Annotated in this window: 55 protein-coding genes (2 of these 55 only partly in view); 12 read left to right on the forward strand and 43 right to left on the reverse strand. The window is 58.5% G+C overall.

The genetic code is table 11. From position 1 onward, the window contains the following. Positions 1-287: the final stretch of a nucleoside/nucleotide kinase family protein gene (locus tag RMS95_RS12565; protein ID WP_310646547.1), read on the forward strand. 358 nt of this gene lie to the left of the window's left edge; 287 of the gene's 645 nt are visible here — the last part of the coding sequence; its start codon lies beyond the left edge, outside the window; the stop codon is at positions 285-287. Positions 288-297: 10 nt separating this feature from the next. Here the strand turns inward: RMS95_RS12565 and rlmB are convergent, their stop codons facing one another. Further along, the gene (gene rlmB, locus RMS95_RS12570) at positions 298-1047 is read right to left on the reverse strand and encodes a 23S rRNA (guanosine(2251)-2'-O)-methyltransferase RlmB (protein ID WP_310646548.1); all 750 of its coding nucleotides are present in this window, start codon (positions 1045-1047) and stop codon (positions 298-300) included. Between the two features lie 20 nt (positions 1048-1067). Further along, complete coding sequence (locus RMS95_RS12575; RefSeq protein ID WP_310646549.1) at positions 1068-1784, reverse strand: ABC transporter ATP-binding protein; 717 nt, start codon at positions 1782-1784, stop codon at positions 1068-1070. Positions 1785-1974: 190 nt separating this feature from the next. Here RMS95_RS12575 and RMS95_RS12580 point away from each other — a divergent pair, with 190 nt between their 5' ends. Next, positions 1975-2565, forward strand: coding sequence for an arylesterase (locus tag RMS95_RS12580; protein WP_310646602.1), 591 nt, complete (start codon positions 1975-1977; stop codon positions 2563-2565). 9 nt (positions 2566-2574) lie between these two features. Then, entirely contained in the window at positions 2575-3648 is a 1074-nt protein-coding gene (gene mnmH / locus RMS95_RS12585; RefSeq protein ID WP_310646550.1) for a tRNA 2-selenouridine(34) synthase MnmH, read from the forward strand. 27 nt (positions 3649-3675) lie between these two features. Here the strand turns inward: mnmH and RMS95_RS12590 are convergent, their stop codons facing one another. The 22 genes from RMS95_RS12590 to RMS95_RS12695 all read right to left on the reverse strand — a co-directional run bounded on the left by RMS95_RS12590 (position 3676) and on the right by RMS95_RS12695 (position 25328). Beyond that, entirely contained in the window at positions 3676-4434 is a 759-nt protein-coding gene (locus RMS95_RS12590; RefSeq protein ID WP_310646551.1) for a DUF2189 domain-containing protein, read from the reverse strand. A gap of 18 nt (positions 4435-4452) precedes the next feature. Further along, on the reverse strand, positions 4453-5685 hold the full coding sequence (locus RMS95_RS12595; RefSeq protein WP_310646552.1) for a PLP-dependent transferase: 1233 nt from the start codon (positions 5683-5685) through the stop codon (positions 4453-4455). A 104-nt stretch (positions 5686-5789) separates the two neighbouring features. Continuing rightward, positions 5790-6314, reverse strand: coding sequence for a phosphoribosyltransferase (locus tag RMS95_RS12600; RefSeq protein ID WP_104798696.1), 525 nt, complete (start codon positions 6312-6314; stop codon positions 5790-5792). A 42-nt stretch (positions 6315-6356) separates the two neighbouring features. After that, positions 6357-7685 (reverse strand): adenylosuccinate synthase, encoded by a 1329-nt coding sequence (locus RMS95_RS12605; protein ID WP_310646603.1) that lies wholly within the window; start codon positions 7683-7685, stop codon positions 6357-6359. 47 nt (positions 7686-7732) lie between these two features. Beyond that, complete coding sequence (locus tag RMS95_RS12610) at positions 7733-8899, reverse strand: ATP phosphoribosyltransferase regulatory subunit (RefSeq protein WP_310646553.1); 1167 nt, start codon at positions 8897-8899, stop codon at positions 7733-7735. A 50-nt stretch (positions 8900-8949) separates the two neighbouring features. Beyond that, positions 8950-9144, reverse strand: a complete 195-nt coding sequence (locus tag RMS95_RS12615) for a DUF2065 domain-containing protein (RefSeq protein WP_310646554.1) — start codon at positions 9142-9144, stop codon at positions 8950-8952. Between the two features lie 12 nt (positions 9145-9156). Next, positions 9157-10065 carry a protease modulator HflC gene (gene hflC / locus RMS95_RS12620; RefSeq protein WP_310646555.1) on the reverse strand — a complete coding sequence of 303 codons (909 nt, stop codon included), beginning with the start codon at positions 10063-10065 and terminating at the stop codon, positions 9157-9159. A 14-nt stretch (positions 10066-10079) separates the two neighbouring features. After that, a complete protein-coding gene (hflK, locus tag RMS95_RS12625) occupies positions 10080-11414 on the reverse strand; it encodes an FtsH protease activity modulator HflK (protein WP_310646556.1) in 1335 nt (444 codons plus the stop codon). Positions 11415-11464: 50 nt separating this feature from the next. Continuing rightward, positions 11465-12631, reverse strand: coding sequence for a GTPase HflX (gene hflX / locus RMS95_RS12630; RefSeq protein WP_310646557.1), 1167 nt, complete (start codon positions 12629-12631; stop codon positions 11465-11467). A 70-nt stretch (positions 12632-12701) separates the two neighbouring features. Beyond that, complete coding sequence (gene hfq, locus RMS95_RS12635) at positions 12702-12968, reverse strand: RNA chaperone Hfq (protein WP_104798699.1); 267 nt, start codon at positions 12966-12968, stop codon at positions 12702-12704. Positions 12969-13033: 65 nt separating this feature from the next. Beyond that, the gene (der, locus tag RMS95_RS12640; RefSeq protein ID WP_310646558.1) at positions 13034-14374 is read right to left on the reverse strand and encodes a ribosome biogenesis GTPase Der; all 1341 of its coding nucleotides are present in this window, start codon (positions 14372-14374) and stop codon (positions 13034-13036) included. A 24-nt stretch (positions 14375-14398) separates the two neighbouring features. Continuing rightward, entirely contained in the window at positions 14399-15526 is a 1128-nt protein-coding gene (gene bamB, locus RMS95_RS12645; RefSeq protein WP_310646559.1) for an outer membrane protein assembly factor BamB, read from the reverse strand. Continuing rightward, the gene (locus RMS95_RS12650) at positions 15523-16194 is read right to left on the reverse strand and encodes a tetratricopeptide repeat protein (RefSeq protein ID WP_310646560.1); all 672 of its coding nucleotides are present in this window, start codon (positions 16192-16194) and stop codon (positions 15523-15525) included. Before RMS95_RS12650 ends, bamB begins: the two co-directional genes overlap by 4 nt. A gap of 46 nt (positions 16195-16240) precedes the next feature. Continuing rightward, on the reverse strand, positions 16241-17515 hold the full coding sequence (hisS, locus tag RMS95_RS12655; RefSeq protein ID WP_310646604.1) for a histidine--tRNA ligase: 1275 nt from the start codon (positions 17513-17515) through the stop codon (positions 16241-16243). 115 nt (positions 17516-17630) lie between these two features. Next, positions 17631-18893, reverse strand: a complete 1263-nt coding sequence (gene ispG / locus RMS95_RS12660) for a flavodoxin-dependent (E)-4-hydroxy-3-methylbut-2-enyl-diphosphate synthase (RefSeq protein WP_310646561.1) — start codon at positions 18891-18893, stop codon at positions 17631-17633. Continuing rightward, positions 18883-19524, reverse strand: coding sequence for a helix-turn-helix domain-containing protein (locus RMS95_RS12665; protein ID WP_310646562.1), 642 nt, complete (start codon positions 19522-19524; stop codon positions 18883-18885). The genes ispG and RMS95_RS12665 overlap by 11 nt, the downstream gene beginning before the upstream one ends. Before the next feature lie 62 nt (positions 19525-19586). After that, the gene (gene pilW, locus RMS95_RS12670) at positions 19587-20432 is read right to left on the reverse strand and encodes a type IV pilus biogenesis/stability protein PilW (protein WP_310646563.1); all 846 of its coding nucleotides are present in this window, start codon (positions 20430-20432) and stop codon (positions 19587-19589) included. Next, positions 20429-21559 (reverse strand): 23S rRNA (adenine(2503)-C(2))-methyltransferase RlmN, encoded by a 1131-nt coding sequence (rlmN, locus tag RMS95_RS12675; protein WP_310646564.1) that lies wholly within the window; start codon positions 21557-21559, stop codon positions 20429-20431. The genes pilW and rlmN overlap by 4 nt, the downstream gene beginning before the upstream one ends. Before the next feature lie 45 nt (positions 21560-21604). Further along, positions 21605-22030, reverse strand: a complete 426-nt coding sequence (gene ndk / locus RMS95_RS12680; RefSeq protein WP_310646565.1) for a nucleoside-diphosphate kinase — start codon at positions 22028-22030, stop codon at positions 21605-21607. Between the two features lie 114 nt (positions 22031-22144). Continuing rightward, a complete protein-coding gene (locus RMS95_RS12685) occupies positions 22145-23509 on the reverse strand; it encodes a pseudouridine synthase (RefSeq protein ID WP_405023393.1) in 1365 nt (454 codons plus the stop codon). Then, positions 23424-24146 (reverse strand): SMC-Scp complex subunit ScpB, encoded by a 723-nt coding sequence (scpB, locus tag RMS95_RS12690; RefSeq protein WP_310646567.1) that lies wholly within the window; start codon positions 24144-24146, stop codon positions 23424-23426. Before scpB ends, RMS95_RS12685 begins: the two co-directional genes overlap by 86 nt. A 207-nt stretch (positions 24147-24353) precedes the next feature. Beyond that, positions 24354-25328: an RluA family pseudouridine synthase gene (locus tag RMS95_RS12695; RefSeq protein ID WP_405023391.1), complete on the reverse strand. Its 975-nt coding sequence runs from the start codon at positions 25326-25328 to the stop codon at positions 24354-24356. A 110-nt stretch (positions 25329-25438) separates the two neighbouring features. On the opposite strand from RMS95_RS12695, the gene RMS95_RS12700 reads away from it, so the two are divergent. Continuing rightward, entirely contained in the window at positions 25439-26212 is a 774-nt protein-coding gene (locus RMS95_RS12700) for an outer membrane protein assembly factor BamD (RefSeq protein WP_310646568.1), read from the forward strand. A gap of 1 nt (position 26213) precedes the next feature. Here RMS95_RS12700 and RMS95_RS12705 read toward each other — a convergent pair whose 3' ends face one another. The 8 genes from RMS95_RS12705 to RMS95_RS12740 all read right to left on the reverse strand — a co-directional run bounded on the left by RMS95_RS12705 (position 26214) and on the right by RMS95_RS12740 (position 38572). Beyond that, entirely contained in the window at positions 26214-28352 is a 2139-nt protein-coding gene (locus RMS95_RS12705; RefSeq protein ID WP_310646569.1) for an ATP-dependent DNA helicase, read from the reverse strand. Next, the gene (locus RMS95_RS12710; protein ID WP_310646570.1) at positions 28349-28939 is read right to left on the reverse strand and encodes a hypothetical protein; all 591 of its coding nucleotides are present in this window, start codon (positions 28937-28939) and stop codon (positions 28349-28351) included. The genes RMS95_RS12705 and RMS95_RS12710 overlap by 4 nt, the downstream gene beginning before the upstream one ends. Beyond that, positions 28936-30033: a cell division protein ZapE gene (gene zapE / locus RMS95_RS12715; protein ID WP_310646571.1), complete on the reverse strand. Its 1098-nt coding sequence runs from the start codon at positions 30031-30033 to the stop codon at positions 28936-28938. The genes RMS95_RS12710 and zapE overlap by 4 nt, the downstream gene beginning before the upstream one ends. Positions 30034-30115: 82 nt before the next feature. Next, complete coding sequence (lpdA, locus tag RMS95_RS12720) at positions 30116-31543, reverse strand: dihydrolipoyl dehydrogenase (RefSeq protein ID WP_310646572.1); 1428 nt, start codon at positions 31541-31543, stop codon at positions 30116-30118. Positions 31544-31654: 111 nt separating this feature from the next. Next, positions 31655-32908 carry a 2-oxoglutarate dehydrogenase complex dihydrolipoyllysine-residue succinyltransferase gene (gene odhB / locus RMS95_RS12725; protein WP_310646573.1) on the reverse strand — a complete coding sequence of 418 codons (1254 nt, stop codon included), beginning with the start codon at positions 32906-32908 and terminating at the stop codon, positions 31655-31657. Positions 32909-32947: 39 nt separating this feature from the next. Continuing rightward, entirely contained in the window at positions 32948-35812 is a 2865-nt protein-coding gene (locus RMS95_RS12730) for a 2-oxoglutarate dehydrogenase E1 component (protein ID WP_310646574.1), read from the reverse strand. 163 nt (positions 35813-35975) lie between these two features. Next, positions 35976-37871 (reverse strand): propionate--CoA ligase, encoded by a 1896-nt coding sequence (locus RMS95_RS12735; RefSeq protein WP_310646575.1) that lies wholly within the window; start codon positions 37869-37871, stop codon positions 35976-35978. A gap of 98 nt (positions 37872-37969) precedes the next feature. Beyond that, positions 37970-38572 carry an isochorismatase family protein gene (locus tag RMS95_RS12740; protein WP_100132168.1) on the reverse strand — a complete coding sequence of 201 codons (603 nt, stop codon included), beginning with the start codon at positions 38570-38572 and terminating at the stop codon, positions 37970-37972. A 146-nt stretch (positions 38573-38718) separates the two neighbouring features. Between RMS95_RS12740 and RMS95_RS12745 the strand changes: the two genes are divergently transcribed. Further along, positions 38719-39261 (forward strand): C40 family peptidase, encoded by a 543-nt coding sequence (locus RMS95_RS12745; protein ID WP_310646576.1) that lies wholly within the window; start codon positions 38719-38721, stop codon positions 39259-39261. Between the two features lie 112 nt (positions 39262-39373). On the opposite strand, the gene RMS95_RS12750 is transcribed toward RMS95_RS12745, so the two are convergent. Beyond that, a complete protein-coding gene (locus RMS95_RS12750) occupies positions 39374-39532 on the reverse strand; it encodes a hypothetical protein (protein ID WP_310646577.1) in 159 nt (52 codons plus the stop codon). A 61-nt stretch (positions 39533-39593) separates the two neighbouring features. Continuing rightward, complete coding sequence (locus RMS95_RS12755; protein ID WP_310646578.1) at positions 39594-40415, reverse strand: RNA pseudouridine synthase; 822 nt, start codon at positions 40413-40415, stop codon at positions 39594-39596. A 45-nt stretch (positions 40416-40460) separates the two neighbouring features. On the opposite strand from RMS95_RS12755, the gene RMS95_RS12760 reads away from it, so the two are divergent. Beyond that, positions 40461-41168, forward strand: coding sequence for a VOC family protein (locus RMS95_RS12760; protein ID WP_310646579.1), 708 nt, complete (start codon positions 40461-40463; stop codon positions 41166-41168). Here the strand turns inward: RMS95_RS12760 and ycaO are convergent. From ycaO to RMS95_RS12790, 6 genes are all read right to left on the reverse strand, one after another. Next, entirely contained in the window at positions 41165-42904 is a 1740-nt protein-coding gene (gene ycaO, locus RMS95_RS12765) for a 30S ribosomal protein S12 methylthiotransferase accessory factor YcaO (RefSeq protein ID WP_310646580.1), read from the reverse strand. The genes RMS95_RS12760 and ycaO overlap by 4 nt on opposite strands. 84 nt (positions 42905-42988) lie before the next feature. Then, positions 42989-44158 carry a YbfB/YjiJ family MFS transporter gene (locus tag RMS95_RS12770; RefSeq protein WP_310646581.1) on the reverse strand — a complete coding sequence of 390 codons (1170 nt, stop codon included), beginning with the start codon at positions 44156-44158 and terminating at the stop codon, positions 42989-42991. A gap of 30 nt (positions 44159-44188) precedes the next feature. Further along, the gene (locus RMS95_RS12775; RefSeq protein WP_310646582.1) at positions 44189-45124 is read right to left on the reverse strand and encodes a nitronate monooxygenase family protein; all 936 of its coding nucleotides are present in this window, start codon (positions 45122-45124) and stop codon (positions 44189-44191) included. A 120-nt stretch (positions 45125-45244) separates the two neighbouring features. After that, on the reverse strand, positions 45245-47452 hold the full coding sequence (locus RMS95_RS12780; protein ID WP_310646583.1) for a DEAD/DEAH box helicase: 2208 nt from the start codon (positions 47450-47452) through the stop codon (positions 45245-45247). A gap of 31 nt (positions 47453-47483) precedes the next feature. Continuing rightward, positions 47484-48014: a hypothetical protein gene (locus RMS95_RS12785; RefSeq protein WP_310646584.1), complete on the reverse strand. Its 531-nt coding sequence runs from the start codon at positions 48012-48014 to the stop codon at positions 47484-47486. Next, the gene (locus RMS95_RS12790; protein WP_310646585.1) at positions 48011-48988 is read right to left on the reverse strand and encodes a tRNA-dihydrouridine synthase; all 978 of its coding nucleotides are present in this window, start codon (positions 48986-48988) and stop codon (positions 48011-48013) included. Before RMS95_RS12790 ends, RMS95_RS12785 begins: the two co-directional genes overlap by 4 nt. 163 nt (positions 48989-49151) lie before the next feature. Between RMS95_RS12790 and RMS95_RS12795 the strand changes: the two genes are divergently transcribed. The 5 genes from RMS95_RS12795 to RMS95_RS12815 are packed head-to-tail and all read left to right on the forward strand — an operon-like array spanning position 49152 to position 52556. Continuing rightward, entirely contained in the window at positions 49152-49667 is a 516-nt protein-coding gene (locus RMS95_RS12795) for a GNAT family N-acetyltransferase (RefSeq protein WP_104798776.1), read from the forward strand. A 27-nt stretch (positions 49668-49694) separates the two neighbouring features. Beyond that, a complete protein-coding gene (locus RMS95_RS12800) occupies positions 49695-49976 on the forward strand; it encodes a DnaJ domain-containing protein (RefSeq protein ID WP_310646586.1) in 282 nt (93 codons plus the stop codon). A gap of 6 nt (positions 49977-49982) precedes the next feature. Continuing rightward, complete coding sequence (locus RMS95_RS12805; RefSeq protein WP_310646587.1) at positions 49983-50528, forward strand: hypothetical protein; 546 nt, start codon at positions 49983-49985, stop codon at positions 50526-50528. Positions 50529-50551: 23 nt separating this feature from the next. Next, the gene (locus RMS95_RS12810) at positions 50552-51295 is read left to right on the forward strand and encodes a hypothetical protein (protein WP_310646588.1); all 744 of its coding nucleotides are present in this window, start codon (positions 50552-50554) and stop codon (positions 51293-51295) included. 4 nt (positions 51296-51299) lie between these two features. After that, positions 51300-52556 carry a hypothetical protein gene (locus RMS95_RS12815; RefSeq protein ID WP_310646589.1) on the forward strand — a complete coding sequence of 419 codons (1257 nt, stop codon included), beginning with the start codon at positions 51300-51302 and terminating at the stop codon, positions 52554-52556. A 3-nt stretch (positions 52557-52559) separates the two neighbouring features. Here the strand turns inward: RMS95_RS12815 and RMS95_RS12820 are convergent, their stop codons facing one another. From RMS95_RS12820 to RMS95_RS12830, 3 genes are all read right to left on the reverse strand, one after another. Continuing rightward, on the reverse strand, positions 52560-53807 hold the full coding sequence (locus RMS95_RS12820; RefSeq protein ID WP_310646590.1) for a hypothetical protein: 1248 nt from the start codon (positions 53805-53807) through the stop codon (positions 52560-52562). Beyond that, positions 53798-54283 (reverse strand): hypothetical protein, encoded by a 486-nt coding sequence (locus tag RMS95_RS12825; RefSeq protein ID WP_310646591.1) that lies wholly within the window; start codon positions 54281-54283, stop codon positions 53798-53800. Before RMS95_RS12825 ends, RMS95_RS12820 begins: the two co-directional genes overlap by 10 nt. Before the next feature lie 70 nt (positions 54284-54353). Next, positions 54354-55439 (reverse strand): aromatic ring-hydroxylating dioxygenase subunit alpha, encoded by a 1086-nt coding sequence (locus RMS95_RS12830; protein WP_310646592.1) that lies wholly within the window; start codon positions 55437-55439, stop codon positions 54354-54356. 125 nt (positions 55440-55564) lie between these two features. Between RMS95_RS12830 and RMS95_RS12835 the strand changes: the two genes are divergently transcribed. Then, on the forward strand, positions 55565-57448 hold the 5' portion of the coding sequence (locus RMS95_RS12835) for a response regulator (protein WP_310646593.1). It continues 144 nt past the right edge of the window; 1884 of the gene's 2028 nt are visible here — the first part of the coding sequence; it begins with the start codon at positions 55565-55567; its stop codon lies off the right edge, out of view.

Genomic DNA, 57448 nt, shown 5'->3' on the forward strand with positions numbered 1-57448 from the left:
CAGGCGCCATTGCCATAGAGGCCAACACGCCGTTGTTGGTGGTGGAAGGCAACTACTTGCTGCTCAACGATTCACCGTGGAACCAAGTGCAAGCGCTGCTGGATGAAACGTGGTTTGTCGATGTGCCGCAAGACCTGCGCGTGGGCCGCCTGACCCAACGCCACCAGCAATTTGGCCGCAGCGCACAAGACGCAGCTGATTGGGTACAACACACCGACGAACCCAATGCACGTCGCATTGAGGCCGCCAAGGCCAAAGCGGACGTGATGTTCCGCTGGGACAGCTAAAAAACGGGGGTTAACCGACCGTGCGTTGGCGGCGTGCTTCGTACAAGCACACGCCGCTGGCCACCGACACGTTCAAGCTCTCGACCGCACCCGACATGGGGATGCTGATGAGCTCGTCACACGTCTTGCGTGTGAGCTGACGCATGCCGTCACCCTCAGCACCCAACACCAAGGCCGTGGGGCCTTTGAGGTCGACTTGGTACAAGGTTTTGGGGGCGTCATCGCTGGTGCCGATGATCCAAATGTTGCGCTCTTTGAGTTCATTCAAGGTGCGCGCCAAGTTGGTCACCATGAAATAAGGCACGGTTTCGGCCGCGCCGCTGGCCACTTTGGCCACCGTGGCATTGATGCCCACGGCGTGATCTTTGGGCGCGATCACCGCATGGGCACCGGCACCATCGGCCACGCGCAAACACGCGCCTAGGTTGTGCGGGTCGGTCACGCCGTCGAGCACCAAAATCAAAGGGGACTCGATTTTCTCGATGCCTTCGAGCAACTCGTCCAGCGAATGGACCATCTTGATCTCGGTGACACGGGCCGCCACGCCTTGGTGGCCATGGCCGCCCGAAAGCTTGGCCAAACGCGGGCCATCGGCCTCGATCAAACGAATGCCGGCCTCGTTGGCGCGGTCGATGAACTGGCGCATGCGCGCATCACGGCGTGTGGGGTCGAAGTAGATTTCGATGACGGATTGCGGCGCTGTTTTAACGCGCACGCCAACGGCGTGAAAGCCGAAGAGAACTTTGGGGGCTGAAGACATAGGGTGTGATTATCCCTTGACTATCCCTTGACCTGCCCCGCCTCAATCGTGATGGCTTGGTCACACCGCGAAGCCAGCTTCAAATCATGGGTCACCAACACCAGCGTAGTACCCAATTCTTGGTTCAACGCAAACATCAAATCCATGATGCGCTCGCCGCTGGCATGGTCCAAACTACCGGTGGGTTCGTCGGCCAGCAGCAATGCGGGTTTGACCACAAAAGCGCGGGCCAGAGCCACGCGTTGCTGCTCGCCGCCCGACAGCACTTTGGGGTAATGGTTCAAGCGCTCGCCTAAACCGACACGCACCAGCATGTCTTTGGCGGCGGCACGTGGGTTGGGCAAGCCCGCCAACTCCAAGGGCAGCATGACGTTTTCAAGCGCGGTCATGTTGCCCAACAGCTGAAAGCTTTGAAACACAAAACCCACTTGGCGCGCGCGCAAAGCGGCGCGTTCGTCTTCGTTCAAGCTGAAGATGTCCACACCATCCAGCCACACGCTGCCCTGACTGGGCGTGTCCAAGCCCGCCATGATGGCCAGCAAGGTGCTTTTGCCCGAGCCCGAAGCGCCGACGATGGCCAGCGATTGCTGCGGAGCCAAAGTGAAATCGATATCGCGGAGAATGTCGAGTGTGCCCGTCGCGTCTTGAACCGATTTGAACAAGTGCGAGACGGCGATCAAGGGCGACACCGCAGCGTGTGTGTGTGCAGATGGGTTTTCTAAAGAGGATGTGGTCATGAAGCGCGATGGAATGTGGAGACGCGACTTTAACTTGGGCGCACTGGCCGCTGGGTTGACGGGGCTTTTGGGCCTGCGCACGGCATCGGCGCAAAACAACGTGATCTCATCGCGCGGCGAAGGCATGGATGGCGACGTCATTTCAACCGACCCTCGCCGCCGCCGTGCCCCAAACCCTTACGCCAACGCCATGAACAATGCCGTGCCCCCGCCCGGGTCGGCGCCTGCGGCCACCATTTTGGTGGTGGGCGACTCGTTGAGTGCCGAATACGGCATCACGCGCGGCAAAGGCTGGGTGGCGCTGCTGACCGAGAAGCTGCAAGTCGAACGCCCCGATGTGCGCGTGATCAACGCCAGCGTGAGCGGCGACACCACGGCGGGTGGCCGCTCTCGCCTGCCAGCCATGCTGGATCAAGTACGCCCCGTGCAAGTGGTGATTGAACTCGGCGGCAACGACGCGCTGCGCGGTCTCGACCTCAACAGCACACAAAACAATCTCGAAGCCATGATTCAAGCCTGCCGTGCCGTCAACGCTCGCGTGGTGTTGGTGGGCATGCAAATACCGCCCAACTACGGGCCCGATTACAGCGCCAAGTTCTCGGCCATGTTTGCCAACCTTGCCAAAAAACATCAAACGGGCCTTGTGCCGTTTTTCCTCAAAGGCATTGCCGACGCGCCGGATGCGGCCAACCAATTTCAACCCGACCGCATTCACCCCCGCGAAACGGCACACCCGCGCATGCTCAGCAATGTGTGGCCAGAAATCAAAAAGAACCTATAAGGCATCGCAGTGAGCGTTCATTTCATCTCGGCGCAAGACGCCATGGCCCGCATGGCCACGCCACTTGGCGAACCCGGCGGTTTCAGCACCATCATCGATGCGCGCAGCGAAGACGAGTACGCACTCGACCACCTGCCCGGCGCCGTCAACTGGCCCTCACTGAACAACGAAGAGCGCATCTTTGTGGGCACCATGTACAAGCAAGTCAATGCGTTTGAAGCGCAAAAGCACGGTGCCGCGCTGGTGGCGGCCAACATTGCGCGGCACATCCAGCGCGAAGTGCTGGAACTGCCCAAAAATTGGCAGCCCCTCATTTACTGTTGGCGCGGTGGAAAACGCAGCGGCTCGCTGTCGATGGTGCTGGGGCAAATTGGCTTCAAGATTCACCTGATTGAAGGTGGTTACAAAGCGTTTCGTGCGGCACTCGTGGAAGACATTCCTAAGCGCGTGGCCCCGCTGCAATTCAAAGTGATCTCGGGCCCGACAGGCTCTGGCAAAACTCGACTGCTTTATGCCTTGGCAGCCGAAGGCGCGCAAGTGCTGGACTTGGAAGAATTGGCCAGCCACCGCAGTTCCGTGCTGGGCCACATTCCGGGCCAACCGCAACCCAGCCAAAAATGCTTCGACACCATGGTGTGGCAAGCCCTGCGCAACTTTGACCCCACGCGCCCCGTGTTCGTGGAGTCTGAAAGCCGCAACGTGGGCAATTTGTCGATCCCTGAATCGCTGATGCTTGCGATGCGCGAAAGCCCCTGTTTTGAGTTGCAACTCAGCTTGGATGAGCGCGTGGCCTTGCTGATGGAGGACTACAACTTTTTCGTCGACGACCACGATCTGTTCTGCCGTCGTCTGGATGCGCTGGTGGCCATTCGCGGGAAAGCGGTGGTTGAGGGTTGGAAAGAACACATCCACACCGGCCATATTGAAGACGTGGTGCGCGAGCTGTTGGTGCTGCACTACGACCCAACCTACGCGTCATCGATGGTGCGTAACTTCACGCAAGCAGACAAGGCCACCGCCTGCGTAGCGGCCAATCGCCACGCGGAAAGCTTGCGTCAAGTGGCCCGTGATTTACTGCGGTAGTTCGCGCTGGCCTGGGGTGACCCGCACTCACGCGCGGTAAGCATGCCAACTGGCAAAGCCCAGCCAAGGCCCGACCAGCAGTAAACCGGCGGCTGAGGGCAGCATGGCCAGCACCACCAAGGCGGTGATGAGCGAGCCCCACAACAGCGACACGCCTGTGTGCTCAACAAACACACGCAAGCTGGTGATGCACGCAGTGATCGCATCGGTGTCACGGTCCAAAATCATGGGGATGGACACCATCATGCTGGCGAACACCAGCCCCGCAAAGAAGCCACCCACGCAGAGGTAGGCCACGATGAACTCCCAGTTTTGCGGGTTGAACACGGCCTCCAAAACCGTGGCGGTTGTGGGCATGCCACCCGTGTTGAAGAACACGGCAAACACCACCAAAGACGCACGCCCCCACAGCAGCTCCAACACGATCATGACCATGATGAGCATGCTCATGCTCTTCAGGTGAGACTCCCAACAGGTGAGAGAGCTGCCCATGCTTGGCGGCTCGCCGCGCGCCATGTGCATGCTCACGTCATAGAGCCCCATCGCTAAGAATGGGCCCACCAACAAGCAACCCGACACAGCAGACAAGGTGTACTCTGGGTTGCTTTTGAACACGGCCAACAAAATCAGCGCCATGAGCCAAAAAGAAAAACCGTAGAACAGCGAAATCAAGGGCTGCGACGCCATGTCGCGCAAGCCCATCCAGAGCCAACGAATGGGGTCGCCAAAGCCAATGGGGTTGATGTCAATGCGGTCGTGTTCTTCTTCGGGCACCAGTTCCTGCATGTCTCACCTTTCTTCTTTTCAAACGTGTAAATCAGCGATGTTCAATGCGCGCGCCATGTCTTTTTGTAAATCGCTGACGTGTTCGAGTCCAATGCAAAAGCGCACCACGCGCCCTGGCTTCAGATGCGCCGTGCCACGATGACGGCTAGAGGCCATGCTGTAGGGCATCACCAAGCTCATGGGGCCACCCCAGCTGTAGCCAATTTTGAACAGCTGCAAGGCGTCGCAAAACGCGTCCACTTGTTGGGCGGTGAAGCGTGCATCCATCACCACACTGAAAATACCAGCGGCTAAGCCTTCAGGCGCGTTGGGTGTCACACACAACTGTTGCCAATGGGCATGCCCCGGCGCACTGCTGAGCGCAGGATGCAGCACTTGGCTGAAGGCGGGCTGTGACGCACACCACGCCGCCAAGGTGCGTGCCGCCGTGTCTTGTGCCTTGTAACGCAACGGCAGACTGGGCAAAGCACGCAGCACAGCCTCGGCGTCGTTGGCACCCACACCTGTACCCAAGCGCATGTGGCTGAGCTTGAGGACACGCGCCAGTTCATCGCTGCGCGTGACGATGCTGCCCATCAGCACATCGCCACCGCCGCTGGGGTATTTGGTGAGCGCATGGATGGTCAAGTCCACCCCCAAGGTGGGCTGTCCTTGAGCGCCCTGCCCTGGCGTGAGGTCAAACGCATTGAATGCCAAGCCGGCACCCCAGGTGTTGTCGAGCGCGCAGAGCACACCACGTGCTTTGCACAGCTGCACCAAAGCAATCAGGTCTGGGAACTCCATCGTCACCGAGCCCGCCGCTTCGAGCCAGACCAAACGCGTGCGCTCGTTGATGCGCGCAGCCAAGTCGTTCACATCCAACGGGTCGTACACCTGATGCGTGATGCCAAAACGGGCCAACTCGCCCTCGGCCAAAGACTTGTTGGGCGCGTAGGCGTTGTCGGGAATCAACACCTCGTCGCCTGTTTTGAGCAGCGCAAAATCGACGTGTGCAATGGCGGCCAAACCGCTAGGGGTCAACAGACAATGCGTGCCGCCTTCCAAGGTGGCCAAGCGCTCTTCCAGCGTGAACGTGGTGGGCGTGCCATGCAAGCCGTAGGTGTAAGCCGACTTGTCCATCCACTCGCGCGTGCGCATGGCGGCCACGTTGGGGAAGATCACCGTGGAGGCTTTGAACACCCCGACTTGGGGCGCTTCAAACTCAGCGGGGGGAAGGTAGGCGTGGTGGATGAGATCGGTACTGCGAGGCATGCACACATATTACCTACTCTCGCCCACAGAAAAGACAAAATGACGGCGGACATAAAAAAACTCCGCGCAATGGCGGAGTTTTTTGAAAGCTAACGAAGGAAAGATTAAACCTTCCACTTCTCCAACAAAGCCGCTGGACGCATGTTGTCATACGGCTCGAAGGGTTGGTGAATCCATGGGTTGGTGGGCAAATAGTCCACCGAGTAGTCAGGCTTGAAGGCCGACACGCCTTTGGTCCAAATCACAGACGTACGCAGCTCGGTGATGGGCGCGTAGTTGTTTTTGAGTTGGTCCACCACGGCCTTCAAGGTGTGGCCTGTGTCAGCCAAGTCGTCCACCAACAGCACCTTGCCAGCGATTTCGCCTTTAGGTGTGGTGATGAAACGGGCGATGTCCAAGTGACCTTGCACAGTACCTGCGTCAGCGCGGTACGAACTGGTCGACATGATGGCCAAAGGCTTGTCAAAGATGCGCGACAAGATGTCACCAGGGCGCATGCCGCCACGGGCCAAGCACAGGATGGTGTCGAACTCCCAGCCGGATTGGTGAATCTTGATGGCGAGTTTTTCAATCAGGTTGTGGTACTCGTCGTAAGACACGTACAGGTGCTTGCCGTCTTCGGTCAACATATCAATGGTCCTTCAAAATAAAACTGGAATCAAAACGCCGCGTTAAGCCACGTAAGGGTGGGTCAACAAAATGGTGTGGTCGCGGTCAGGGCTGGTGGACACCATGTGAATGGGCACGCCAGTGGTTTCGGCAATACGGTTGAGGTAGTGCTGAGCGGCTTTGGGCAACTTGTTGTAGTCGGTCACGCCCACGGTGCTGTCGGTCCAGCCAGGGATGGTTTCGTAGATGGGCTTGCAACGCGAAATCTCATCGGCGCCCATGGGCAAGATGTCGATGGTTTGGCCATCCAATTCGTAGCCCACGCACAAGAGCAATTCGGTCAAGCCGTCGAGCACGTCGAGTTTGGTGATGCACAAACCGGTCAAACCGTTGACTTGCGCACTGCGCTTGAGCAAGGCAGCATCAAACCAGCCACAGCGACGCGAACGACCGGTGGTCACGCCTTTTTCGGCGCCCACGGTTGACATGTGGTAGCCAGGGTTGCCTGGGGTTTCCCAATCCAACTCTGTCGGGAACGGACCGCCGCCCACGCGTGTGCAATACGCCTTGGTGATGCCCAAGATGTAGTGCAACAAACCTGGGCCCACACCAGCGCCTGCGGCGGCGTTACCAGCCACGCAGTTGCTAGAGGTGACGAAGGGGTAAGTGCCGTGGTCGACGTCGAGCAAGGTGCCTTGTGCGCCTTCAAACAACAGGTTGGCACCGGCTTGGTGAGCTTCGTTCAACTCGCGTGACACGTCGGCCACCATCGGCAAGATTTCTTTGGCGTAAGCCATGGCTTCGTTGTAGACGGTGTCAAAGTCCACAGCGGGGGCGTGCAAGATGTCGGTCAACACATGGTTGTGCAGCTCGAGGTTCTCGCGCAGTTTGGTGGCGAAGCGCTCGGGGTGCTTCAGGTCTTGCACGCGCAAAGCACGGCGTGCAATTTTGTCTTCGTAGGCGGGGCCAATGCCGCGGCCTGTGGTGCCGATCTTGGCGGTACCCGCCTTCTCTTTGGCAGCTTCACGGGCGATGTCAATCGCTGCGTGGTAAGGCAAGATCAACGGGCAAGCTTCGCTGATGCGCAAGCGTGAGCGCACTTCGACGCCCGCTTTTTCCAAGCCCGCGATTTCTTCGAGCAACTTGGTGGCAGACAACACCACGCCGTTGCCGATGTAGCACTTCACGCCGGGGCGCATGATGCCGCTGGGGATCAAATGCAAAGCGGTTTTCACGCCGTTGATGACCAAGGTGTGGCCCGCGTTGTGGCCGCCTTGAAAGCGCACCACGCCGGTGGCGGTTTCGGTCAACCAATCGACCAATTTGCCTTTGCCTTCGTCACCCCATTGGGTGCCGACCACGACGACGTTACGGCCTTTGGTTGCAGCCACGGTTTGTCCTACGGGTTTGCTCATATCAACTTCGCTTGCTTAAAAAATTAAAGGGCAGGAACGGCGGGAACAGCTTGCACTGCCCATTGGCCGGTGACTTCGATCAATTCACGATCACAGTCAAATTCATCGACTTCACTCTCATGGCCTGGCATGACGCAGACCACGGTTTCGCCATTGGCACGCAAGGTGGCAATGGCTTCGCGCAAACCTTTGGCAGTTCCCCAAGGCGCACGAATGGCGGCTTTGAGGGCGCGCTCGGGCACCACGCTGACCAACTCTTTCAGGTCCAAACTGAATCCTGCGGCTGGGCGCTTACGGCCAAACACGGCGCCAACCTCATCGTAGCGGCCACCGCGCACCAAGGCATCGCTGGCACCTGGCACAAAAATGGCAAAGCGCACGCCGCTGTAGTAGGCGTAGCCACGCAGATCGGCCAAGTCAAAAGTGGTGGGCACATCGCCCAAGTCAGCCGCGATTTGACGCAACTCTGCCAACGCTTGCATCACCACCGGCCAAGCTGCAAAGGCCTTCTCGGCTTGCGTCAACACCGAACCGTCGCCGTACATGCCGCCCAAAGCCACCAAGGCGGCGCGCACGTTGGCGGGCAAATCTTGGGTCAAGGCTTGAACACCCAAGGTGTCTTTGGCAGCCAACGCGCTGTGCAAGGCATCGCGCGCCTCCGCCGTCAAGGTCACGCCACTCAACAAGGCGGGCACGATGCGGGCGTCGCTCAAGTCGACCGTGTATTTCGCAATGGACACGGCTTTGAGCGTGTCTAGGGCCAAGTGCAACACTTCAAGATCAGCCTCAATGCCTGCATGGCCGTAAATTTCGGCACCAAATTGCAAAGGCTCACGCGTGGCAAAAGGACGGTCTGGGCGGGTGTGCAGCACGGGGCCGCAGTAGCACAGGCGCGTCACGCCAGCACGGTTGAGTAGATGGGCGTCAATGCGCGCGACTTGCGGCGTGGTGTCTGCTCGCAGCCCAAGGGTGCGACCCGAGAGTTGGTCGACCAGTTTGAACGTTTGTAAATCGAGTGCGCGGCCGGTGCCGGACAACAACGATTCGAGGTATTCGAGCAGCGGCGGCATGACCAGCTCGTAGCCGTAGCCTCTCGCTGTGTCGAGATACAAACGACGCAGCTCTTCGATGTGCCGGGCCTCAGAAGGCAGAACATCGGCGATGTGATCCGGCAAAACCCAAGCGGACATGTGATTGATGGAGGCTGTTAAAACAGAGATTTTACCGGTCTTCTCGGGCATTAACCCAGCCACCAGAGCATCAAAAGTCCAACAAACACGCAGACCAAACCAAAAAAGCGGATTTGACCGTTGTGCAGAGCCAAAACCTGCACCATTCTCTGACGCCAGCCCTCGGGCGAAATAAGGGGAAATAGCCCTTCAACGATCAGCATCAAGCCGAACGCCACCCACAGCGTATCGCCGTCAAAACTCATGCGACCGCCCTTTTACTTTTTAGGTGCGGGCGCGTTGCCACCACCACTGCCGCGCATGGCCTTGAAAAAGTCGCTCGACGGATCAAGCACCATCACGTCGCCCTTTTTGTTGAACGTGGCTTTGTAGGCTTCAAGGCTGCGGTAGAACTGCGCAAACTGCGCGTCACGGCCAAACGATTCGGCATAAATGCGGGCAGCTTGGGCATCGCCCTCGCCTTTGATGATCTGCGCTTCGCGGTACGCATTGGCCACGGTCACTTCGCGTTGGCGGTCGGCATCGGCGCGAATTTTTTCACCTTCAGCGGCACCTGTTGAACGCAGCTCGTTGGCCACGCGTTTGCGCTCGGCTTCCATGCGGCGGTACACCGATTCGGTGATCGCATCCACATAGTCGGTGCGGGTGATGCGCACATCCACCACATCCACGCCCCAAGGCTTGGCACCTTTGACAGCGGCCAGCACTTCGCGTTTGACGTCTTCCAGCAATGCTTCGCGCTTGAGCGACAGCAATTCTTTCACCGTGCGTTTGTTGATTTCTTCTTGAAACGCATTGCGCACCACGCGGGCGAGTTGAATGGCGCCTGCGTTTTCGTCTAAACCAACGTTGCGGATGTATTGCGACGGATCGGTGATGCGCCAACGGGCGTACCAATCGATCACGACACGTTGTTTTTCAGCCGTCAACATGGGTTCGGTGTCGGCGTTGTCCAAGGTGAGCAAACGCTTGTCGATGTAGCTCACGTTTTGGAACGGCGGCGGCAACTTGACGTTCAGACCGGGCTCGGTGATGACGTTTTTGATTTGGCCAAACGAATACACCACACCGAACTGGCGCTGGTCCACCACAAACAAGGTCGAGCTCAGCAAGGCCAAGGCCACCAACGCGGAAGAAATGTAGAAACCGATTTTGTTGTTTTGCATCTTGTGTCCCCTGATCAACGGCCGTCGCGGTCGCGTGAGCGGCCATCGCGCGCACGCGCGTCGCTTGCTGCAGGGTTAGCGCTGATCGCGTTGGCACCCGTGTTGGCAGCGTCTGAGGCGGGTGTGGTCGCGGTCGCGTTGGCTGCGTTGGTTTGTTGAATGATCTTGTCCAACGGCAAATAGAGCAAGTTGGAACCTTGCTTGGTGTCCACCAACACCTTGGTAGTGTTGCTGTAAATCTGCTGCATCGCGTCGATGTACAAACGGTCGCGCATGACTTGCGGCGCCTTTTGATACTCCCCCACCAGCGACTTAAAGCGTTGTGCATCGCCTTCGGCTTGCGCGACAATGCGGGCTTTGTAGCCATCGGCCTCTTGCTTCAAACGCGAAGCCGCACCCACAGCGCGTGGCACCACGTCGTTGGCGTAGGCTTCGGCTTCGTTTTTGGCGCGCTCACGCTCTTGTCCGGCTTTGAGCACATCGTCAAAAGCAGCTTGCACTTGCTCGGGCGGACGCACGCCACCTTGCTGCAAGTTGATGCCCACCACCTCAATGCCCACTTTGTATTGGTCCAGAATGGCTTGCATCAGAGTGCGAATGCGTGGACCAATTTGGTCACGCTCTTCAGACATCGCCGCATCCATCTTCATCTTGCCCACCACTTCGCGCACCGCAGTTTCAGCCGCTTGCACCACGGTATCGGTGGGGTTCTTGGTTTCAAACAAGTAAGCGCGCGCGTCGGTCAAGCGGTATTGAACGGCAAACTTGATCTCTAAGATGTTTTCATCTTCGGTCAACATGGCTGACTCGCGCAGCCCCGTGGCTTTGATGATGTTGTCACGACCCACATCGACCGAGCGAATTTGCGTCACAAACACCAACTCATTGCGCTGGAAGGGATAAGGCAGACGCCAGTTGAAACCCGCACCCACGGTCGAGTGATAGCGACCAAACTGCGTGATCACCGCTTGTTGGCCTTCTTGCACGATGAAAAAGCCGGTCGACAGCCAAATGGCCACCAACACCGCAGCAATCACGCCAATGCCAAAACGTGCCACTTTGAACGGCGGGCCTGATGGGTCGCCAGAAGGAGGTGGTGTAGGGCCGCCTTTGCGTTGACCAAACAAACCCGCCAACTTGGCATTGAAATCACGCCACAACTCATCCAAATCAGGTGGGCCACCTGCAGCAGGCCCCTGTGGTTTTTTGTCGTCTGGCTTGGGCTCACTGGGGCCAGATTTGGCGCCGTTGTCGTTGTCACGACCCCAACGGCCGTCGTTGAGGTTGAACATGCCGAGCCCTCGCGACAGCCAAGAGCTTGGGGTCACGTTGTTTGAATTGGAGTTCATGCGCATGGTTGTTATTTCTCTGAAGTCTTCATTGTGCCCAAGTTGGGGCTTCATTCGTCAGATGTTGGATAAGACGTGAGGTCATCAGGCATGTCTTGCAAGGCCTCTTGGGCCAAATATTCACGCAACCCCGCCAAACCTTCGCCAGATTTGGCGCTCACAAAGAACCTTGGAATCGCCACACCGTCCACCGTGTAATGGTCTTGCATCAGCAAGGGGCGTGTTTCTTCAGGCATCGCGTCAAGTTTATTGAACACCAAAACTTGCGGCACATCGGCGGCACCAATCTCGGCCAAGACCTTTTGCACCTCGGCCATTTGCTCTGGAAAGTTGGGGTTGGAGGCGTCCACCACATGCATCAACAAACTGGCGTCGGCGGCCTCTTGCAAAGTGGCTTGAAAGGCGTCAATCAAGCCGTGCGGCAAATCGCGGATGAAACCCACCGTGTCTGACAGCGACACCGAACGGCCTACCCCCTCTTTGTTACCCAAATAGAGTTGACGCGTGGTGGTGTCCAGCGTGGCAAACAATTGGTCGGCTGCGTAGGCACGGGCTTTGACCATGGCGTTGAACAAGGTCGACTTGCCGGCGTTGGTGTAGCCCACCAAGGAAATGGTGAAGGCATCGCGGCGGTTGCGCTGACGGCGCTGGGTGCTGCGTTGGCGTTTGACCTTTTCGAGGCGCTCGCGGGTGCGCTTGATGGCGTCGCCAATCATGCGGCGGTCCAACTCCATCTGGGTTTCGCCAGGGCCACCGCGCATGCCAATACCGCCGCTTTGTCGCTCCAAATGCGACCATCGACGCACCAAACGCGTGCTGAGGTATTGCAGTTTGGCCAATTCGACTTGCAATTTGCCTTCATGGCTGCGGGCGCGCTGGGCAAAGATTTCTAAAATCAAAAAGGTACGGTCGTTGACGGGCATGCCCATATGGCGCTCTAAGTTGCGCTGCTGGGCAGGACTCAAAGGCTGCTCAAACAAAATCTCAACGGCGCCGTGTAGCGTGGCGAGTTCTTTGATTTCATCGGCTTTGCCGCTGCCAACGAACAAGGCGGCATCGGGGGCTTTGCGCTTGCAGGTCAGGCGTGCGACGGGGTGGAGGCCCGCAGTTTGGGCCAACAGGCCCAACTCTTCGAGTTCATTGTCGAAATGGGGCAAACCAAAATTAACCCCGACCAACAAGGTGGGGGCAACGTTTTTACGGTCAGAGTCGTTCAAGCGGTCAGTCTAAAAAAATAAAGGCGTAAAAAAAGGGCTGTGACCAGCCCTTTTTGCAGAGCTACCCAGCTCAAACTTCGGGCGAACTGCCCGTACCGTCGGTGGGGTTGAAGTTCACAGCACGGCCCGGCACGATGGTCGAGATGGCGTGTTTGTAAACCATTTGCGTCACGGTGTTGCGCAACAGCACCACGTATTGGTCGAACGACTCGATTTGGCCTTGCAATTTGATGCCGTTGACCAAATAAATGGACACGGGCACATGCTCGCGACGGAGGATGTTCAGAAAAGGATCTTGCAACAGCTGGCCTTTGTTTTTTGAGTTGTCGGTGTTCACGATATTCTCCGTGTTTCAGTGGTTGTGAAGAGTTCTGACCTTACCACAGCAAGAGGCAAAAGACCTCAAGCGTCCTTATCCTTGTAGGGATTCTGGGAGGTTTTCATCTCAATGCGCAAAGGCGTGCCTTCCAGCGAAAACGCCTTGCGGAAACGGCCTTCCAAGAAGCGTTTGTAGGTGTCCGTGACGTGCTCAAGCGAATTGCCGTGAATCACGATCACAGGTGGGTTCATGCCACCTTGGTGGGCATAACGCAGCTTGGGACGGAACATGCCTCCGCGTTGCGGGCTTTGGAACTGCACCGCTTCGAGCAACAAACGCGTGAGGACAGGCGTGGACATTTTGCACATCGCAGCACGATGCGCTTGCGCAATGGCACCCCACAAAGGGCCCAAACCTTGACGTTTCTTGGCAGAGATGAAATGCAAGGCCGCAAACTTCAAGAACGGCAAACGTGTCTCGATCGAGCGCATCAACATTTCGCGCTGGTAAGAGTCCACCGCATCCCATTTGTTCACGGCCACCACCACGGCACGACCGCTTTCCAAGATGTAGCCCGCGATGTGCGCGTCTTGGTCAGTCACGCCTTGGGTGGCATCGAGCAACAGCAGCACCACATTGGATGATTCGATGGCTTGCAAGGTCTTGACGACCGAGAACTTCTCGATGGCCTCAAACACTTTGCCTTTGCGGCGCAAACCTGCGGTGTCGATCAGCTCAAACTTTTGGCCTTCGCGCTCAAATGGCACGCTGATGGCGTCGCGCGTGGTACCGGGCATGTCAAATGCCACCAAGCGCTCTTCGCCCAACCACGTGTTGATGAGGGTCGACTTGCCCACGTTGGGACGGCCAGCCACAGCCAGCTTGATCGAGCCGTCGTCCACGACTTCGGCGTCTTCGTCGATCTCGGGCAAGTTCAAGGTGGCCAAAGCCATCTCGACCAAGTCGCGCACACCTTGGCCATGCGAGGCCGACACAGGCAGCACTTCACCTAAGCCCAGCTCGTAAAACTCCACCAGCTGAGCGCCCTCTTTCATGCCCTCGGCTTTGTTGGCGACCAGCAGCGTGGGCTTGCCCAAACGACGCAGGTAATTGGCAATGTCATGGTCTTGGGCCGAAATACCGCCACGCGCATCGACCACAAACACCACCACGTCAGCCTCCGCCACGGCTTGGCGAGTTTGACGGGCCATTTCTTTGTAGATGCCATCGTGTGCATCGGGCTCAAAGCCACCGGTGTCGATGACGATGTATTCGTGCTTGCCCAAGTGCCCGTTGCCATAGTGGCGGTCACGGGTCAGGCCAGCGAAGTCGGCCACGATCGCATCACGCGTCTTGGTCAAACGGTTAAACAACGTGGACTTGCCAACGTTGGGGCGGCCCACCAGGGCCAATACGGGTTTCAAAACTTATTCCTTAAACATTCCCAATTACGGGAGTTGCAGGCCTGTCACGCGACCTTCGCGTGTGACCAACACATAACGCTCACCCGCCAAAACAGGCGCAGCAGCGAGTTCGCTGCCTTCCAGCTTGACGCGGTTGAGCAAGGCACCATCGGCCAATGACAAGACATACAGCCAACCGCCGTCGTCTGCCGCCAACACGCCACGAGGCGTGACCAAAGGCGCACTGAGCACACGATATTTCAGACGTTCGGTTTCCCAAACGCGCTCGCCGTTGTTGCGGTTCCAGGCCTGAACCACGCCGTTCGCGAGTCCAGCAATGAGCACGTTCTCGTTGCCGCTCACGCCTCGGGCGCCTGCTGCGGCACGGGTCCACACGCCCTGCCCGCTTTGGGCATTGACGCAACCGATTTGTGACTGAAAGGCACGCACACAAACGCTGTCGCCCAAACGGTCGGTCGGGCTCAGCAAGTCCACCAAACGCTCGACGTCATTGGTACCACGCGGCGAAGCAATGGCCGATTCCCAGCGAATCACGCCGGTGTTGGGGTTCAGGCCCACCAAGCGACCGGCAAAACCAGTGATCAAGGTGTCTTTGAAGGCCATCAACACGCCGGCTTGCTTGAGCACCAAAGGCTCGCCGGTGCGTTGCTGGGTCCACAACTTGGCCCCTGAGCTGCCATCGAAAGCGAGCACTGAGCGATCAGCTGTGAGCACGAACACGCGCGCCCCTGCCACCAAAGGCGCGGTAAACGACTGCGCAGGCAAGGTCTGACGCCATTGCACTTGGCCATCACGCATGACCACCAACTGGTTGTCACGGGTGATGATGGCGGCTTGTTGACCATCACTGCCCACACCCGCGGCAATGGGCTGCTTCAAATTCAAACGCCACACGTCTTTGCCCGTGGCGGCATCCAGCATCGCCACGACGCCTTCGCTGTTGGCCAACGCCACACGGCCTTCACGCGCCGTCACCACCAAGGGAAAATTGACTTCGCCCAATGCGGTCGACCAGCTGGTGCGCACATCTTGCAGCACCGACACGACCGGAATATCTGCCGGTTTTGGTCGCGACGACGAACATGCCGCCAGTGCCAAACACACAGCGGCATAAGCCAGACGTGACATCACAAGCGCGGCGTTGAATTTCACTTCTTAGACTCCACAGCAGCTTTTTCTTCGGGGTCGGCCCCCAAAGCTGCGAGTTTGACGGCCACCAAACGGCGGTATTCAGCGTTGGGCTCCAAGCCTTTCCAAGCGTCTTGGTAATGCTTCACGGCTTCTTGGGGCTTGCCTTCGAGCATGTCGAGGTCACCCAAACGGTCGGCCATCAAAGGCGCAAACGCTGCAGGCACTTTGGCGGTGAGTTGCTTGCGCGCATCGTCGAATGCTTTTTCTTCAATCAGCAAGGCTGCCAAACGCAAACGCGCCAAGGCTTGGTAGCCTTCGTCGCCGGCTTTGTCGCTCACCCATGTCAATTGGGCTTTGGCATCTTTGGCGCGGTCTTTGTCTTGGTACACGCGTGCCGCTAACAATGCCGCTTGTTGCGCATAAGTCGTGCTGGCAAATTTGTCTTTGATGTCGGCCAATGAGCGGTCCAACAAAGGCATGTCGGCGCTCATGGCTGCGCGCTCGACGGTGTCGTACAAGGCGGCAGATTGCGCCGCTTGCTTGACCGAATAGGACTGCCAGCCCATCCAAGCGGCGTAGCTGCCCAGCACGGCAATCAGCACCCATGTGATGAGGTCGCCCCAGCGCTTCCAGAAGTGCTTGAGTTCATCGAGTTGTTCTTGTTCTTCGAGGTCGAGGTGCGAGGCCATAGTGATCAATGCTTACAAAAAGTTACGCGGATTGTAGGACGGCCGCTCAGGCTGCCACGCTTTGAGGCTGGGCAAGGCTTTGCGCCACACACGCGGCGACATCGACGAGTGGCACCGCTTGCTGGGCCCCCACACCGTCACGCAAAGACTTGAGGGTGACTTCGCCACGGGCCAACTCATCGCCCCCAAAAATCAGGGCGAAACGAGCGCCACTGCCATCGGCCTTTTTGAACTGCGATTTCATGCTGCCCATGCCCTCGCCTGCCCCTGCATGCATTTGCACCGACATGCCTTGCGCGCGCAGGGTTTGGATGGTTTTGAACACCACGGGCAACGCGGAGGCGTCAGGCACGATGGCGTACACGTCAGGCCCCACGGCCTCGGGCAATGTGCCCTGCTCTTTGAGCAACTCCAGCACACGCTCCACCCCCAAAGCCCAGCCCACGGCCGGTGCAGGCTTGCCGCCCACTTGCTCGATCAGGTAGTCGTAACGGCCACCGCCGCAGATGGTGCCTTGCGAGCCCAAACGGTCGGTCACGAACTCAAACACCGTGAGGTTGTAGTAATCCATGCCACGCACCAAGCGTGGGTTGATGCGATAGCTCACACCGCTGGCATCCAAAATGGCGCGCACTGCGTTGAAGTGGGCCAACGAGGCCTCCCCCAAAAAGTCCATCAGTTTCGGCGCGGCTTCGACCACAGCTTGAATTGCTGGGTTTTTGGTGTCCAAGATGCGCAGCGGGTTGCTGTGCAAGCGGCGCTTGGCTTCTTCGTCCAGCACATCAAGGTGCTGTTCCAAATGCGTGATCAAGGCGGCGCGGTGCGCGGCGCGCTCGTTGGGCTGACCCAAACTGTTGAGTTCCAAACGCACGTCTTGCAAACCCAACTCTTGCCACAGCGTCGCCGCCAACAAAATGAGTTCGGCATCCACCTCAGCCCCCGGAAAGCCCAAAGCCTCCGCACCGATTTGATGAAACTGGCGATAGCGGCCGCGTTGTGGCCGCTCGTGGCGAAACATCGGGCCCATGTAATACAAGCGCTTGCCGCCGTCGTACAGCATGTTGTGCTCAACCATCGCACGCACGACACCAGCAGTGGCCTCGGGACGCAGCGTGAGTTGCTCGCCGTTCAACCGGTCTTCAAAGGAGTACATCTCCTTTTCCACAATGTCGGTCACTTCGCCCAAGCCACGCACAAACAAAGCGGTGGGTTCGACGATGGGCGTGCGCAAGTTGCGGTACGCGTGACGGGCCATCAAGCCGCGCACTTTGTCTTCGAGCCACTCCCATTGGGCCGAGGCTGGGGGCAACAAGTCGTTCATGCCTTTGACGGCTGTCAGGGCTTGGGCTTTGGCAGTTTTCACGGGCTTGGCTGCGCCGTTGAGGGTGAGTTCAGAAGTCACGTTGAGGTCCAGAGGTCTTCATCACGCTGAGGGCTTAGCCAAAGCGTTTTTCAATGTAGGTTTCGACAATTTGGTGGAACTCTTGGGCGATGTTGTCACCGCGCAAGGTCATGGTTTTTTCGCCATCGATGAACACGGGCGCCGCAGGCGCTTCGCCACTGCCAGGCAAGCTGATGCCAATGTCGGCATGCTTGCTCTCACCCGGCCCGTTGACGATGCAGCCCATCACCGCCACCTTGAGGTTTTCAACCCCTGGGTACTGGGTGCGCCACACGGGCATTTGGGCGCGCAAGAAGTCGTCAATCGACTTGGCCATTTCTTGGAAAGTGGTGCTGGTGGTGCGACCGCAGCCGGGGCACGCGGTCACGCTGGGCACAAAGGTGCGCAGGCCCAAGGCTTGCAAAATTTCAGAGGCAATCACCACCTCTTGCGTGCGGGCTTCGCCGGGCTGAGGCGTGAGCGAGACACGGATGGTGTCGCCAATGCCCTCTTGCAGCAAGATGGACAAGGCCGTGGCGGAAGCCACCGTGCCCTTCGTCCCCATGCCTGCTTCGGTGAGCCCTAAGTGCAGCGGATAGTTGCAGCGCTGCGCCAACTCGCGATACACCGCAATCAGGTCTTGCACGCCACTGACTTTGCAGCTGAGCAAAATTTGGTTCGCCGACATGCCCATGCTCTGCGCCAATTTGGCCGAGTCAATGGCCGAGGTGATCAGCGCTTCGTACATCACTTGCTTGGCTTCGAAGGGCTTGGCACGCAATGCGTTTTCGTCCATCAACTTGGCGAGCAACTCTTGGTCCAAACTGCCCCAATTCACGCCAATGCGCACGGCTTTGTTGTAGCGCATCGCCGCTTCAATCATTTGGCCGAATTGCTTGTCGTGTTTGTCGCCTTTGCCCACATTGCCGGGGTTGATGCGGTACTTCGACAACGCTTGCGCACAGTCAGGAAACTCAGTCAACAAACGGTGGCCGTTGTAATGGAAGTCGCCAATCAACGGCACGTTGATGCCCATGCGATCGAGTTGCTCACGCACATGTGGCACAGCTGCGGCAGCCTCAGGCGTATTGACCGTGATGCGCACCAGCTCTGAACCGGCCAAAGCCAATTCTTTGATTTGAATGGCTGTGCCAATCGCGTCGACCGTGTCGGTGTTGGTCATGGACTGCACGCGCACAGGCGCATCACCGCCCACCGTGACCACATGGTCACCCCACGCCACGCGGGCTTGCAGACTGTGTCGCGCCTTGGGCTGCGACATGGCAATACCGCAGGGTGCTGCTGATTCAGCGGCCATTCACGCCTCCTGTTGCGCTGGCGGGAACTTGTGCTGCGGCAGGTGTCACGGCAGAAACTGGCGCCACCATCGATTGAACGGAAGTGACCACCACATGCGCAGGCGTGACATCCGTTGTCACAGCAGACGCGGCAGGAACGGCCGGCACCACAGGCTGCACAGACTCCGTCACAGGGGCGACCACCGCCTCCGCAGGCGTTGCGTCGTTGCGGCCAAACAACGCTTGAACATCTGGCCAAAATGCCAGCACCAAGGCCACCAACAGCGCCAAAACGGCGCCGCCACGCATGGGCGTGAACAAACCCGCCGTCGTCAACAACTTCGATTGCGGCAAAAACGAGGGACGCTGCAATGGAAAATCAATCCCACGCTCGTCTTTAGGCGCCAAGCGCGAGACGTCTTGTCCTGGCAGCAAGGCCAACACAGGCGCAGCGTCCACCTTGAGAATGCGACACACCGCCAACGCCAACGCACGCGCAAACATCGCGTCGGGCAACTCATCCAAACGGTCATTTTCAAGCGACTCCAGCTTGCTGACAGGCACCTTCAACGAACTGGCCAAGATGTCAATTTGCACATCTTGCGTTTCGCGGTAATGGCGCAGCAACGCACCGGCGGTTTGTATCGCCACGGCATGTGAATCCACCTGAACATCAGATGTTTGAGATTCAGAAGAGGTCGAAATATCTTGGGTCATTGGTCTTGAAATTTACCCTGAGCCAGCGCAAGCGCTTGGGTCGAGTTGGGAAAGGACTGGTTCAATTGTTGTGTAAGGCGGCGCTGCTCTTGGGGCTGCGCCAAGGCGCGAGCCAACTGAATGCCCAGCCAAAGGCTTTCAGCGCTGGCTTGCGTCGAACTGTTGAGGGCACCCAGCATGGCTTGAGCGCGTGACGCATCGTTATTTTGCCAATCCAACACGGCCAATTGATAACGAACCACGGGATTGGTGGGTTCAAGAGCCAGCGCAGCCTCAAAACTGCCTCGCGCCTGCATTTTTTGGCCCGCACGAAGCTGGCATACGCCCAGCGCCATCCAGCTTTTGCCAGCTTGGCGGTAGTTGGGTTGCGCGATAGCTTGCATCAGCTGCGTTTGCGCCATGTCGAAACGGTCTTGCTGGCACAAAAACCAACCGTAGTTGTGCTGTACATCGGCCAAATCAGCGGACGTTGAGGGCGGTTGAGACGCCAGTTGCAAGGCGTGCTCAAAACTTTGTTGCGCCAACACCGAGGCATTCGCCCGCTGATGAATGAGGCCAATCAAGCTGAACGCCTGCGGGTAGGTCGGGTCAATCTGCAAGGCAGCTCGCGCTTCTTGCATCGCCGCATCCGATTGGTTTTGTTCAAAGTAAGCCGAGGCCAAGGCCAAGCGACGCATGGCGCGTTGGCGTAGCGCATCGGGCTCGGGCGTGGTCAGGGCATCCAAACGCGCTTGGGCGTCTTGCCTAGGTGAGTGACACGCTTGTAGACCCAACAGACACCCAACCAAGGCCAAAAGCCCCCCCGTTTTGATGAGCTGCAGCGCGCCCAAGCGCCCGTTCATGAGGGCACCTGTTTGAGCGCAATCACACGCTGCTTGGCCATGCGCGAAGCCGCATCGGTGCGGTCTTTGACGTCACCTGCCAGCTGACCACAAGCGGCATCGATGTCGTCACCACGGGTTTTACGCACCGTGGTGATGATGCCAGCCGCACTGAGTTGTTCGGCAAAGGCTTTGACGGTCGCGGCGCTGGAGCGCGTGAGCCCAGAGGCTGGAAATGGGTTGAACGGAATCAAGTTGAACTTGCACGACACGCCTTGCGCCAACCCACGCTGGGGACGGACCAAATCAATCAAGGCTTGTGCATGTTCGGGCTGGTCATTCACGCCATCCAGCATGCAGTATTCAAAGGTGATGAAGTCGCGTGGCGCATGTGCCAAGTAGCGACGGCATGCGTCCATCAACTCGTGCAAAGGGTATTTGCGGTTGAGTGGTACCAAGTTGTCGCGCAAGCCGTCGGTGGGCGCATGCAGTGACACGGCCAAGGCGACGGGGCAATCTTCGCCCAAGCGGTCCATCATGGGCACCACGCCCGAGGTGGACACCGTCACACGACGGCGCGACAGGCCGTAACCATGGTCGTCCAACATGGCGCGCAAGGCAGGCACCAAGGCGCTGTAGTTTTGCAGCGGTTCACCCATGCCCATCATCACCACATTGGAGATGACGCGGTCGGTGGTGTTGAACTGTTTGCGAAGCGTGTGCTCAGCAAACCACAGCTGCGACAAGATTTCGCCTGTGGTGAGATTGCGGCTGAAGCCTTGATGCCCTGTCGAGCAAAAGCGGCAACCCACGGCGCAACCCGCTTGCGACGAGATGCACAAGGTGCCTCGGTCGTCTTCAGGAATAAACACGGTTTCAACGGCGTTGCCGTCGCCCACGTCGAACAACCATTTGATAGTGCCATCGGCGGAATCGTGTCTGGAAATGGGGGTCAGGGGTAAAACCTGAGCACAGGTTTTGAGCTTTTCTCGCAGCGACTTGGCCAGATCACTCATCTGATCAAAATCTTGCGCGCCCTTTTGATGAATCCAGCGAAACAACTGTGTGGCGCGAAAGCGCTTTTCGCCCAGCTGTTCACAAAAAACGGCCAAACCGTCGAGATCAAAATCAAGCAGGTTGGCCGTCATTTTTTTTACGCTGCCGTCGTTGTTACCAACCACAGCAAACTTTCTTTACTTACCGTAAACGTTCATGCCAGCGAAGAAGAAGCCGATTTCAACAGCGGCAGTCTCAGCGGCGTCGGAACCGTGCACAGCGTTGGCATCGATGCTGTCAGCGAAGTCAGCGCGGATGGTGCCAGGTGCAGCGTCTTTAGGGTTGGTTGCGCCCATCAAGTCACGGTTTTTCAAGATTGCGCCTTCGCCTTGCAACACTTGGATCATGACAGGGCCAGAGACCATGAAGTCGACCAAGTCTTTGAAGAAAGGACGTGCAGCGTGCACAGCGTAAAACGCTTCAGCTTCGCCGCGTGACAGGTGAGCCATGCGAGCGGCGATGACCTTCAAGCCAGCAGCTTCGAAACGGGCGTAGATTTGACCGATGACGTTCTTAGCAACTGCGTCGGGCTTGATGATGGAGAGGGTACGTTCGATAGCCATGTTGGAATTTTCCTTGTTTGACGTTTTAAAAACTGAGTTCGACAAAAGCGAAGCCCATTATTTTAACCGCTCAAAGGGTTTCCCCCTGAGCATTTGTGATGCTTTTAGCCTGGATCAACGGCCGTTGCGGCCTCGGCCAAAACTGCCGCCGGGGATGCCGCCGCGTTTGGGAGGACCTGCAGGTGCGGAAGAAGGCTTGCGACCGCCCACCAAGCCCGCTTTGAAAGCCTTGTGGCCGTCTTTTTTACGTTGACGCTCCATCGCGTAGCTGTCGGCACCGATGTAGCCCACCGAGGTTTGCATTGGATCGGGCTGCTGCACGGCCACGGGCTCAGGTTTGCCTCGGCCACCGCGTTTGCGATCGCTCATCACCAAACGCTCAGGACCGCGCGGACGCTCATCCGGTGCGCGTGGCATCGAGGGGCGTGGGCCCACGCTGTTGCCACGGCGGCGGCTGTTCGCGCGCTCGGTGCGGTTGTTTTGTGAGGGACCGCTGGCCATTGGCGCTTCTGCGCCTGCCGCTTCCATCAAAGCGCGGATGTCACGCTCGCCCAGCTCCACAAAGGCGCCGCGCTTCAAACCGCGTGGCAACACCATGGCGCCGTAGCGGATACGAATCAAACGGCTCACAGCGTGACCCACAGCTTCGAACATGCGACGCACTTCGCGGTTGCGGCCTTCAGAAATGGTGACGCGGTACCAGCAGTTAGACCCTTCACCACCGCCCTCTTCGATCGAGCCGAATTGCGCCGGGCCGTCGTCCAGCTGAATGCCGGTGACGAGTTGTTCTTTTTGATCTTTGCTGAGCTTGCCCAACGAACGCACGGCGTATTCGCGCTGCAAGCCAAAGCGGGGGTGCATCAACTGGTTGGCCAATTCGCCCGAGCTGGTGAACAGCAACAAACCTTCGGTGTTCAAGTCCAAACGACCGACCGACTGCCACTTGCCTTGGTACAGGCGAGGCAGACGGCGAAACACCGTGGGGCGGTTTTGAGGATCGTCCATGGTCACCACTTCGCCGGCAGGCTTGTGGTACGCGATCACACGGGGCGGCGGCGGCGCAATGCGCACTTTGAGCTGACGCCCGTTGACCTTGATTTGGTCACCAAACTGCACGCGTTGACCCGTGTGAGCCACCTCGTTGTTCACGGCCACATGGCCGTCGGCGATCAAACGCTCCATCTCAATGCGCGAGCCCAAGCCCGATTGGGCTAAGACTTTGTGCAGCTTGGGCGATTCGGGCTGGGGCAAGAGCACGCGCTTTTCAGGTGCGGCATCGGCACGGATCAGCTCGGCGTCAAATTCGCCGGAGACCACGTCGTCAAAGTCGAACGCGGCGTCATCGGCGTCAAAAGCGGCAGCGTGTTCTGGCGTGCCCCCGTGGTTGTGGTTTTCAGTGTTCATGGGGTTCATCGCCAGGTGTGGCGGGTTCGCTAGGGAAAGAAAGGTGAAAGACTTCGGGCTCGCCCAAGTCGGCAGCCAACAAGCCACCCGCTTCGGGTTCGGCACTGGGAGGCGCGGTGTCAACAGGCGCATCCAGCACCATGTTCATTTGCAGGCTGGGATCGTCCTCGCCCAAACGGGCAAAGGCGTTGGCTTGGGCTTGGGCGGAGTCGTAAATGGGCAGTTGGTCCAAGGAGGCCAAGCCCAAATCGTCCAAAAACTGGCGGGTGGTGGCGAACAAGGCAGGACGCCCCACCGTTTCGCGGTGCCCAATGACTTCGACCCAGCCGCGATCTTCCAACTGCTTGATCACCAAAGAGTTGATGGTCACGCCGCGCACATCTTCCATATCGGCGCGGGTCACGGGCTGACGGTAGGCAATGATGGCCAAGGTTTCCAAGGCAGCACGGCTGTATTTAGGCGGCTTTTCGGGATTCAAACGGTCCAAATACTGTCGCATTTGAGGGCGACTTTGAAAACGCCAGCCCGAAGCGACCTGCACCAACTCGACGCCACGTTGCGCCCAGTCGAGTTGCAGCTCTTCCAGCAGCATTTTGATCGTGTCAGTGCCCAAATCGTCTGCGAACAGCACGCGCAAATCGCGCACTTGAATCGGCTGATGCGAGCAAATCAAAGCGGTCTCAAGGACACGCTTGGCATCCACGGTGTTCATCGTGAGAGTTCCCGAGGTCAGGGGGTCGAGGAAAGTGCCCCGAAACATGTCTCGGGGCCAGTAAGGCAAAGCTCAAGTGGACAGGGCCAATTGTTGTTGTAGCGTTCGCGAAGTCAGAGCCAAGGGGCTCACCGCTTTCACAAGCGGGTGCTGAATTGTAACGGCAAGTGGCCTGAGCACCTGTTCAAGACGCCAAGGCCCACGATTTCAAGGCTTTTTGAGTGCCAGTGCATCCAACAAGGCCACCATATCTGCAGGCAATGGCGCCTCAAATGAAAGTGCCTTGCCGGTGATGGGATGCTCGAAGCTCAATCGAAACGCATGCAACGCTTGACGATCAATGCCCAAGGTCATGGGACCGGCATACAAAGAGTCGCCCACCAACGGATGACCAATGTGGGCCATGTGCACACGAATTTGATGCGTGCGACCGGTGTGCAAGGTGCATTGCACCAAACACGCCTCTTCTTGGCTGGCCAAACAATCAAAAGTGGTGTGGGCTTCTTTGCCGGGCAGACGCTCCAAATCAACCACGGCCATGCGCAGGCGGTTGCGGTAGTCGCGGCCAATGCCCGCCACCACATCGCGGTTGGGGTTGCCATTCCACTTGCGGTAGGCCACGGCCAAGTACTCGCGGTGCACGTCACGGGCTGCAATTTGCTCGACCAAAGCGTCCATGCAGCGACGGGTGCGCGCCACCACCATCAAACCGCTGGTGTCCTTGTCCAAACGGTGCACGATGCCGGCACGCGGCAACATCACCGCCTGTGGATCCAAGGCCAACAAGCCGTTGAGCAAGGTGCCACTCCAGTTGCCAGGTGCGGGATGCACCACCAAACCCGCAGGCTTGTTCAAGATGCGCAAATCGTCGTCTTCGTACACCACGTCCAAAGCAATATCTTCGGGTTTGAAGGCCTGACTTTGAGGCGTGGGACGCAAGGCGACGTGGTAGCGCTCGCCCATGCGCACTTTGCTGGAAGCTTTGGTCACCTCACGTGGCGTCGGCATCACGCAGGTCACACAACCTTCGGCCAACAACTGCTGCGAATAGCTGCGCGAGAACTCGGGCAGCAACAAAGCCAAGGCACGGTCTAAACGCTCACCGTGCAGGGTGGTGGGAATGTCGAGCTCGCGCCACTCGATCTCGGGACCGTCCACCAGATCAACGTGTTCGTCTGGCAAAACATCCTCAAGGCTTGAGGGTGTGGCGGTCGGCTGTGCCGATAGAATGGTTTGTCTTTGCTTCAAGAAAGTGGCCTGTGGTGTTACGCCTTCAATTATCGGCTGTGTGGATGGCTCTCGGAATGTCTGCGGCCATTCTTTTATCGGGTTGTGCCCAAAACTACGACCAGACCTCCACGTGGAGCGTGGACAAGCTGTACCAAGAAGCCAAAGATGAGCTCGCTGCTGGCGGCTACGACAAGGCCATTGGTTATTACGAAAAGCTCGAAGGCCGTGCAGCGGGAACGCCTCTGGCCCAGCAAGCCCAACTCGACAAAGCATGGGCACAGTACAAAACCAACGAACCCATTCAGGCCGTGGCCACGCTGGATCGCTTCATCAAGTTACACCCCGCTAGCCCTGCGCTGGACTATGCGCTGTACCTCAAAGGCGTGGTGAACTTCAATGACAACTTAGGGTTGTTCTCCACCCTCGCCCAGCAAGACTTGGCGGAGCGTGACCCCAAGCAAGCCAAAGAATCGTTTGAAGCATTTCGTGAATTGACCACCCGATTCCCGCAATCGAAATATGCCGAAGACGCGCGCCTGCGCATGGCGTACATCAAAAACTCGCTGGCTCGCTCAGAGGTTTATGTGGCGCGCTATTACTTTCAACGCGGTGGCTACGTGGCAGCCATCAACCGTGCGCAAGCCGCTGTTCAAGAATTTCGCGATGTACCTGCGGTAGAAGAAGCGCTGTTCATCTTGTACCAGTCGTACGACAAGCTCGGTTTGGTTCAGCTGCGCGACGACACACGTCGCGTGCTCGAAGCCACGTATCCAGACAGTGTGTTTTTGTACCCCGAACGTGTGGCGGCTAAAAAGCCGTGGTGGAAACTCTGGTAACTCACACGGGCTTGAGCGCATCCAGCGCTTGAGCCAAGTCCGCGTCACTGCCGAGTTGACGCATGGGTGGCAAAGCGGCAATCAAGCGTCGACCGTAGCCGGTTGTCACCAACCGGTTGTCACACAACACCAGCACGCCTTGGTCGGTTTCGCGACGAATCAACCGACCTGCGCCCTGCTTCAAGGCCACCACAGCCTCGGGCACAAAATAATCATTGAACGGGCTGCGCCCCTGCGCCTCTAAGCGTTTGCCACGCGCCTCCACCAACGGGTCGTTGGGCGGTGGGAACGGCAACTTGTCGATGATGACGAGTTGCAAGGCATCCCCGGGCACATCAAAACCTTCCCAAAACGTGGCAGATGCCACCAACACGCAACCGCCCTCGCCCGCTTGGGCTCCGTCGCGGAATCGCTCCATCAAATGGCGCTTGGGCCATTCGCCTTGCACCAGCACCTCGATGCCTGAGCCGTCGAGTTGCTGCTTCATCACATCGCCAATGGCGCGCAAGGCACGCAGCGTGGTGGTGAGCACCAAGGTACGGCCCCCCAAACGACGTGCCGCATCGCTGGCCAGCTGAGCCACTTGCGCACTGTGCGCCGGATCGTTGGGCTTGACCAACTGACGCGGCACATACAACGCGGCCTGCGCGGGGTAATCAAACGGGCTACTCACGCGCAACACCTGCGCCGACTCTAGGCCGCAAGGCTCGGTGAACCAGCGCAAACGCGGGTCATCGCCCAAGGTGGCAGACGTGAAAATCCAGCTGCGGGGTCGCGTGTCTTCGGCTGGGCGTTGGCGAACGGGATAAGCGTCTGCATCGTCATCGCGAGCCCCGTCATGTTCGGCAAAAAGCCTCTCAGGCTCTGCAAAAGCTTCAGGCTCGTCTTGCCAAGGTGCTTCATCCTCTTGGCCAATGTCTTTGACGCCAACGCCTTGCGTCAGCAGACGATCGCGCACCGTGGTCGCAATGTCGAGCGGTGCCTCCATGAGACGAATTTGCGATGCACTGACGTCCACCCAACGCACAGCGTCGTGCGCGCACGGTTCTAAAAATGCCTGCACACGTTTGGCAATTTCGGCCACACGCTCAAACAAGCGCATGAAGTCGGGTGCGATTTCGCTCACAGTTTCCAAGGCACGCAATGCTTGCAAACAAGCCGCGCCCACGTCGTGCAAGGACTGTTGCCAAGCGCCGGGGTGAATGTCTTCGGGCGACTCGCCCACCCAACGTAACTTGGATGCCCCCTGGCGCTTGCCGACCACCAAACGCAATTCACGCGCTGATCGCTCCAGCGCCGATGCCGTGCCCTGCCAGTCGGCCAAGCCGCGTGCCAACTGCAAACCTGTCGCCAACACATCGCGCGTGATGTCCAACAATTGGGCTGTGCCAATTTGGTTGCCTAAGAAGTTAACGCCGGTTTCGTTGAGCTGATGGGCTTCATCAAAAATCACCACGCGCACGCTGGGCAACAACTCGGCCATGCCCGACTCACGGACCGCCATATCGGCAAAGAACAGGTGGTGGTTGATGACCACCACGTCAGCCCCCAACGCCTCGCGACGTGCGGCATTGACGAAACAGGTCTTGAACTTCGGGCACTGCGAGCCCAAACAGTTTTCACGGTTGGAGGTGATGAGTGGAATCAGTGGCGAGCGTTCATCCAAACCGGGCAACTCGGCCAAATCACCACTGCGGGTCGCCATCGACCACGTTTCGACGCGCGACAGCAAATGCGCCGTGTGACGGTCGGTGGCGCTGTGGTCTTCGCGCGCGAGCGCCATGCGGTGGGTGCATAAATAACTGGAGCGACCTTTGAGCAACGCCAAACGCACGGGCAAGTTCAAGGCTTTGACCAAGCGTGGCAAGTCACGGGCGTACAACTGGTCTTGCAGCGCTTTGGTCGCGGTGGACAGCAACACACGTTCACCACTCAGCAAAGCTGGCACCAAGTACGCGAAAGTCTTGCCCACACCCGTGCCCGCTTCGACCACCAAACTGCCCCCCAAGGCCACCACATCGGCCACGGCCAAAGCCATGTCTGTTTGACCTTGACGAGGCTGAAAATGGTCGGTGCTGCGCGCCAACACGCCCAACGGCGCAAAGGCTTCTTGCACCATGTCGCGCAAGGGATGGCTCATTGGCTGGCTCCGCGCGCAGGCAAGGAAGCAGCAGGCGGTTTGTCGCGCTGACGCAGTTTTCTCTCTTGATCAGCACGGCGCTGTGCAGCCTCGCGCTGCTTTTGTTCGTAGGCTTCGCGCTGCTGACCTCGCTCGGCGTGGTCCGCCTGCTTTTGCGCGGCACGATCCGCCAACGCTTTGGCGTTTTGGGCGGCATCCGAGGGCCGTGTTTGGGCCCTCTCGAGGGCCAACGCGCTGTTCTCTGCGGCGCGACGCTCCGCCTCCTCAGCTTTGAGGCGTCGCTCTAGGGCATTGAACGCGATCTCGTCTTTTCGCAACAACGCATGCGCTTGCAAGCGCCGTTCACGGGCTTGCAAACGACAGCTGGTGACATCAAATTTCTGATAACAAACCGCCATCTCTTGGTTGTAGGCGGCCTCCAACTGCTGACGACGTGCGATCAACTGTTGACTCTGCGCTGCGCGTTCGGCCACCGAAGCCACCGAGGCACTGGCTGGGTCTGCCGCCGCTTGCAAGGCTTCTTGAGCGCCTGCACTGACCATGCAGCCCAACACCAGCACCCATGACGTGAGAACCCATCGTTTCATGTGAGCGAGGTGTCCACCATGCGTCGCTCCAAGGCCAAAAACTCGGCCGACTGCATCTCGTTCAAACGAGACACCGTGCGCGGAAATTCGTGCGCCATGGGGCCTTCGGTGTACAGCGCCTCAGGCGCGACAGCCGCCGACATCATCAGCTTCACGCGACGGTCGTACAGCACGTCAATCAACCAGGTGAAGCGGCGCGCTTCTGCGGCCTTGTTCACCGGCATGTGCGGTACGTCGCTGAGCAACACGGTGTGAAATTGGCTGGCGATCTCCAAGTAATCGTTTTGCGAGCGAGGGCCACCACACAACTCTTTGAAATCGAACCACACCAAGCCGCCTGCACGACGGCGTGCTTTGATTTCGCGGGCTTCGATGTGCAACACGGGGTCTTCGTCCGGACATTCGGCCAAGCGTTTGAACGCGTCAGTCATGGCCGCATCGGCCTTTTCGCCCAAAGGTCGCAGATACAACTCCACCTGTTCCAAGGTGCGACGGCGGTAATCGGTCCCGTTGTCCACGTTGATCACATCCAACGAACGGTTGAGCAACTCGATGGCCGGCATGATGCGGTCACGGTGCATACCGCCCGGGTACAAGTCATCAGGCTTGAAGTTAGAGGTCGTCACAAAGCCCACGCCGTTTTGAAACAAAGCGTCGAGCAAACGGTGCAAGATCATGGCGTCGGTGATGTCGGCCACATGAAACTCATCAAAGCAAATCAGCTTGTAGCGCTTGGACATGCGTTTGCCCAACACATCCAACGGGTTCACCGTGCCTTGCAACTCGCGCAACTCGCGGTGCACCTCGCGCATGAACTCATGAAAATGCAACCGCGTTTTGCGCTTGATTGGCACCGCGTCGTAAAAGCAATCCATCAAAAAGCTCTTGCCGCGCCCCACCCCACCAAACATGTACACGCCACGTGGAATGGGCGGACGGTTGACCAGTTTTTTCAACGGGCTTGAACGCTTCTCTTTGTACGCGGCCCACTCGTTGGCGCAGCGCTCTAGCGCATCAATGGCACGCAGCTGGGCGGGATCGCTTTGGAAGCCACGAATTTCGAGTTCTTTGAGGTAGTTTTGATGGACGGACATAGCGGGGTGTATTGTGCCTTGCTGACAAAAAAGCCCGCTGTCGCCAGCGGGCTTCTTCCACACGATAGAGGGTGAACTTGGTTTAGAAGTTCAACGTGCGCTTATCCACGGCCAAAGCCGCTTCTTTCGTCGCCTCGCTCAAGCTGGGGTGTGCGTGGCAGATACGTGCGATGTCTTCGGCCGAAGCCTTGAATTCCATCGCCACCACGGCTTCAGAGATCAACTCAGAAGCCATGGGGCCCACGATGTGCACGCCCAAGATTTCGTCGGTCGTGGCATCGGCCAAGAACGTCACCATGCCGGTGGTGTCACCCAAAGCGCGTGCACGGCCGTTCGCGAGGAACGGGAATGTGCCAGCTTTGTACGCCACGCCGTCGGCTTTGAGCTGCTGTTCCGTGCGGCCCACCCAAGCGATTTCGGGGCTGGTGTAGATGACCCAAGGAATGGTGTTGAAGTTCACATGACCGTGTTGACCCGCAATACGCTCGGCCACGGCAACGCCTTCTTCTTCGGCCTTGTGTGCGAGCATGGGGCCACGCACCACGTCACCCACCGCCCACACGCCAGGCACGTTGGTTTTGCAGTCACCGTCCACCACGATGGCACCGCGCTCGTCGAGCTGCAAGCCCACGGCTTCGGTGTTCAAGCCAATGGTGTTGGGCACGCGACCGATCGAGATGATCAGCTTGTCGGCGTCGAGCACCACAGCTTCGCCCTTGGCGTTGGTGTAGTTGACCGTCACGCCTTTTTTGCCATTGACGATCTCGCCGACTTTGACGCCGAGTTCGATCTTCAAACCTTGCTTGTCGAAAGCTTTCTTGGCTTCCTTGGCGATTTGCTCATCGACAGCGCCCAAGAATGTGGGCAGGCCTTCGAGGATGGTGACTTCAGAGCCCAGACGACGCCAGACCGACCCCATTTCCAAGCCAATCACGCCGGAACCAATCAAGGCAAGCTTCTTGGGCACGCCACCCAAACGCAGCGCGCCGTCGTTGGACAAGACGTTGACTTCGTCAAACGGCGTACCAGGCAACGCACGCGCGTTAGAACCGGTCGCAATGATGATGTTCTTGCCAGTGATGACTTCTTCCGCCTTGCCTGCCACGTTGATTTCGTGACCGGCTTCGGTGGTTTTAACGAACGAACCGCGGCCGTGGAAGAAAGTGACCTTGTTTTTCTTCAACAAGTACAAGATGCCATCGTTGTTTTGTTTCACAACGGTGTCCTTTCGGGCAATCATCTTGGCCACGTCCATCTTCACGCCTGTGGCGGTGATGCCGTGTTCAGCAAAGTGGTGGTTGGCATGGTCAAAGTGCTCGCTGGACTGCAGCAAAGCCTTAGACGGGATGCAACCCACATTGGTGCAAGTGCCGCCGGGCGCTGGGCCACCGGCTGCGTTTTTCCACTCGTCGATACAAGCGACTTGGAAACCGAGTTGTGCAGCACGAATGGCTGCGATGTAGCCACCGGGGCCACCGCCAATGACGACGACGTCGAATTGTTTAGACATGTGAATCCTTTAATTTATTTGGCAACCCGCGGAACTGGCTTTGCCAGGCCGCTGGGTTGGCCCCCTTGAGGGGGGATTCGGCGACACGCAGTGCGCCGTAAACGGGGGTGATCAGATATCAAACAGCAAGCGAGCTGGATCTTCCAGCGCTTCTTTCATCGCCACCAGACCCAAGACAGCTTCGCGGCCGTCAATGATGCGGTGGTCATACGACATCGCGAAGTAGTTCATCGGACGAACCACGACTTGACCGTTTTCCACCATGGCGCGGTCTTTGGTGGCGTGCACGCCAAGAATCGCAGACTGTGGTGGGTTGATGATCGGCGTCGACATCATGGAGCCGAAGGTGCCGCCGTTGGAGATCGAGAACGTACCGCCGGTCATCTCTTCGAGACCCAGCTTACCGTCACGGGCTTTCGCGCCGAATTCAGCAATTTTCTTCTCGATGTCGGCAAAGCTCATTTGGTCAGCGTTGCGCAAAATAGGCACCACCAAACCGCGTGGCGAACCCACCGCGATACCAATATCGAAGTAGCCGTGGTAGACGATGTCGTTGCCGTCGACCGATGCGTTCAAGACGGGGAATTTCTTCAAGGCGTGCACAGCGGCCTTGACGAAGAAGCTCATGAAGCCAAGCTTCACGCCGTGTTCCTTCTCGAAGCGCTCTTGCATGCGCTTGCGCATGTCCATGACGGGTGCCATGTTGATTTCGTTGAAGGTGGTCAGAATGGCGTTGGTCGATTGCGATTGCAACAAACGCTCAGCCACGCGAGCACGCAGACGTGTCATGGGCACGCGTTGCTCTGGACGCTCGCCCAAAGCCACCGCAGGTGCGGCCACTTGCGGCAAAGCCTTGGTCGGCACGCCTGTTGGAATGACAGCAGCCGTCGACTGCACGCCACCGGCCACCGCAGACAACACATCACCTTTGGTGATGCGACCGTCTTTGCCTGTGCCCGACACGGAGCCAGCGGCCAAGTTGTTGTCAGCCATCAGCTTGGCAGCAGCAGGCATAGCCACGCCAGCTTTGCTGTTCGACGCTGCGGCAGCAGCAGCCACGGGTGCAGCAGCGGGGGCGGCTGCAGGTGCGGCAGCGGCGGCTGGGGCAGCGGCGCCCACTTTGCCGTCGGTGTCGATGCGCGCGATGAGCTGTTCAGCAGCCACAGTGCCGCCGTCAGCGACAACGATTTCACACAACACGCCAGCAGCAGGTGCGGGCACTTCGAGCACGACTTTGTCGGTTTCGATGTCGATCAAGATTTCGTCAGCGGCGACGGACTCGCCCACTTTCTTTTTCCATTGCAGCATGGTGGCTTCGGCCACGGACTCAGACAGCTGAGGAACTTTGACTTCGATGATTGCCATATCTATTCTTTCTGTATTTCGGTATTCGATGTGAACGATTTATTTGGTGAGCACGAAGCCCTTGAGCTTGGCAAACGCACCTTCCACCAGCGCTTTTTGCTGCTCTTGGTGCAAGTGTGAGTAACCCACGGCAGGAGATGCCGAAGCTGCACGACCTGAGTAACCGAGCTTTTGACCCGACGACATGTTTTCGTGGATGTAGTGCTGCACGAAGAACCATGCGCCTTGGTTTTGTGGCTCGTCTTGCGTCCACACCAACTCGGTGGCGTTGGGGTACTTCTTGAGTTCAGCGGCAAACGCTTTGTGTGGGAAGGGATACAGCTGTTCGGCGCGCAAAATCGCCACGTCGTCCGCACCCAACTCTTCACGCTTCTTGACCAAGTCGTAATAGACCTTGCCCGAGCACACCAACACGCGTTTGACCTTGTCGGCCTTGAGCGCTTTGTTCTCAGGAATCACGGTTTGGAACGAACCTTTGGTGAACTCAGACACAGGCGATGTCGCGTCTTTGTTACGCAGCAACGACTTGGGTGTGAAGATGATCAAAGGCTTGCGCAAGTCGCGCACCATTTGGCGACGCAACACGTGGAAGATCTGGCTGGCCGTGGTGGGCTGCACGATCTGCATGTTGGTGTCCGCAGCCAATTGCATGAAGCGCTCGAGGCGTGCAGAGCTGTGCTCTGGGCCTTGGCCTTCGTAGCCGTGTGGCAGCATCAATGTCAAACCGTTCACACGGCCCCACTTCACTTCGCCAGAGGCGATGAACTGGTCAATCACCACCTGAGCGCCGTTGGCGAAGTCGCCGAACTGGGCTTCCCAAATGACCATCGTGTTGGGGTCGTTCGAGGCGTAGCCGTATTCGAAGCCCAACACCGCTTCTTCCGACAAGATCGAATCGATCACAACGAACGGAGCTTGGTTCTCGGTGACGTTTTGCAGGGCAACGTACGTGCCGGTGTCCCACTTTTCACGCTTTTGGTCGTGAATCACGGCGTGGCGGTGTGTGAACGTGCCACGGCCGCAATCTTCACCTGACAAACGCACGGGGTAGCCGCTGGCCACCAACGAGGCGAACGCCATGTGCTCGCCCATGCCCCAATCCACCGGCGTGTCGCCACGGCCCATCGCGGCACGGTCGTCGTACACCTTTTTCACCAACTGGTGAGGCGTGACGGATGCGGGGATGGTGGTGATCTTCTCAGCCAAGCGCTTCCACTCGGACATCGGGATGGCGGTGTCGCCAGCATCGGTCCACTTCTTGCCCATGAAAGGCGACCAGTCCACAGTGAACTTGGTCTTGAAGTTGGTCAACACAGGATCATCGGTGTGCTTGCCAGCGTCCAATGCGGCGCGGTAAGCCTTGACCATGTCGTCGCCCAATGTCTCGCCCAAGCCTTGTGTGGCCAACTTGTCGGCGAACAGCTTGCGGGTGCCAGGGTGAGCGGCGATTTTTTTGTACATCAGCGGCTGAGTCAGCGCTGGGGTGTCTTGCTCGTTGTGGCCAAGTTTGCGGAAACACACGATGTCGAGCACCACGTCTTTGCGGAAGGCCATGCGGTATTCGAGGGCCAACTGCGTTGCCAACACCACGGCTTCAGGATCGTCACCGTTGACGTGCAACACAGGGGCTTCGACCATCTTGACGATGTCGGTACAGAACACGCTAGAGCGCATGTCGCGTGGGTCAGACGTCGTGAAACCGATTTGGTTGTTCACGATGATGTGCACCGTGCCACCAGTGGTGTAACCACGGGTTTGGGCCAGCGCCAAAGTTTCTTGGTTCACGCCTTGACCGCCAAACGCGGAGTCACCGTGCACCAACACGGGCAACACTTGGCTGCCTGTGGGGTCAGCGCGGCGGTCCATACGGGCGCGCACAGAACCTTCCACCACAGGGTTGACGATTTCCAAATGCGAGGGGTTGAACGCCAACGACAAGTGGACAGGGCCGCCCACGGTTGACACGTCAGAGCTGAAACCTTGGTGGTACTTCACGTCACCCGCGGGCAACTCTTCGGGTGCGGTGTGGTCGAACTCAGCGAACAAGTCGGCGGGCAACTTGCGCATGGTGTTCACCAACACGTTCAGACGACCACGGTGAGCCATACCGATCACCACTTCTTGCACGCCTTTGAGGCCGGCTTGTTGGATCAGTTCGTCCATCGCAGCGATGAAGCTTTCGCCACCTTCGAGCGAGAAGCGCTTTTGGCCCACGTATTTGGTGTGGAGGTAACGCTCCAAGCCTTCTGCAGCGGTCAGACGCTCGAGAATGGCTTTCTTTTTGTCAGAGTTGAAGTTGGCTTTGCTGCGGATGCTTTCCAACTTCTCTTGCCACCAGCGCTTTTCGCCCATTTCGGACGTGTACATGAACTCGGCGCCCAAGGTGCCGCAGTAGGTTTCACGCAAAGCGTTGAGCAACTCGCGCAAGGACATATTGCTCTTGCCGAAAAAGGTGTTGCTGGTGTCGAACACGGTTTCTTGGTCGGCATCGGTGAAGCCGTAGAAAGCGGGGTCGAGGTCAGGAATGGCTGGGCGCTCAGTGCGCTTCAAGGGGTCCAAATCGGCCCAACGTTGACCGACGTTGCGGTAAGCCGCAATGAGCTGTTGCACCGCCGTGCGCTTGCGACCCATTTCGACGTTTTCGCTGGCCATGACGACTTTGGTGCCGCCAGCTTTGGCGCGCTCTGCAAAGGCGTTGATGACGGGCAAATGGGGCACGTCTTTGGCGTTAGAACCGTCGACGGCAGGCACGTGCTGCAGTGCGTCGAAATATTCACGCCAGGTGTCTGGGACGCTGCCGGGATTGGCGAGGTAGTTCTCATACATCTCTTCGACGTACGGAGCATTGCCACCGAACAGATAGGTATTGCCTGAATAGGCTTGGTAGACGTTTGTCTCACTCATTGCGCTTGACCTTCGCTCCCCTTGAGGGAACATTAGTTGGTTGAAAGAAACCTTCCGCGACACGGCTGGACCGATTGGCGGATGCGACTGTGGCTGGAAGGAGGCCTAGTAACACCCAAGATTGTGCCATGCGATCCGCAGCATCGCTGCGTTTTTATAGTTATTAGGAGATTTGGTCTTGGATTTGTTTCAAGGCCGTGGGGTCGTCGATGGTGGTCAAGTCGCCCGGATCACGTTTCTCACAGACAGCCTGAATGGCACGACGCAGCAATTTGCCGCTGCGTGTCTTAGGCAAAGCCGTGACAAACAACACGCGCGCAGGACGAGCCAAGGCCCCCAACTGCGCATCCACCACCTTCATGACTTCACCTTCGAGCTTCAAACGAGCCGCATCGTCGGTCAAACCAGAAGTGTCTTTGACGATCGCAAACGCCATCGCCACCTGTCCTTTGAGCTGATCGGCCACGCCCACCACAGCCACTTCGGCGATGTTGGGATGGCTGGAAATGCTCTCTTCGATCTCGCGGGTGCCCAAGCGGTGGCCCGCGACGTTGATTACATCATCGGTACGACCCAAGATGAAGAAATAGCCGTCTTCGTCACGCACAGCCCAGTCGAAGGTGCTGTACACGAGCTTGTTCGGCACGGTGTTCCAGTAGGTGCTGACAAAGCGCTTGTCATCGCCCCAAATGGTTTGCAAGTTGCCAGGAGGCAATGGGCCTTCGATCGTCAACACGCCTTTTTGGTTAGCGCCTGTCAACTCTTCACCAGTTTGGTCGTCGACCAACTTGACGTTGTAGCCGTAGACCGCCTTGCCGGGCGAGCCGAACTTGCTCTCGGCCTTTTCCACGCCGTTGCAAATCGTCAAAATCGGCCAGCCCGTTTCGGTCTGCCAATAGTTGTCGATGATGGGCTTGCCGTTCAAACCTTCGGAAATCCACTTGGCCGTCGGCTCATCCAAAGGCTCGCCCGCCAAGAACAAGGCTTGCAGGCTGGACAAGTCGTACTTACTCAGCAACGCAGGGTCTTGCTTTTTGAGCACACGGATGGCCGTGGGCGCGCTGAACATGACGTTGACCTTGTACTTCTCCACCAAGCTCCACCAGATGCCGCCATCTGGGCGAATGGGCAGGCCTTCGTACATGATGGTGGCCATGCCGCCAATCAGTGGGCCGTAGATGATGTAGCTGTGGCCCACCACCCAACCGATATCGCTGGTACAGAAGAAGGTGCCGCCTGGCTTGCCTTGATAAATATGCGGAATGCTCGCGGCCAACGCCACGGTGTAGCCGCCGGTGTCGCGCTGCACACCTTTGGGCTTGCCCGTGGTGCCCGAGGTGTACAAGGTGTAGCTGGGGTGGGTGGACTCGACCCACTCGCAAGGCACTTGGGCATCCATGTGCTTGGCACGCTCGGTGGCGTAATCCAAATCACGGCCAGCCACAGGGGGGAACGGGGCCAATTTGCGGTCGACCATCAACACAGCAGCAGGCTTGTGGCTGGACAAGCTGATGGCTTCGTCCAACAAATGCTTGTAAGGGATGACTTTGCCACCGCGCGAACCCGCGTCAGCGCTGATGATGACCTTGGGTGTTGCGTCTTCAATGCGCGTCGCCAAAGAGTGCGAAGCGAAGCCACCGAACACCACCGAGTGAATCGCACCAATGCGGGCGCACGCCAACATGGCGAACGCGGCCTCGGCAATCATGGGCATGTAAATCAGCACGCGGTCGCCTTTGGTGACGCCCTGCGCTTTCAAAATCGCTGCCATGCGTTGCACTTCGGCGTGCAGATCGCGGTAGGTGTAGGTGTGCTCTTGGTCGGTCTCGGTCGATACAAAAATCAAAGCGGCTTGATCGGCGCGATCTGCCAAATGACGGTCCACCGCGTTGTGGCACAAGTTGGTGGTGCCGCCCACGAACCATTTGGCAAAAGGTGGGTTGCTGTAATCGCAGATTTGTTGGGGCTGGGTTTGCCAGTCGATCAACTTGGCCTGTTCAGACCAAAAAGCGTCACGGTCTTCGATGGACCGACGGTGAAAATCTGCGTAAGCAACCATTCAAACATCTCCTAATTGTGAATTCGTATTCATGTACTGAATTCATAATTATGAGAATGGTGGACTTGCAGCAAGCTGACTTTTTCAGCGCTTTCTGATTATTTAATCAAGTCTTGTATTTCTTTGAACGGGTCGGCATCTGCCGAACGCAGCCACTCAAAAAGCACCATCTCGGTCGTCACCAACTCAGCGCCGGCGCCAGCCAATCGGTCAAACGCGGCGTCACGGTTGCGCTCGGTGCGTGAACCGCAGGCGTCGGTCACCACCCACACGTCAAACTCTTCTTCCAGCAAATCCAACGCGGTTTGCAACAAGCAAATGTGGGCTTCCACGCCCGCAATCACGATGCTGCTGCGGTTGGACTCTTTGGGCACCGCTTTTTGCAAATGCTTAGGCAAGCTGCGGGCGTTGCCTGACGGCGCACGCGCAGCGGGCTTGAGCAACTCGATCAAGCCATCGGCGCAAGCGCTGAAGCTCATTTTGGGCAAGGTGCGACGGCAAAACTCGCGCAGCGCGGCGGGGTTGGTGCCCAATTTGTCCGGATTTTGCTCGGTCCCAAACGTCGGCACCTCCATCCAATGGGCGGCTTGGGCCAAGCGCATGGCGTTGGCCAGCACCAATTCGCCTTCAAAAATAGCGGGCATCAGGCGGGCTTGGTAATCCACCAACACGAGTTGGGAGTCTTGGTCGTCGAGCAACATGCAGAGAGATCCGAAAAATAAGTGAAGGCCTGAAGTATCGACGATGTTCTCAAACGCGCCCTCACTTGAGTACTAAGCGCTGCAAAATCAACCACTTAGCCGCGCAACTTCATCAGCCAAAACATCCATCGATTAGAATACTGGCCATGTTGAAACGCGCCCTCGTCATTCTTTGCTGTGTTGCCAGCGCCCATGCGGCGCCGTCCAACAATGCCGCCGATGACATTGAGCGCTACTTGGCCGAACGTGGCATCTCGGCGCAACTCGACCAAGTGCGTCAGTCCGTGGGCGACACCGCGTCTAACTTGGTGTTCGATGCGATGGGTTTTTTGGGCGTTCCCTACCGCCGTGGCGGCACCAATGCCAACACCGGTTTTGATTGCAGCGGTTTTGTACGCTCCATGTTCGAGCAATCGGTGGGCAAAGTGCTGCCCCGCCGCGCCAGCGAACAAGCGGCTGCCACCGAAAAAATTGACAAGCAAGACCTCAAACCCGGTGACTTGGTGTTCTTCAACACCATGCGCCAAACCTTCAGCCATGTGGGCATTTACGTGGGCGACAACAAGTTCATCCACTCTCCCAAGCCTGGCCAGCAAGTGCGTGTCGACGACATGCGCCAAGCCTATTGGGAGCGCCGCTTCACCGGCGCACGCCGCGTGGAAAGCAAAGGCGAGTCGCTCAACAACTGAGCACAACGCTTCGGCCCTTTGAAGCAACGCCCATAAAAAAGCCGCTGATTTCAGCGGCTTTTTTGCATTTCTAGCTTGTGTGCGTAGCTTGCTTATCTTGATTCAGCGTGACTTATTTCTTCTTGTTCACGATGTCTGGTGTGATGGCGTCCACCACGTTGACCGCTGTTTTGACCCCGTAGACCACGGTCGAGGCCGCGGCATCCGCCACAGCCAGCACCGTACATGCCTGCAATCCGAAACAAACCAACAGCACAGCCAAAACTCTCATTGCGATCACCTTTAAAACAATGAGCAATTTTGACATGCATTCGCTGTCACGGGCCGCTGAATTAAAAACGTTCGCCGTCCGCCAGAAAGCGCCAGCCGCCCTCTTCCAATTCGCCCAAACTCACGCGTCCCACACGGGTACGGCGTAAGGCCAAGATCTCAAATTCACCGATTTCGCACAGGTACGCCGCCAAACCTGGGTGTGCCCCTTTGACGGCCAAGCGCAATTTGCTGCGCTCAGGCGTGGCACTGCCCACACTGATTTTGAAAGCTGGCAACCGCAAACGCTCGTCGCGCATGGCTCGTTCAATGGGGCGCAGGGCGTCAGGCGTCACTTCGCCACGCACATCGACGATCAGCTCGTGCTCCATGAACGCCATGTCTTCCGTCAGTTTGCGCTGGGTGCGAAAGTCTTGGGTGAACACCACCAAGCCGCTGGCGCCCTGCTCTAACGGCACGCTGGCCTCCAAGTGCGTCAAATGGCGCTTTAGCAAGCGCACGCCGCTGAAGTCGTGGGCGCTGTGCTGCGCTGGCGTGAGCAAACTGCGCACATTCTGCGAACTTTTCTTGTTCGGACGACGCGCCGGTGCACCCCGTCCTGTGTGAGCGGGTTCGGGCTCGGGCAAAGCTTCCAAACCATCGGCAAACCCAGCAGGCTTGTTGATGATCAAGGTAACAGGCGTGAGGTTGAGCAAGCTGGCATGCGCATCCATCGTCACGGCTTGTTGCTTCACGCGAAACTGCGGCTCTTCGACCACCGTGCCGTCCACGCGGACAAAACCACCTTCGATGTACTGCTCGGCTTCACGGCGCGAACAACCGCGCAGCTGCATCACCCGTTTGGACAAACGTTCGCCTTCTGGCGCTGATTGACTGAAATTCATAGGGGGTGCATCCTCCCACAGTTTGAGGTGGTAAGGTCCTGCCCCATGCATACACAACTCGATCATCTCGTCATCGTTGCCAAAACCTTAGAACAAGGCGTGCAATGGTGCGAAGCAACCCTAGGCGTCACGCCCGGCCCCGGCGGCGAACACACGCTTTACGGCACACACAACCGCCTCTTGAAAATTGCCACGCCTTCCAACCCCATGGCATTTTTAGAAATCATAGCCATCGACCCCAACGCGGTGCGCCCCAAAAAAGCCAGCCCCACGCGCTGGTTCGACATGGACAGCCCCGCCTTGCAAAAAGCCGTGGCCATTGAGCCCCGTTTGGTGCACTTCGTGGTCAACACCCCCGATTTGAAAGCCGCCCGCATGGCCCTGCGCATGGAAGCCATTGACCGCGGCCCAGCCATCTACGGCAACCGCCGGACCTCCAAAGGCGTGCTGAATTGGCAGATTTCGGTGCGTGCCGACGGCCAACGTTTGTTTGATGGCGCCTTACCCACGGTCATCCAATGGGGCAAGCCTGACGCCACTGAGCCGCTCAAGCTGCACCCGCGCAACACGCTGCCGCGCTCGGGCGTCACGCTGAACAGCTTAGAAGTCACACACCCCAGCGCCAAGAAGCTGCAAGAGGCCTACAGCGCGATTGAGCTCAAACGCGTGACCGTGAGCGAAGGCCCCGCCAACCTCAAAGCCACGCTGCACACGCCCAAAGGCCTCGTCACGCTGGAGAGCTTGGGGATTTAAAACTTTTTGTGCTTCTGAACCTTGTCGTAGGCAGCCCATAACTTCTGGTGCATCTCGCACCCTTGCATCATCAAACCGGGCGCCGAAATGCCCATAAAGCGGTCGGTTTGCATGATCAGCGCATGGGCCTGCGCAAACACACCGGCACCAAACATCTGGCGAATCGCCCCCACGAAAGGCGCGGTGTCGCCACGGTCGCTCAGCAGCACCAAGGTTTCAATGCAGGCATAGACCAAGCGACGCTGCTGCGGCATGTGGTCAAAGTGGCGAATCCACTCGCAGCCTTCCACCGTGGCCGCCTCGTCGCCCACAGCCAAAGCCAGCAAGGTTTTCAGCTCGCCCACGCGCAAGTCGGCCCAAAAGCTGCCCGCATCGGCGGCCATGCCAATCACAGCGGCTACTGGGCGTTCGTCAGCCAAGTTGGACGCGTTCAACGTTTCCAGCAAGTCCGCACATTCCTCGTTGTCGAGGTCGGTCAAATTCAAAATCGCTTCGCGCATGCCGTTGGCGATGCTGTTGTTCTCAAAATCGAGGTCGTCCACGGGGTAAATCTCAGACATGCCTGGCACCAAAATGCGGCAGCAGTACACGCCCAAGTGCTCAAAATCGGCCACGTAAATGTCGTAGCCGTCTTCGTGCATGCGCTTCACGCAATACGCGTAGTCCTCGGCGGTGTTGGTGGCGAAGTTCCAGTCCACAAACACGTAGTCAGGAATCTCGCCCAAGAACTCCCAATGCACCACGCCGCTCGAATCGACAAAGTGAATCTCAATGTTGGGTGCGCTGGCCGCTTCTTCCAAGTCAAACGTGGGCGATGGGAAACCCACCAAGCTGTCGAGGGCGCGGCCTTGCAGCAACTCGGTCAACGCACGCTCCAACGCCACCTCAAAACGGGGGTGGGCCCCAAAGCTGGCGAAGCAGCCTTGGTCTTCGGGGTGCAACAGCGTCACGTTCATCACGGGGTACTTGCCGCCCAAAGAAGCGTCTTTCACCAAAATGCCAAAGCCTGCGGCACGCAAGGCGGCAATGCCCGCAGCGATGCGCGGGTAGCGGTTGATCACGGCCTCGGGCACATCGGGCAAGCAAATGCCTTCGCTGATGATCTTGGCCTTGATGTGACGCTCAAAGATTTCCGACAAAGCCTGTGTGCGGGCCTCTGGCGCGGTGTTACCCGCTGACATGCCGTTGCTGACGTACAGGTTGCCAATGATGTTGACAGGGATGTAAGTCGTCGCCCCGTCGCGCTGGCGCACGTAAGGCATGGCGCAAATGCCTCGTGCGTCGTTGCCGGAGTTGAACTCCACCAAATTGGCGCCATCGATGTTGCCTTCGGGGTTGTAAAACGTGTGCAACTCGGGGTTGAGCAAGCCCTCAGGCCAGCTGACATCCTCGGTCAAGTCAAACCAGCGCTCTTTTGGGTCGTGCACAAAGGGGGCGTCGGCCGTCACGGGCCCCAAATAAAAATGCGTCCAAAAGTAGTTGGTCGACAAGCGTTCAAAGAACTCCCCCAACGCGCTGGCCAAACACGCCATGCGCGTGGCCCCTTTGCCATTGCTGAACAAGGCGGGGCAATCGCGGTCGCGAATGTGAACCGACCAAATGCCATCCACAGGGTTGAGCCAACTCTTCTCTTCAATGTGAAAACCTAAGGCTTGCAATTTGGATTGCATGCTGTTGATGGTGGCTTCTAACGGCGCGTCTTTGCCGGGGATGTAACTTTGTGTGGGCACGGTCATTCGCTTGTAAAAATAGCAGGAGCGCCCTAGAGCAGGCGCCTATTGTGGGGGCTGTGCCGTCGTGTCAAAGATTGGGGTTTTCGCTCAATCCTCTTGCGGCAGCGTGGCCAGCAGTGCCATCCCCGCCAACATCACCCCCGCCGTCAGCCACAAAGCCCCTTTGAATGTGCCCGTGGCCTGCGCCATATAGCCCGCCACCACGGGCGCCAGCATTTGTGCCGCGCCATAGCTGAGGGTCAAACGGGCCATGGCCTTGCCGGGGTTCTGTGGCGAACGCCGCCCCACCAAAGCCAAGGTCAGGCTGACGATGCCAATGAATGTGGCGCCATAACCCAACGCCCCCGCCAACGCCGCCCACAGCGAGCCCGACACGGCAGGCAACACCACCGACAGCGTTTGCAAGCCAAAGGCCAACAGCAGCGCTTGCTTGTCGCCCCATCGGCGCGCCACACGGTCCCACAAAAACACAGCGGGCATGGCGGCCAAACCCACCATCGCCCAAGCCAAGGCACCTTGTCCCGCCAAAGCGGGCTCGCGCTCCACAATGGCCACGGTGAACGTGGCGCTGATGACAAAGCCCCAACCCGCTGCAAAGTAGCTGGTCAACATGGTCCACGTCCAGCGACGCGAGGCCGTCGCACCGCCCGCATCATGGGCCGCAACTGCCACATGCGGCGGCACAGGCGGACGCCAACGCCAAGCCGGTACCAAAAAGACCAGACCCAAGGCCGCAAACGCCAGCCATTGGTCAGACCACACCGACCACAGCTGTGACAAGCCCCAAGCGCCCACCGCCGACACCACAATGCCCAGCCCCAAACCGATGAAGTGAACCCCCAACTCAGGCCGACGACCTTGGCGCATCAACCAACCCAACACCAAGCCGGAGCCCAGCAACATGCCCGTTGCGCCACACAAACCACCCACGTAGCGTGCTAATGCCCAAACAGGCATCCAGGTCGACACGGCCATCAACGCCACGGTGACCAAGGCCATCCACAGACCACCGCTGTAGAGGCGATGGCGCCACCGCACATCGTCAATCCAAGCCGCGGCCAAAGCGCCCGTCATATAGCCCGCGTAGTTGATGGCGGCCAAGCCCCCGGCGGCGGCATCGGTCAACCCGGTCTGCGCTTGCAGGCTGGGCAGCAAGGGCGTGTAGGCAAAACGCGCCAAGCCAATGGTCAACACCAAGCCGCAAATGCCGCCGATGATGACTTGCCAAGGTTGTAAATGAGAGGTGTCTGTGCGCATGGAGGGTGCTCGGGTTGACGGGGTGGGATGTCAACCAAATTGACGTGCGGAGGCCATGGCGCCCAACCGTGCTGTGATGGCATGGAACTGGGCCACGGTGTCGTCGATGATCTGTTGCGCGGTTTTCACCTCGCCGATCAACCCCGCCGACTGCCCAGCCAGCGCCGGTGCGGCGTTCATGTCGCCGCCAAAATACACGCCTTGAATGCCGTTGAAGGTGTCGGGCCCCATCAGTCCAGCCTCGTGGATGGACTGGGTGAATGGCGTCTTCAACGCCCGGATACACGGCGTAGAACGGGTGTTGAGCATCCAAGTGCCTGTGGTGCTGGCCGACACGATGGCGTCTTTGTAATGCGCATGCACGGGGCTCTCGGCGCTGGCCACAAAACGCGTGCCCATTTGGATGGCTTCAGCCCCCAACGCAAAAGCCGCCGCCATGCCTCGGCCATCGACAATGCCGCCAGCTGCGATCAACGGCACATCCACCTGCTCACGGATGGCTTGCAGGAGCACCAAGGTGCTGACTTCTTCTGGGTTTTTGAAACCGCCGCCCTCCGAGCCCTCGACCACCAAACCGTCGACCCCCGCGTCCACGCATTTGAGCGCCGTCTCCAGCGTGGGCACCGCGTGGTAGACCACAATGCCCGCCGCCTTGAGGGGGGCGATGAACTTGGCCGGGCTGCCCGCCGAGGTGGTGACAAAACGCACGCCCGACTCGCAGACGAAGCGCAGCATGGCCTCGTCTTTCAAAAACCGAATGGGCAGGTTCACGCCAAAGGGCAAGCCACTGTCCACCATCGCCTGAATCTCGCGCTGGCAGTTGACTGTTTCGCCCGACGAGGTTTCGATGATGCCGAGCCCCCCAGCGCGCGACACGGCTGAGGCCAAGGTGCTGCGGGCGATCCAACCCATCGGGGCTTGCAAGATGGGGTAACGGGCGCCGGTGTGGGCCAAAACACGGTTCATGGTGGGTCTCCTCTTTTTATGCGGCCCATTTTGGCGCGACGCACAAGCGGCGGCTGTGCCCGCCATGACAGCGCTTGCACGTGTTTGCAAGTGCCGTGTTTGAGCGACAAGCCTCTGCGGTTAGGGCTGCAAGTGCAAGGCGAGCAGGAGCACTTGCGAAGCGCCATGCTCACGCAACAGCGCGGCTGCCACCGTGGCCGCCCAGCGGGTACGCACATGGCTGGCCACCAGCAGCACCGGCCCTGACGGCAAGTTGCGGGCCTCTTCGTGCGAATCAGCCGGCGTACCCCACTGAATGGCCGCCTCTAAATGCGCCACCACAGGGGTAGACGCGGCATCATCCGGCGCGGCCCCCCCCGTCCAGCGCAGCACCTCGTGCAGAGGCAACTTGCCGCGACGCGCAATGTGCGCGGCCAACGATCGGTTCAAGGCCATATCGGGCGAAGGCAAAGGCACCACGCACACAGGACGCGCAGACCAGTTCTTGACCCAACGGCCCAACGTGGCCACAGCACCTTCCAGCAAAGCCAGCGGCAGCTCGCCCACCTCGGCCACCTCGGCATGGCGCGACGCATCAGACCTGTGGAGAGACTGCGCTCTGAATGCCTGCGTTTTCAAAGCCTGGGTTTTCAAAGCCATCAGTTCCGCCACCCAACCCGGGTCGTCGGCAAACGCCACCGCACGCCCAGCGTCAAAGCCGCGAATCGCGCCTTTGCGGCCCACCCCGGCAGGCCAGCGCTTGCGCGGCTCGATGTCCACGTCCACGCCGCGCAAAAAGTCACGCGCTGCGAGCAGTTTGTCTTGTGAAGGCGTGCGTCCCGGAAACGGCAAATGGCCAGTGCACACCGAGCAGCGCCCGCACGGCGCGGGCGACGGGTCGTCCAGCGCGGTCTGCAAATAGGCCATCAGGCAGCCTTGGCCGTGCGCGTACTGGCGCATGATGCCCGCCTCTTGCTGGCGCACCTGCGCCAGCGCCGTCCACTTGGCGGTGTCGTGCACATAGGGCGCACCCGTGGCGCGCCAAGCCGGGCCGTCTTTGTCCACCACGCCCTCGACCGCCAGAATCTTGAGCAGCGCCTCCAACCGCCCGCGGCGCACGCCCGTGTCGGCTTCGAGCTCGATCAGGCTGCGGCCAACCCCATCCTTGTTGCCCAAGCTTTGCAACACCTTGGCTGCGGTCGAAGCATCGGGAATCGACGCCGTGGCAAAGTAATCCCAAATGCGCTCGTCGGCATCCGACGGCAGCAACACCCCTTCGGCATGCGCCACCGCCCTGCCCGCGCGTCCCACCTGTTGGTAATAGGCCACTGGGGTTGAGGGCGAGCCCACATGCACGCAAAAGCCCAAATCGGGTTTGTCATAGCCCATGCCCAGCGCCGACGTGGCCACCACCGCCTTGACTTGGTTGTGGCGCAAACGGTCTTCCACTTTCTGGCGGGTGTCGGCATCGATCTGGCCCGTGTAAGCATCGACCGCATGGCCGCAGGTGCGCAAAAACGCGGTCAAGCGCTCGGCCTCGGCCACGGTCAGCACATACACAATGCCAGAGCCCGGCAGCTGCGCCAGCGCGTCAGCCAGCCAGGCATACCGTTCCAGCGGCGACAAGTTCGGCACCACCGACAACGTGAGCGAGGTGCGGGCCAAGGTGCCACGAAACGTGACCGTGTTGCCGCCATGCGGGGCATCCCAACCACCACCGGCGTGAGCACTCAACTGCGCCCCAATGTCTTGCGTCACCCGCTCGTTGGCCGTCGCGGTTGTCGCCAACACGCTGGCGGTTGGCGTCGACAACAACGCCCGCGCCAGCCGCTGGTAGTCGGGCCGAAAGTCAAAACCCCAGTCGCTGATGCAATGCGCCTCGTCGATCACGATCAAGCCCACCCGAGCCAGCAAAGCGCCCAGCCGCGCCGCAAAACGCGGGTTGCCCAAGCGCTCGGGCGAGACCAGCAGCACGTCGATGGCGTCGGCATCGAGCTGCTGAAACACATCGTCCCAATCGTCAACGTTGGTGGAGTTGACCGTCGCGGCCTTCAGCCCCGCGCGCTCTGCGGCGCTTACCTGATCGCGCATGAGGGCCAACAGCGGCGACACCACCAGCGTGGGGCCCGCGCCCGTGCTGCGTATCGCGTGCGTGGCCGCCCAATACACCGCCGACTTGCCCCAACCCGTGGCCTGCACCACCAGCACCCGCGATGCGGGCTGCAACACGGCGTGTACGGCGTCGACTTGGTCTGCACGAGGCACCGCACCCGGCCCCGCCAAGCGGGCCAAGATGGTGTGCATGTGCTGCTCGGCGAATTCGCGGGGGTGCTGCGTTGTCGGGGTCATGCCATCCATCCAGTCAACCCACGGCCTTCGTTCAGCCCCGCCCTTTCGGTTTCTCAAACTCAGCATCGACCCAAGCCTGCGCGGTGTTGCGGTTCAACGTGAAGCCCGCGTCCACGCGTACCTCCGCCAGCGTGTCGCCCCCCTCGTCTTGGGCGCTGAGGGTGGCATAGGGGTTGTCATCGTCGGGCACGATGTCCAGCAGCACGGTGACGCGACCGGTGTTGGCGTTCACCGTGACGGACTGGTGCAAGGTGGCGTGCAACTGCTGCTCGCTGCGACGCACAAACTCGCTGGCGGTTTTGACCAAGGTGATGAAGGCGTTGCCATCCAGCGGTTTGGGGTTCTTTTTGTCGCGGCCCATGGTCCACGGGCCAATCAGGGCCGCTTCGGATTCGCCGTCTTTGAACATGGCGACCGCCCAGCCGTCGTCATCGTCGTTTTTGATGACTTTGGCGGTCCACGTTTCGTTTTGCCACAGGCGGGGCTCTTGCTTAAAGCCGCTTTCTTCGGTGTGCTCTTGGCTGTCGTCTTGCAAATTGTCTGAGGTGTGGTCGTGGGTCATACGTGCTCGGGGTTGGAACGGCTGGTATCAATCCACGCCTGAATGTCTTGGGGGCGGGTCAAGGTGCGCACATGCATGTACGCGGCCTCAGCCTCGGGGTAGTACTTGCGCAAAAAGTTGAGCCACTGTTTCAAGCGCCCAGCTTGGTGGCGCTCGCTGACGTGGCCCGTCACAATCTGCCAAAACGTGTGCAGGTGCGGCGGCAGGTCTTGCCAGCGAACCTCGGCGGCAGGCGCTGGCAAACCTTGCGCAGCAGCGTCGTGGGCTTGAATGGCCCATCCGAGACCCGGGTTGGTGACGATGCCACGGCCCAGCATCAAGTCAAAACAGCCCGACTCGGCGCGGGCGTTCAGTGCATCTTGCACATTCCAAATCTCACCATTGGCCACCAGCGGTGTTTTGACCTTGGCTTTGATGTCGGCAATGCGGTGCCAGTAAGCGGGGGGGCGGTAAGCATCGGCCTTGGTACGGGCATGCACCACGATCTCGCTGGCGCCGCCGGCCTCGAGTGCCAAGGCACATTCTTCGGCGGTGCTGTCATCGTTGAACCCCAAGCGCATCTTGGCCGAAACCACTTGGTGGGCGGGCACAGCGGCGCGCACGGTGCGCACGATTTGGTACAGCACCTCGGGGTCTTGCAGCAGCACCGAGCCACCGCCGTGGCGGTTGACTTGCTTGGCGGGGCAACCAAAGTTCAAGTCCACCCCATCGCAGCCCATACCCGCCACGCGCGCGGCGTTGTCCGCCAAACAATGGGGGTCAGAACCCAATAATTGAGGCCGCACAGGCACGCCAGCAGGGGTTAAACCGCCGTTCAACAGCTCGGGCACGATGCGCAAAAACGTGCGCTCGGGCAGCAAGGTGTTGGTGACGCGGATGAACTCGGACACGCAGCGATCCACCCCACCAATGCGGGTCAACACATCGCGCAGCACGAAGTCGAGGAGGCCCTCCATCGGGGCAAGAATGATCATGGGGGAGATTGGGAATCAGGACGAAAGGGGCCTACTCTACACAGAACTCAACAACCCAATTCACCCTTGCGTACGCCGGCGCACGCTTGCCGTGCGTTTTTGCGGAGACAATCCACCCCTTTCTCAATTTCTGCATCGCACCCTGCCCCCTTTCATGTCCAGTCTGACCTCCTTACAAGTTCGCCCCGCCACCCAACGCGACGCCGCTCAAATTGCCGCGCTTTATGCCGCCACGGCCAAAGAAGCGTTCAAATCGATGCGCACCGGCTCGGCCGTGCCCCCTGTGCCTCAAGCCAAAGATGCGGAGTACTGGCGCGACGCCATTGAGTTCGCGGAACCTCAGGTGCAAGTCGCCGTGGACGGCGACAAGATCGTGGGTTTTGTGGGCTACGACCGCTCACGCGACAAAGGCACACCCAACACCATGGGCGAAATTTGGGACATCTACGCCGCCGCCGACTACTGGTCACAAGGCGTGGGCTTGGCCCTGTGGGACGCGGCCCGTGAAGGCTTGCAAGAAGAAGGTTGCACCCACGTGTCGATTTGGGTGCCCATTGCCAACGACCGCGCCATGCGTTTTCATGAATTGGCAGGCTTCAAGCGCGAGATGTCTAGCGCCAAAACCGTGCCCATGGGCCCTGTGAAAGTCGAAGAAATTCGTCTGAAGCAGCCGCTTTAAACATCGCAATTTAAAAAGGCGAACACCGTGTCTGAGCACTACGCAGCCCTCGGGCTCAAAAGCGACGCCACGTTGGCGGACATCAAAAAAGCATTCCGTCAAAAAGCCTCGCAATTTCACCCCGACCGCAATTTGGACGAAGACGCCCCCGCGCGTTTTCGGGCGGCGCAAGAAGCCTACGATGTGCTGTCAGACCCCGACAAGCGCCAAGCCTACGACGACAACCGCCGACGCAGCTTGCTCGACGACCCCGCCGACACAGCCCGCGAAATCTGGCATCACTACTTTCAGCCCTTTTTGAGGCACTGACCCACCATGAGCATTTCTCCCTTCTTTCAAGAACTGCGTTCCGCCTACCAAGCCGAACTCGACGACCTGACCTCCGACTCCGAAGGCAAAGACGTGCTGCGCCGCCGTCTCAACGAGAAGCGCAAGGAACTGGGTTTTTTGGTCAAGATGATCGAGCTCAGCCCCGAGATGGTCGCCGTGGTGTTGCACCAAGGCTTTCACTTCACGCAGCCCAAATTGATGGACCACTTTTTGACGCAAGACGCCGATGAGTTGTTGTCGTGGGACGCCTTGTCGGAAGGACTCAAGCTAGAGCCGTGGGCCGAACCCATCGCCGCAGAGATTTTGAAAGAGCCCATGGGCGAGTGGTTCATGAGCGTGGCCGCCGGCTTGGAATACATGCACAACCGCCCCTTGGGCAAAGCCATTCCTCAAGCCGAAGAAGACGATGAAGAAGACCGCGAGGATGGTGAGAACGCCGACCTCGACGACGACGAAGAAAAAGAAGCCCGCGCCCGCGAGGAAGCCGGCAACGCCTGGATGGTCGAACAAGGCTTCGACAGCAAAGAATAAACCGCTTCACCGAGAAACACACCATGAACGCCCTCACCCTCATTGCCAAAACACAAAGCCTGATTGCCTCAGGCGACATCGCCGCTGCCGAGGCGGCCTTGGTCGAATTGGCCGACGCTGAAGGTGACCAAGCCCTCATGGTGGTGCTCGAACAAATGCCCCCCAAAGACATCTTGGCGGTGATTCGCGAGTACGACACCTCCAAAGAATCGGTCATCAACCTGTTGGTCAGCCCCGAGCAATTTGCCCGCGCCGTGGTGATTGAAAAACAATACAAAGACCTCACCCGCACCCACCTGCGCGGCATGATGAACTCCATCATCTTCCGTGACGATGCAGACCCCATCGAATTCTTGAACGCCATTGGCGACCTCGAAGGGGGCGCCGAGGCGCTGGCAGACTACTTCACCGAAAAGTGGAGCCGCATCGAAGCCTTCGCCCGCACCGGCACCTTTGACACCATGGAAGACGACGGCGACATGCTGAGCGAAGACGCCCTGCGCGGCTCAGCCTATGTGCGTCCCCGCGTCGAAGAAGACGAAGTGGCGGACCAAGACTGGATGCAAATGGCGTGGATCCTGCGCCACAAAATCCCTGACTTGTTCATTGAAATGCTGTTGGTGCTGCGCGCCAAAGCCCGTGCGTTTGAAGCTGGTTTGTCTGAAGAGAACGAGGAAGAAGACGACGGCAAAGTCGAAACCAGCGCCACCGACCGCGGCCAAGCCACACCGGCGGCACGCGAGTCTGACGAAGAGTCCGCCATCTAAGCCCATGTCAGACGCCACCCAAAGCACAGCCTCTGTTGGCACGCCGTCTGCTGGCGGCGTGTCGGTGTACGAACAACGCCCATTTTTTGAAAAAGCCCTGCGTTACGGCATCCAGCACGGCCTGTTGGACAACGCCAAGCTCGAGGCCATCGCCACCGATGCGCCCAAGGGCATGGTGCAAATTGCGCGTTACTTTGGCAGCGAGTTTTTACGGCCTGAGCTGGAGATGGCCAAAGACCGCATCGTCAACTTGGTGAGTCTGAACCTAGAAATCGCCAGCGCGGGCGACTTGCGCCAAGCGGCCGATTTGCTACGCGAGCACTCATTCATGTCGCGCTCCAAAGCGGCCTCCGACTTGCTCAAGGCCCTCATCGTGATGCCGCAAAACACGCACTTCGGCATGAACGAGCATGGTGGGTTCACCGACAAACACATCCCGCTGCTGGCCAAGTGGTCGCTGTGCAGCTTCACCGATTACCAAACCGAATTCGTCAAGCGCCAAAAAGTGGCCCACGTCATGGGCGCGGCCATTTGGCTGGCCGATGCCTTGGGCCTGCATGTGGACGATTTGGAAGAAGCCGGCTGCGACGCCGAAGCCGTGATTCGCACCGCCTTGCTGGCCGCAGCCACGCGCCAAACCCAAATGCCAGATTGGGTGACGTTTCAAAAAATCGTGGCCACCTTGCGCAAACCCCAAGCGGGTAAAAACATCGTGCTGGCCTTGCCAAAGAAGCTACCGGCCGAATTCAAAGCCGTGGTCGAGGCGGTGCGTGACAGCGTGGAAGCCGATTTGCCCAAAATTTTGGATGCCAAACTCACGCCTCAAAAACTCTTCAACCAAACCCCCGCGTTTGTAGGCCGCTACTTTTGGATAGAAGACGGCTTGGCCGAAGTGGACCACTTTGACCGTGAGACCTCTGCCGCGTGGCTCAAAGCCACCGGCGGTCACAGCGATGACAGTTCTTTGCTCACGCTGTTTTTGGGCATCGCCGCAGGCGGAAAAGCCAGCGCGGGCAAAACCTTGCTCACCGAAAAATCAGCCGCTGCGCTGATTCGCAAAATCCGCAAATCGGGCTTTCAACCCGAGTTGGCAAAACAGTTCATTTTGGACAACGCCCCCATCGAGCACCAAGGCGACTACGTGCGGGTGTGGCAAGCCTTCATCGAAGAGGCACAAGCCACCTTAGAGAGCGACCACGATTACAAGCTGCACGACGCCCTGTCGTTGTTGCGACGCGAATGCAACGTGACGGATGAATAAGCGTTAAAAGCGGTAACCAACACGCAGTCCCAGTGCCTGCCCATGAGACGAGATCTGCTGATTGAGAGACGCATCAAACTGATCTGTCTTTGCGTTAGACATTTGTAAAACCGTGAACAAGCCTTGCCCCCAGTCTCTGCGCCAGCTTAAAGAGAGATTGCGGGTCACAAAATGTGGCGTGCCTGAATACGCAGAAACAAAAACGGATGCCCCCGATTGCAGCCCATAACTCGTTTTATCTGTATTGAACGTGTAAACCACATGCGACGCAGAAAGTACATCACGCGCATTGACTTGGTAATTGGTTTCCAAGCTCGTGGCCTTGTATTGGCTCCACTGTTCCTCTTTCAAATAATGCACCACATCGCGCATCGTTCGCGCTCTGTAACCTGAATATGTGAAGTGCGTCACCCGTAAGGCAAGTTTGGATGTGGCGTACCAATTTCCGCCTAAAAACAGCACGTCAGAGCGAACATCGTTGTTGTAGGGAACGCTTTGGTTGATGGACTCGCGGTTACTTTGAAAATCATCTCTTAAAACGCCAAGACGAAATTCTGTGCCATTTCGAAGGTTTGTCGCGCTCAATGCCAACCCAGATTTGGTGTGTGTGTTGATGGTCGATTGGGAAGCCAAGGTGATGGTTGGCGACTCATGGGGGGCGTAGTTAAACCACAAGGGTCTGTAAACCCCTGCGATGGCCTGAAAGCTGTACCCTGCCGCGATAAAGTTGGCGTAGCTCTGTGCACCAGGTGCCGATGCTTTGGTGAAATTCAGAGGTTGGATAGAACAAAAGGGGTTGTTCTCCCGCACCCAAGGGGAGTCCATGTCGTAGGTTCGGCACCAACTGATCTTGGGATCAACCACCCCCAGCTTCACCCCATAGGTGCGAAAGGCCCAATCCACGCTGGCCTCGTCCAATCGGCTTCCTGTGGATTGATCGCTGCGGTATTTGAGCGTCATCAAAGTATCGCGCCCGACGCGAAGCGCACCCTCGAAGCGCAACCATTCAGCAGGGTTGCGGTGATGCCAAACGGGATAACTGTTGGCCAACTGCAAGCGCGACAGCGAGTTCATGTTGGCCGTTGTGTCTTCTTGGGCTGAGCTGTCGATGTGCCACGCATCCACACCCATTTGCAGGATGTGACTGCCCACCACATCCTCCGTCCATTGGTGCTCAGGTTGCCCTGAAATTTGAGCCATCACAGAGCCTGCGCCCATGGCGCACATCACAACGCATCGCTTCAAAAACATGGGGCAACTTTCTCTGTGACGGTCGCTTGCGATAAGTAACCAAACGACGGCGCATGCCTAAGCATGCACTGCAACATTTCAGGTTCATCTGTCACCCATTTCAGGTTGCGCTGAACAATCGCGCTGCGGCGAGACAGCATCTGCATGGCCGCCGAGTTCAAGCCTAAAGAGACCAACGCACTTTCAGACAAATCTTCTTGCCCGGGCATGAAACAAGCAAACAGCGGTTGGCCTGAAAGACGCACTGGATAGCCTGAATACACCGCCAATAAATCATCGAGTGTGACGGCGATGGTGCCTTGCTCAGATGCTGCGCCAAAAGACAAGTCTTGCTGAGTCGATGTACGCGCGTCAAGCGCAGATGTCTTGGAGCAATGCCAAATGGCTTGAGCCGGCTCGGTGGCACTGGACTTGCCAGCGGCAAGCCCCAAAGCGCACAGCGTAGCAATCGCTAGAAATGTCTTGGTTAAATTCATGATAGGCGGTCATCACTAAATATCTCATAATTAAAACATTAGTTAACACCTATCCGCTAAGCATCACTAACTATTTGGACATGGCCCGCGCCAACAGGTAGCGCCGCATGGCCACAGACGGACCATCGGCCTCGACAGAGAACTCATACAGCTCGTGCTCAGGGGTGCGCGCCAGCACCTCTTCTTGCAAAGCCAAGCCCGTCACATCTTCGTGAAAAGCGACAAAGAGTTGCTCGTGCATGAATTGCGTCATGGCTTTGTCGTGTTGCGCAAAGTCACGGCCATGCACCACAAAGTAATGGGTGCTGGTGGCGGTTTCGGGCGTAGGCAAATGGGCTGTGCGAATGCGAAAAGTGTCACGTCCCGCTTCGGGCAAGGTGCAGTCGTAAAACGACACCGACACCTCATGCATCGCTGGGCTGCGGAACTGAGAGCGCACAATGCGCGCCGCCTGCCCCACGCCCTTGAGCCCTGTGGGTTCGGCCCAAACAGGGGGCAAGGTGGTTGGCACCACATTGCGCATGACGGCGAATTGCCCGTCGCCCATTTCTGTGTCATACGCAGCGCTGGCGTAATCGGGTGTGCCAAAACTCTTGGCGTGCAAGAAACTCAAGTGCGTCAAGTCCAACAAGTTTTCATGCAAGCGCACATAGCTGGCTTGGAGGTGCATATAGCCTTTGGACGTTTCCCAGTCTCCAGATGTCAGCCAAGGTTGCGGTGGCAAACGCTCTGCATCGGCGGTGTTTGTATCGCCCATCCAAATCCATACCAAAGGGCCACGCTCTAGGGTGGCATAGGTGCGCACCCCCATCGAGCGCGGACAGGTGGCTTGTGAGGGCACCTGCACGCAATCGCCCTGCGGGTTGAACTGCATGCCGTGGTAGGCGCACACGATGTGGTCATCCTTCAACGCACCGGCAGACAGCGGCATCGAGCGGTGTGGACAACGGTCTTCCATCGCCACCACCTGCCCGTTGGCTTGGCGGTACATCACGATGCCTTTGCCCAAGAGCGTCTTCGCCAACAACTGAGGACCGACATCTTGCGCAAAAGCAGCCACGTACCAATCGTCAAAGATAAATGGCGTGTGCCTGTCTGCCATCTTGGCCGAGGCAGCTTGGGTTGCGCCAATCACGGATGCTGCTGGAAGTGTCATCGCCACAAGTCCTTAAAGGTGTGATGAATCGATTCTAGAGCGCAGCTTGTGCACCTCTTGAGTGCCATGCGTGAATTCTTTCTCAGCCTCGTTATGATTCAAATATAAATAAAAGGTATTCAAAAATGCGTCGTATTCACCGTTTATTCACCATGACGCCGCAAGGTGTGTTGCGCTGGCCCATGCAGTGGCTAGGGGCACTCTTGATTGCCATTTGCTGCTGGATCGTTTTTTATACCTATGCCGCCAGTGAACGCATGGTGTACCAATACGCCGTTGAAAGTGCACAGGCCCATGCTGACTCGATCACCCAATTTCGCAACTTTTACGCCCAAGAGTTGGTGCCTCGGTCCGTCAAAGGCGGCATGGCCATCACCCACGACTACAAAAATCGCGACAACGCCTTGCCCTTGCCCGCCACGCTCACCATCGATTTAGGACATTACCTGTCCGTGGTCGATGGCGGCACACAAGTGCGCCTGTACAGCGACCGACCATTTCCTTGGCGGCAAAAAGAGCGCCAGCTGGATGACTTCCAAAGCCAAGCGCTCGCGCATCTCAAATCAGACCCCAACACCCCATTTGCACGCGAAGAAGTCATGAACGGCGTGCGTGTTTTACGGTTTGCCCAAGCCGACCGCATGCAGGCCAGCTGCGTTGCCTGTCACAACAGCTACGCCGACTCGCCCTACACGCAATGGAAAGAAGGCGACGTGCGTGGTGCACTCGAAATCATCTTGCCAGTGTCGGAATGGCAACTCGCGAGCACAGGCGTGCTGAACCGCACCTTCACGGTCTTGGTGGCCGTGCTGTTTGTGGGTTTGCTGCTGGTGTGGCTGTCGGTGCAACGCATTCGTGCCGCCCTGCAGACGTCACGTCAGCTGTCTCAAGAACGTCAAATCGCCATCCAACAGCTCAACACTGAAATGGCAGAGCGCGCGCAAGCAGAGCGGCAATTGGTGGTGGCGAAAGACAAAGCCGAACAAGCCAACCAACTGCGCGGTGAATTTTTAGCCAACATGTCGCACGAAATTCGCACGCCCATGAACGGCATCGTGGGCATGACCGAGCTGGCGCTGGAGTTGTCAACCTCGGACAGCCAAAAGGAATACCTGACATTGGCCAAAGACTCGGCCAACCATTTGCTGCAAATCATCAATGAAATATTGGACTTCTCAAAAATCGAAGCCAACGCCCTAGAGTTGATGCCTGTCGAGCTCTGCCCCGCACAATTGATTCGGCACACCACCCGCTCTTTGGAGCAGTTGGCGCGCGCCAAAGGCATCGAACTTCACTTGAAGGCCGACCCCAGCCTGCCCGACTTGGTCTGGATGGACCCTGTGCGCATGCGCCAAGTCCTCACCAATTTGATCGGCAACGCCATCAAGTTCACCAACACAGGCTCGGTGACGGTCACCACACACGTGGACCACGAAATACTCGACGAAAAGTCTTGGCTGCGCATCACCATCGAAGACACAGGCATTGGGTTTGATCCCGCACGAACCCAAGCCTTGTTCAGCCCCTTCACGCAAGCCGATGGGTCGGTCACCCGCTCTTTCGGCGGCACGGGCTTGGGACTGGCCATCACACGCAGTTTGTTGCAACTGATGGGGGGTGACATCACGGCTGAAGGGCGACCTGGCCTTGGCGCCACTTTTGTGGCCAGCATGCCTTTGCATGTGGTGACGCACAGCGCAGAAGTCGTGCTGCCTGGTCTTGCCAAGACCAACACGCCCATGCCATCGCCCACCATCCCCGCCCTGTCGGTGCTGCTGGTCGAAGATCATGAAATCAACCGCAAGCTGGCAGAAATTTTGTTGAAACGCATGGGCTGCCGCTACCAAACCGCCAACGATGGTGTGCAAGCCCTTGACCGTTTGGCCCAAGAGCAGTTCGATGTGGTGTTGATGGACGTCATGATGCCCGAGATGGATGGCCTCACCGCCTTGAGCCATCTGCGGCAAGAAGAAGCCTTGACAGGGCGACACACCAACGTGTTGATGGTC

It is taken from the genome of Limnohabitans sp. (assembly GCF_031539175.1).
Classification (GTDB): domain Bacteria; phylum Pseudomonadota; class Gammaproteobacteria; order Burkholderiales; family Burkholderiaceae_C; genus Limnohabitans.

Coding starts and splice junctions, on each gene's coding strand:
- rlmB (WP_310646548.1), bottom strand. CDS start 1,047: ATGTCTTCAGCCCCCAAAGTTCTCTTCGGCTTTCACGCCGTTGGCGTG.
- RMS95_RS12575 (WP_310646549.1), bottom strand. CDS start 1,784: ATGACCACATCCTCTTTAGAAAACCCATCTGCACACACACACGCTGCG.
- RMS95_RS12580 (WP_310646602.1), top strand. CDS start 1,975: ATGAACAATGCCGTGCCCCCGCCCGGGTCGGCGCCTGCGGCCACCATT.
- RMS95_RS12590 (WP_310646551.1), bottom strand. CDS start 4,434: ATGCAGGAACTGGTGCCCGAAGAAGAACACGACCGCATTGACATCAAC.
- RMS95_RS12595 (WP_310646552.1), bottom strand. CDS start 5,685: ATGCCTCGCAGTACCGATCTCATCCACCACGCCTACCTTCCCCCCGCT.
- RMS95_RS12600 (WP_104798696.1), bottom strand. CDS start 6,314: ATGTTGACCGAAGACGGCAAGCACCTGTACGTGTCTTACGACGAGTAC.
- RMS95_RS12610 (WP_310646553.1), bottom strand. CDS start 8,899: ATGTCCGCTTGGGTTTTGCCGGATCACATCGCCGATGTTCTGCCTTCT.
- RMS95_RS12615 (WP_310646554.1), bottom strand. CDS start 9,144: ATGAGTTTTGACGGCGATACGCTGTGGGTGGCGTTCGGCTTGATGCTG.
- hflC (WP_310646555.1), bottom strand. CDS start 10,065: ATGCAAAACAACAAAATCGGTTTCTACATTTCTTCCGCGTTGGTGGCC.
- hflK (WP_310646556.1), bottom strand. CDS start 11,414: ATGAACTCCAATTCAAACAACGTGACCCCAAGCTCTTGGCTGTCGCGA.
- RMS95_RS12650 (WP_310646560.1), bottom strand. CDS start 16,194: ATGGCCTCGCACCTCGACCTCGAAGAACAAGAACAACTCGATGAACTC.
- hisS (WP_310646604.1), bottom strand. CDS start 17,515: ATGAACGACTTGTTGCCCCCAGCCTCGGCCCAATGGGAGTGGCTCGAA.
- ispG (WP_310646561.1), bottom strand. CDS start 18,893: ATGGCCGCTGAATCAGCAGCACCCTGCGGTATTGCCATGTCGCAGCCC.
- pilW (WP_310646563.1), bottom strand. CDS start 20,432: ATGAACGGGCGCTTGGGCGCGCTGCAGCTCATCAAAACGGGGGGGCTT.
- rlmN (WP_310646564.1), bottom strand. CDS start 21,559: ATGACGGCCAACCTGCTTGATTTTGATCTCGACGGTTTGGCCGTTTTT.
- ndk (WP_310646565.1), bottom strand. CDS start 22,030: ATGGCTATCGAACGTACCCTCTCCATCATCAAGCCCGACGCAGTTGCT.
- scpB (WP_310646567.1), bottom strand. CDS start 24,146: ATGAACACCGTGGATGCCAAGCGTGTCCTTGAGACCGCTTTGATTTGC.
- RMS95_RS12700 (WP_310646568.1), top strand. CDS start 25,439: ATGGCTCTCGGAATGTCTGCGGCCATTCTTTTATCGGGTTGTGCCCAA.
- RMS95_RS12705 (WP_310646569.1), bottom strand. CDS start 28,352: ATGAGCCATCCCTTGCGCGACATGGTGCAAGAAGCCTTTGCGCCGTTG.
- RMS95_RS12710 (WP_310646570.1), bottom strand. CDS start 28,939: ATGAAACGATGGGTTCTCACGTCATGGGTGCTGGTGTTGGGCTGCATG.
- zapE (WP_310646571.1), bottom strand. CDS start 30,033: ATGTCCGTCCATCAAAACTACCTCAAAGAACTCGAAATTCGTGGCTTC.
- lpdA (WP_310646572.1), bottom strand. CDS start 31,543: ATGTCTAAACAATTCGACGTCGTCGTCATTGGCGGTGGCCCCGGTGGC.
- odhB (WP_310646573.1), bottom strand. CDS start 32,908: ATGGCAATCATCGAAGTCAAAGTTCCTCAGCTGTCTGAGTCCGTGGCC.
- RMS95_RS12730 (WP_310646574.1), bottom strand. CDS start 35,812: ATGAGTGAGACAAACGTCTACCAAGCCTATTCAGGCAATACCTATCTG.
- RMS95_RS12735 (WP_310646575.1), bottom strand. CDS start 37,871: ATGGTTGCTTACGCAGATTTTCACCGTCGGTCCATCGAAGACCGTGAC.
- RMS95_RS12740 (WP_100132168.1), bottom strand. CDS start 38,572: ATGTTGCTCGACGACCAAGACTCCCAACTCGTGTTGGTGGATTACCAA.
- RMS95_RS12745 (WP_310646576.1), top strand. CDS start 38,719: ATGTTGAAACGCGCCCTCGTCATTCTTTGCTGTGTTGCCAGCGCCCAT.
- RMS95_RS12750 (WP_310646577.1), bottom strand. CDS start 39,532: ATGAGAGTTTTGGCTGTGCTGTTGGTTTGTTTCGGATTGCAGGCATGT.
- RMS95_RS12755 (WP_310646578.1), bottom strand. CDS start 40,415: ATGAATTTCAGTCAATCAGCGCCAGAAGGCGAACGTTTGTCCAAACGG.
- RMS95_RS12760 (WP_310646579.1), top strand. CDS start 40,461: ATGCATACACAACTCGATCATCTCGTCATCGTTGCCAAAACCTTAGAA.
- ycaO (WP_310646580.1), bottom strand. CDS start 42,904: ATGACCGTGCCCACACAAAGTTACATCCCCGGCAAAGACGCGCCGTTA.
- RMS95_RS12770 (WP_310646581.1), bottom strand. CDS start 44,158: ATGCGCACAGACACCTCTCATTTACAACCTTGGCAAGTCATCATCGGC.
- RMS95_RS12775 (WP_310646582.1), bottom strand. CDS start 45,124: ATGAACCGTGTTTTGGCCCACACCGGCGCCCGTTACCCCATCTTGCAA.
- RMS95_RS12780 (WP_310646583.1), bottom strand. CDS start 47,452: ATGACCCCGACAACGCAGCACCCCCGCGAATTCGCCGAGCAGCACATG.
- RMS95_RS12785 (WP_310646584.1), bottom strand. CDS start 48,014: ATGACCCACGACCACACCTCAGACAATTTGCAAGACGACAGCCAAGAG.
- RMS95_RS12790 (WP_310646585.1), bottom strand. CDS start 48,988: ATGATCATTCTTGCCCCGATGGAGGGCCTCCTCGACTTCGTGCTGCGC.
- RMS95_RS12805 (WP_310646587.1), top strand. CDS start 49,983: ATGAGCATTTCTCCCTTCTTTCAAGAACTGCGTTCCGCCTACCAAGCC.
- RMS95_RS12810 (WP_310646588.1), top strand. CDS start 50,552: ATGAACGCCCTCACCCTCATTGCCAAAACACAAAGCCTGATTGCCTCA.
- RMS95_RS12815 (WP_310646589.1), top strand. CDS start 51,300: ATGTCAGACGCCACCCAAAGCACAGCCTCTGTTGGCACGCCGTCTGCT.
- RMS95_RS12820 (WP_310646590.1), bottom strand. CDS start 53,807: ATGTTTTTGAAGCGATGCGTTGTGATGTGCGCCATGGGCGCAGGCTCT.
- RMS95_RS12825 (WP_310646591.1), bottom strand. CDS start 54,283: ATGAATTTAACCAAGACATTTCTAGCGATTGCTACGCTGTGCGCTTTG.
- RMS95_RS12830 (WP_310646592.1), bottom strand. CDS start 55,439: ATGACACTTCCAGCAGCATCCGTGATTGGCGCAACCCAAGCTGCCTCG.